The sequence below is a fragment of the Flavobacterium zubiriense genome, assembly GCF_041729725.1.
GTDB classification, from domain to species: Bacteria; Bacteroidota; Bacteroidia; order Flavobacteriales; family Flavobacteriaceae; genus Flavobacterium; species Flavobacterium zubiriense.
Genome location: NZ_JBCFQL010000006.1, coordinates 115344 through 171186, shown reverse-complemented (window position 1 = coordinate 171186; position 55843 = coordinate 115344). Strand labels below are relative to the sequence as shown.

Genomic DNA, 55843 nt, shown 5'->3' with positions numbered 1-55843 from the left:
AGTGGTAATAATTTGCTCCTTGTCTTGTTTTTTGTTGTCAATTGAAACCACACTTTTGGCTGTAATCTCCGAAGTTTCTTTGGGAGGCGTCACATCAAAATATACAATTTGTTCGCTGTCTTTTTTATCTAAACTGAAATCAATTGATGCTGGCGAAACAGTCCAGTTTTTAGCTAATTCTAATTGGAGAACACCATTACTATTGTCTTTTCCTGCTTTGACTTGAACCGCTATTTTCTTGGTATTTCCATCATTAAAAAAAGAAATTTGGTCTAAAATTTTGGTACTTACTTCAGGAATAATATCAAGATAATTGTATATTTCTCCCTTTACCTTGTCGTTGTATTTATAGACAACAGTTCGTTCAAACGGAATGGTAACGTCAATAATTTTAATATTGAATTGTACTTTTGTATCTCTAATAATATCTGGGACTCCAATGTTTTCTTGGTCTGAAACCTGATACATTCCTATTGATGCTTTTTCTTTTAACCAATAGGGTTGGCTGTATTCAAGGTTTTTTGGTAATTGTAAATCAATAGTTATGTTTTCTAAATTATTATTCTCTAAAACTTGATTGATTACACTATTCTTTTTATCGGGAAAACTAGTAATACTAACTAATTCCATAGGAATGGTACTTCTATTAATAGCTTCCATTTTTATTTTAATAGCACTTCCGGGTGTTGCTTGCTGTTCCAAGGAAACTGCTTCGAGATACAATCCTGCACAGCTAGCAATGGTGTTTTTAATTTCGTTTAATTTAATAAGTTTCCAATGACTATCATCTAATGCAGTAATCATTTGATAAGCTTTGATTAAATCAGGAATGGAAGAAGATGGATGAGCAAAATTATATTTAGATGCGATTTGGCTAATGAATTCTCCAATGGGTTTTCCATCTTTTACACGGTTCCAACTGGTATCTATTCCTTCAAAAATATCCGCTTTATTACTTAGTTTCTGACCATCAATCAATTCTAAATACTCCGTTTCCTTACCACGAGTTCCGGTACTTCCAAAACCTTGTGATTTATGACTGCTTCGACTTAAAGCAGCTATTTCTTGATTGGATTTCCCTAATTCAGGATAGTAAACGCCTGTTTCTAAAGTAATAAAATTAGATTTATCCGCAGCATCAAATTTTTCTTGACTGCCATAAAACCAAACCGATGGATTAAAGAAAATGCGTTTGGCTTGCCACGGACTGTACCATTTTAGTTGTTCGGAAAAACGGTTGGCATTATTAGATAAGTTAAAACTTTCGACACTTAAAATAGCCGAAGCCGTATGATGTCCATGAGTAGTTCCTGGAGATCGATGGTCAAAACGATTGATAATTACATCAGGTTGGAATTTTCGAATGGTCCAAATCACATCTGCTAATACTTTTTCCCGATCCCAAATTTCAAAAGTTTCATCGGGATTTTTAGAAAAACCAAAATCATTGGCACGAGAGAAAAATTGTTCTCCACCATCAATTTTTCGAGCTTCGATGAGTTCTTGTGTTCGAATAACACCTAATAATTCTCTTAATTCGGAGCCAATTAAATTTTGTCCTCCATCGCCACGAGTGAGTGAAAGATAAGCTGTTCTGGCTCTTTTTTCGTTCGAAAAATAAGAAATCAAACGCGTATTTTCATCATCAGGGTGTGCTGCAACATAAAGGACACTTCCTAAGAAATTTAATTTCTGAATTTGATTGTAAATTTCTACAGCGTTGGGCTTTTGAGGCTTTTGAGCTGTTATGAATTGAAATAACAAAAGAAAGATAAAAATAAAAAGCGTTCTATTTTTGTGCATTTTTGTCTGATTTAATGGCAATAACTTCAAATGTGTAATTATTTTTTGGAATAAAATTATTCTTGTTTTCGATGCAGTTATTGAGAAATTAGAATATTTTGTAATGTAAAAGTCTAACAAAAAATATACCGATATTTTTTCATCTTTAAAAAATGTAGATTTAAGGCAAAAAAAAAACAAGAACCAATACTTTGTAAAAAGAAAAACTACTTCGAAAAGTAGTTTTTTTAAGAACGTATGAAATTTATATTTTAACCTTAATTACAATTTTTTTTATTTTTCCATTACTAATCATCGCTGCGTGAGCGTCTTCAGGAAATAAGATAGTAAATTGTCCTGGATTTAATTCAAAAAACATATCGGGTTGGTCAAAGAAAAAACGAACGTCTTTTTCGTCGCTGTAATCGCCATTTGGACTCACACATTTTTCTCTTGGTTTCCAAGCGTAAGTTTCTGGACCAGTAACACAAACCTGAATATCGATATTTTTATCATGGCACTCAAAATGAACTAAACTTTGTTCTTTTGAATTTCCGTTGCCGGAATTAACGATAATCTTCAAATCATCAGAATATTGCGTTACGCCATCGGCTAGATTGGCTAAGTCGTTTTCGTTTAAAAATTGGAATGCCTTTTCAAAAGCAGGATGTAAACCGTGGTACTTTTTGGCATTTAGTAATGAATCTATAATCATTTTGTAAAATTTAAATTTAGTTGGTAAACGTTTAATTGGTTTTAAAGCAACAAAAGAATAAAAATACATTTTAATATTTAATAGCCGAATGAAAATCGGATAAAAAAGATTTTTTTAACGAATATGGATTTTAATTTAATGAAAATTCAATCCAAACAGGAATGTGGTCTGATATGGTTCTAGCAGCTTCTAGGGAGTTGAATTTTTTATAGAAAGGAATAATACCTGAATTTTGCAGTTTTATTTTAGCAGTTGGATAAAAAATATTATCGTATTCTGAAGCCAGAGCTTCATAGGTTAAAATTAAGATTGTTTCTTAACTTAATGTGATGGCTAAGTTAGCATATCCAAATCTTGAGGAAATCTAGAATTCTTTAAAATGTTGGAGCGGGTGGATGATAAGAACAGTTTTTTATATAGGATTGTTCGTAATCGCTTATTTCTTCTGCATAGTATTTTGCTAACTTAATAACAATAATTATGAAGAAAATAAGAAAAATATATTGTTTTGAATTTTTCATATTAAAGTGAATTTATGAAGTTTTTTACCAAATTTTATTTTTATATCAGTATCTCCAAACCAACCACCATTAAAAACTTATTCTCATAAGGCTTTCCATATTTGTGGTACATTTTTTCAAAGGTTATTTTTGGGTAGGTAGAGTGTCATTCATAGCGTCGATACTATCCTGTTTTTTATTATGGATGCAGTATTTGGGTTCCCGGTGCATGATTTTGGGTTTTGACTCTCGGCGCGATATGAAGTTTTCGCTAATGATAATCAGTGATATGTAGTTTTGTTTTTTCATTTGGCTTGCTTTCAAGGTAGCAAACTTACATCCATAAAAAAACATTCCCTTACGGGAAACCGTAGTGTGCAAAAAATTAAAAAGCTTCCGTTGTAGAAGCTTGTAAATGGTATGAAAAAGTGATAATTAAATAATGCCTAAATCTTTAGCAATGGCTACCAGATGTGTAGTATTATTTGCTTTGAAGTATATTTTCAATTTATTGATGTGTTTTTCTATAGAACTCTTGCTGTTTGGAGTGATTCCTTCTTTTTTAAATACTGATTCCAAAGCTTCCTGACTTATTCCTAATGAAAGTTTCTCCATTAAAAGAACATCATAAGGATTGATTTCGCTGGTTGTTTTGTCTTGTATTATGTGCAATAATTCAGGCGATAGATTGTCCGATTCATTTTTATAGGCTTTCTGTATGGCAACTTTTAAATCGTAAATGGTGTTTCGACCTTTCAAAACATAACCTTGAATACCGAATTTGTCAAACAATAATTTGATTTGGTGCGCACGGTCTTCTATCGAAAAAACAATTATTTTAATATCTGGAAAAAGCAGTCGTACCTCCTGAATTAATTCTTCTCCCGAATTGAGTTTATTTATTTTATGGTCAGCTTTAAACGATAAATCGCAGATAAGTAATTCAAAAGGAACTTGATCCTGATGTGCTCTTCTAATTTTAAGTAAGGCTTCGTCGCAATATTTAGCATATTGTATTTCTGGAACCTCTAAATCATTCAGTATTTTGAACGCTCCCAAATCATTAAAATCAATATCATCGGCAATTAAAACTTTTGTAAACATAAAGGTATTATTTAGGTACTGTAATTTTAGCTTTAAATCCTTTGTCCGGATTAGTGTCAAAAGTAAATATTCCGTTTACTGTATGAATACGGTTTTCCGCATTTTGCAATCCTCCTTTTAAAATTGATTTTTGAGAGCATCCAATTCCATTGTCTGAATAGTCAATTACGATATTGTTCTGAAGAGTGTTAAAACCAATAATTACAAAATTGGCCTGACTGTATTTCTTCATATTAATCATCAATTCCTGAAGTACTCTTTGAATGGCAATTTTCTTGTCAGCATCAATTTTTGACCAGTCAATTGGGTTTCCATTTTTGATAATTATTTCTAATATATTGGTTTTATAATTATTTAGCATTTGTTTTAAATGGTATTCAAAATCTACATTCGTATCAATTGGACTATTTTCTTTAGAGATATTTCGGGTTCTATTGTATATTTTATCAAGATTCTCTAAAAGCGTTTCTTTTTTTACGGGATTTTGTAAATCCTGTGTTTCGGCAAATGTCATGGTGTAAAAAACATCATTGGCTAATTCGTCATGCAATTTTTTTGAAATTCGGGTTTCAGTGGCGTAAGCTTCCTGAAGTCTTATTTGTTTATTTTTATTTTTAAAATAAGAAATAAGAAAACCTATAGCTGTCATTAAGAACATGAAGCCAAAACCCAGTAGGTAAGTTTGATTTTTTTGGGTTTGGAGTTGAAGCGCAATTTCTGTTTTTTCTGCTTTGTATTTAATACTTTCTAATGTAGCTTTTTTCGAATCGTATCTAATTTTCGCAAATTGATTTTTAGCATTATTGCGAACTTTTTTAATGCTGTCATTTAAGTAAACATAGCGTTTTGAGTGTGGGTTTACGCCTTTTTCAGTATTTTGCAACATTAAGAAAGAGAGTGCTTCGAGTTGTTCGTCAATACTTTGAGTTTTTTTTGCTTGATTATAGGCTAAAAGAGCATTTTCTTTTGATTTTTGGGAATTAATGTTTTGATAATAATCGGCTAAATGGAGGTAACTTTCAATACTACCATACCAATCATTCTGTTTTATTCTGATCGATAATCCTTCCTGCATCAATTTGAATCCCTTTTCAAGTTGATTGTTTTTATAATAAGCAAAACCTAAATTATCAATAATAATTGCTTTTTTTCTAGGGAAATTGTCTAACGTATTAGAGATTAAAATTGGTTCTAAAATACGAATTGCATCTGGATATTTTTGTTGTTCGATGTAAACGGTAGCTATGTTATTTAAAGGTGTTACTCTTGTAAGCGGTTCTTTTACCGTTTTTAAAATGGTTTTGTAAGAGGTTATGGCATCGTCATAATTTTTTAATTCCTTAGCGACAATACCTAATAAGTTGTGAATTGCAAATACGTATTCGGTATTGTTTTTAGTATAATCTAAAGCTTCAGTAAGGGTTTCTTCGCTACTGATGTAGTCACCAAATATTTGTTGGATTTTAGTTAATCGAATTAAATTATAAGCAACATAATTACTGTCCTTCTCTTTTACAAATAGTTCTTTGGATTTATTGTAATAAAAAAAAGCACTATCAAATTTTTTAGCATTGTAATAAGAATCCGCTTTGACTGATAATTGAGTCGCTAATGTGCTATTGGAATTTTGATATTTTGTTATTGTATTATCTTTTGACTCCTTTTGACAGGATACCAATGATATGAAAAAAAACAAAATAACAATCGGGGAAATCGGCATAGGCTGTAACTTTCCCCGAAAGTAATAATTATTCTATAATTTTAAGATTATTGTTTTTATCTTTTTGGTGGATTAATAATAATGTCATCATCACCAGGACCATTAGTTACTGAAAAAGAGCAAGTAGTATTCAACTCCTTTTCACCATATTTTATAATGTCTTTAGGAGTTGGTAAAGTTGTGTTTTTTACAACATTTGAGGCACTAACTAAGGCTGTAACTGAAAAAGCAGTAATAAAAAATAATTTTTTCATGATTTTTAATTTTAAAAATTGGACATAGGTTGGGCTGATCGATATAAAATCGAATGATTGTTTGTAGCCAAACCGTTGATGATTACTAAGTTTTTTTGGGAAGTGAAGTGCGCTAGTTCAGGACAGTTGAGTTATACTTCCCCGAATAAAAAACCATTCTGAATAGCAACATTTTTTTTGAAGTAGTTTTGTACATTTGTTCTCATCGCGAAATAGAACTGCAACTAATTCTGTGGCAAAGGAATATTAGTTTTGGAGTGATATTAGCACGGAATTCCTATGATTCCTAGAATTCCTTCAGATTCCCATAGATTCCTGAAAAATCCGATAAGCCTATGAAAAAAAATACTTTAGAAGATTATAAAAAAGAAATTAGAGCGAAATATGAAATGGAAAAATTAGGAGTTCATTCTAGTTTGTTACTAAATCCATCCCGAGCCAAATTGAGAAATTTATGTTTTGAATTGTTGAAGGACAATCCGAGTAAAGATGATTTAATGAGTTTTTCTTCTTTTTTTGGTTTTGAGTTTAGTGCGACCAATTTTAATACGTTGAAGGGCTTAACAGATAAATTTAGACCTATTGAAACTTTTTTAAAAGGAGAGACAGATTTGATGGATATTGAGGGGATGAATATTGCTGCTATTTTAGTCGGTTTTGAATCAAGGCCTTATTTAAAATTTTCTAAGACCGAAAGAGTAATTAATGAGCAATTGTCTGATAATGAGTATAAAACAGCTCATTTGTTAAGTGTTGATTCAAATACTGATACAAAAGATAATGAAAAAGTGCAAGGACAGATGTATCAAGCCTTAAAAAGTAAGGAGAATAATAGAAATATTTTTTTGAATAAACCCATTATTGTTGCAGTTTTTTTGGTAGTATTGATGGGTTGTTTCGTATTTATTTCTTCCAAAGTGGAGTGTATGCAGTGGCAAAATGATCATTATGAGATTGTAGATTGTGGAGATAGTAAAGTAGGAGTTGTGAATTTATTTTCGAAAGTTCCTTTGGATAAAAATATGCTTCATTTTAAGAGAATACAAGTTTGTGATACAACTACATTTTTTAAGTATGAAAAACCAGTAGTTTGGTATTGTAAAAAAGGAAAGGAGTTAGAATTTTTTAATAGTCCAGGATTTAATCCAGAAAATAATAAACCTTTGAAACCCATTACGCAATATATGATTGATAAATATGTAAGTAAAAAATGAGTTGAATTTCTTTAAATTTTAAAAAACACTTCAGATGATAGCTACTTTCAGAACCTTAATTTTACTTTTTTTCTTAGTCTCATTTTTAACTTCTAATGCTCAGGATTCTGTGCTAAAGTCAGAGCAAAATTGGACAGCTGCGGTTTCTGACACCTCTTTTGTAAACCTAAAAGACTACAGTGCTGATTTTATATATGATATGAAATATGCCACTGAAGCTAATTTTTTGAAAGCAAAAGTCTATGATTGTGCCGAATGTTATTTGCGTTTAAAAACAGTTAAGGCGCTTATTGCAGCCAATAAGGTTTTTCAAGAAAAAGGATTTCAAATCAAATTGTTTGATTGTTATCGTCCGTTAGACATTCAAAAACGTATGTGGACTATTGTTTCAAATCCAGAATATGTGGCTGATCCTGCCAAAGGTTCGATTCATAATCGGGGAGGAGCGGTAGATATTACATTGGTAGATAAAAAAGGCAAAGAACTCGATATGGGAACTGCTTTTGATTTTTTTGGAATCAAAGCCAGTCATTCGTATAATAAATTATCTCAAAAAGTTAAAAACAATCGCTTGTTGCTTAAGCAAGTTATGACTCAGAATGGCTTTAACTCATTCGATTCAGAATGGTGGCATTATAATTTGCAATCGGCTTTAAAAGATAAGGTTGCCAATGAAAAGTGGGATTGCGAATAGTTTTCAATGTCAATGTCAATGTCAATTTCAATGTCAATTTCGATAACAATGAGAATAGCAATGTTTTAGCATAAACCCATTTATTTAAATTATCTTTTTAATCACTCTAAGTTTATGAGTGTGTTTGTTGGTTTCGGGATTGAAGATTCCTAGATGATCTACACGATCAATTCTTACTTTACCACTAGCGTGAATGATGTAATTATTTTCCATGATGATTCCCACGTGGATAATATTCCCTTCTTCGTTATCAAAAAAGGCTAAATCGCCAGGTTCACTTTCTTCAATAAAACTTAAAGCTTCTCCTTGTGTGGCTTGCTGCGATGCGTCTCTTAAAAGTTTGTATCCATTCAATTTGTAAACCATTTGGGTAAAACCAGAACAATCCACCCCAAAAGGCGTTTTTCCTCCCCAGAGATACGGTGCGTTTAAGTATAAAAAAGCAGTATTAATGATGTTTTTTTTTTCTTTTACACCAATGACTTTCGTTCCTTCAAATTCATAATTCTGTATATTGATCTCGTTATTGTTCAAAAACGACAATGAAGCACCCAGCGGAATAGGAATAAGTTGGTTAGAATCAGTAGTGATATATTCGATTAAATCCGAATTTAATATGATGGTTTCTTTAGACAATTGTTCGTAATTAGCCTCAGAGATTTCCTGATATTGTTTAGAATCCACCCAGCCTTCATACTCATCATATTGTAGTTTGATGCGCGACCATTGTTTGTGTTTTTCAAGTATTTCAAAGTGTTCTCCAAATAATACCTGAGAAACAATTTCACTTCTGTCACTTGCTTCAAAACGAAGGGGGATGATGGCTAGATTACAAATTCCGAACATTAATTCTATTTTTTTAGATTCTTTCAATAACAATTGCTGATGCTCCACCTCCACCGTTACAAATGGCTGCAGCTCCTATTTTGGCATCATTTTGGTCTAAAATATGAAGCAAACTTACTAAGATTCGTGCACCTGAACAACCTAATGGATGTCCTAAAGCAACTGCTCCACCGTTTACATTTACTTTTTTACTATCCAAACCTAGAATTTTGATGTTGGCTAAACCAACAACTGAGAAAGCTTCGTTAAATTCGAAAAAATCAACATCATTTATTGTTATTCCTGCTTTATCTAAGGCTTTTGGTAAGGCTTTGGCAGGGCTTGTGGTAAACCATTTTGGTTCTTGTGCAGCATCTGCATAACCTTTAATATAAGCCAATGGTTTAAGGTTTAATTGGGCTGCTTTTTCCTCGCTCATCAATATTAAAGCGGCAGCACCATCATTTATTGTAGAAGCATTGGCTGCGGTTACTGTTCCGTCTTTCGAAAAAACTGGATTTAAAGTTGGAATTTTCTCTAATTTAACATTGATAAATTCTTCATCCTTTGCAACAACAATGGGTTCACCACGTTTTTGTGGCACTTCAACGGGAACTACTTCAGCATCAAATTTTCCAGATGTCCAAGCTTGAGCCGAACGATTGTAAGATTCAATAGCATAATTATCTTGTTCCTCTCGACTAATGTTGTATTCCGTAGCACAAAGATCAGCATAAACGCCCATAGCCTGATTGTCGTAAGCATCAACTAATCCGTCTTTTTGCATTCCATCGATAAGAGTGGTTGGTCCAAATTTAGTTCCGTTTCTTAAATGCGTATAATGCGGAATTAAACTCATGTTTTCCATACCACCTGCTATTACAATTTCGGCATCGCCTGATTGTATAGCTTGTGCTGCCATCATTACAGCTTTCATTCCAGAAGCACATACTTTATTGATAGTAGTACAAGGAACTAAATTGCTCAATCCGGCAAAAAGAGCTGCCTGACGCGCAGGAGCTTGTCCCACTCCAGCCTGAATTACATTTCCCATAAGTACTTCGTCAACTAAAGTAGGATCTAGCTTTATTTTATCTAAAGCACCTTTAATGGCTATTGCACCAAGTCGAGGGGCTGAAATATTGGCTAATCCGCCCATAAAACTTCCTATTGGAGTTCTTGTCGCAGAAACGATAACTACTTTTTTGTTCATGACTTAAATACGGTTTGTTTGTATAGCTGTAGCAAATTTACTCTTTTTTGTATAAAAACTATATTTTCAGTTATTGATTCTGTTTAATGTAAAATAGTTTTAGTTTTATTGGAATCTATGTATTTGATTGTTAGTGTTTTTAGAATAGAATAAAAAAAATAATAAAAAAAAGCATAAAAAAAGTTGTGAGAAATGGGATGATGTGTTACATTTGCAACCGCAAAACAAGACACGTTCTTTGAGCTTGGAGAGGTGCCAGAGTGGTAATGGAGCAGTTTGCTAAACTGTCATCGAGTGATCGGTGCCAGGGTTCGAGTCCCTGTCTCTCCGCATAATTTACTAGCTTCGGGGTGTAGCGTAGCCCGGTTATCGCGCCTGCTTTGGGAGCAGGAGGCCGCAGGTTCGAATCCTGCCACCCCGACTTTTTTTTAAGAGTTTTTTTTTAATTACAAAAACTTTTTTGGTTCCATAGCTCAGCTGGATAGAGCAACGCACTTCTAATGCGTAGGTCGAAGGTTCGAATCCTTCTGGGATCACAAATGGCTATAATTAGCTAAAAAACAAAGTGCACATACAGGCTGTAAAGTCAAGTATAGTGCGCTTTTTTGTTTTTTAACCTATTTTATAGTAACCTTATGAATTCAACTTCAGAGAGAATTTTTGACACACTCGTTGACACAAACAAAATCTATGTGTCAATGAAAGATAAATTTATTATCCGTGCTTATAAAAATGCGGAAGGAAAATCGCCAGTAAGTTTACATTTAACTGGAGATTATAAGAGAGAGCGAATTTCTCTTAATATAAATGTAAACCCAAAAGAATGGGATTCTAAGAAAGAACGACTTATTCCGATCTCAAAAGAAAATCAAGATATCAATTTGATTTTGGATAATGTAAAGTCTAAGATAACCCATATTAAAACATCTTACCGATTAGCTGACAGGGTATTAACTCCCGAATCGCTTAAAAAAGAATTTCTTAGTGGTATGCCACGCATTCGCTTTACAGCATTTTATAAAATGATGTTAGAGGAAGAAAAAGTATTGATGGAAATAGGTTCTTATAAAAGATATGTTTCAGTGCTCAAAAAAATTGAAGCTTATGATGATGACGTTACATTTATGGATATAGACCAAGGTTGGTTAGATAAATTTAGAAAACATCTTCGTGGTTTAGGAAATGCTAGTACTACTGTAGCCGGAAATATAGCTGCTATTAAAAAATTTCTTGGTTTGGCTCAAAAATCTGGAATTAAATTATCAATAAATATTGATGAAATAGAAGTGGGAAGTACTAGAGGGAACAGAACTAGTTTATCCACTAATGAACTAAAACGTTGTGCGGGATATTATTTTAGTGAATACATTTCTGATTCCTATAGGTTGATTTTGGGTTATTTCCTTTTTAGTTGTATGACAGGACTTAGAATTTCAGACGTTCAAAGTTTAAGACGTTCTAATTTTATGGATGATTACGTTACTTTTATTGCAAAAAAAACGCAAAAGGATCAATCCATTGCAATGAATATGAAAGCCCGACAAATTGTTGAACACGAACCCTTATTATTCGAAAAGAAATTTGCCGACCAACACATAAATGATGAGTTGAAAAAAATAATGGCTATTTTGAAAATTCATAAAAAAGTTACTTTTCACGTTGCAAGGCATACTTTTGCAACATCGTTTCTAAGAGCAGGTGGTCAGATTGAAAAATTACAAAAATTATTAGGTCATAGCGACATCAGCCAAACAATGATTTACTCACACATAGTTCAGGCTGATGCGAATGCTGAAATTTTCTTGATTGATAATTTATTTTAAGGTATACCCATCAACTTCTACATCGAATTTATTTTTACTAATTTGATTTTTATTCAGAAACTTTAAAATAAAATATCTTCCATAAGAAAAAATACTGCTTTTCGAACTCAAGCCATTAAGTGATTCGATGTAACATGTAAAATTCCATTTGAAATTAATAGAGTTTAAACGGAAATCAAACCATTTTTTATAAAAAGTTTCGGCTACCTCAGGCAATAGCATTGGAGCTGGGTCTGAGGTAGTATTTAAATCACTTGAATCTAACCCTTCGTATAATACCGCATAGATTTTATTAGGTTCTGATTCTATGGCGTGAGCCGTCCAAACTCCATTGTAAAAAGCATTCAAAAAAGGAAATGCCTCAATAGTAATTTCCTGTGTTTGATCATCGGTAACATATCCTGATGCGCTATAGCCATCGCTATTAAAATAGAAGGCTTCGTGTTTATTTTTTTCGTCACTAGGATTGGCAAATTTTAATAAAAATGATAAATCCTTATTGTAATCCCGTTCTGGTTTAGTTTGGAATTCACTCATATCAAAAGCACCATCATAATTGATTTCGGTTTCAATAAAATTCATCCAAATTTCTTTCCCTTTTGGTACAATATCCAAATTGTACCAGTTTTTTATTGCTGTAATGAAAGTACCAAATGTCATATCAGGTACTAATCTATTCAAATCAACAACATCGTTTTGAATAATATTAGGAGTTGCAATGCCAACATCATTATAATAATATTGTGATGTAGTGTGAAAATCAGCAATAATCGAATCGTCATCTTTGTATTGATGGCTTTCAAAAATTACTTCATGATCTCCACCATCATTAATGGTATCAAAAGTAAAATCGATATCGTAAGAATAGATATAGCCTGAATGTCGTTTTCTTTCATATTTCGAAGCCTGCCATAAAGTTCGTCCCCTATATTTTAAACGTGCCCAACACCCTGTTTTCCATAATCCATAAATATTGATGTTTCCTGTAATATTGTATCTTCCGCCTTGTGGAAGTGTAATCACTTCGCTAAAAACTGCAACCCTTCCATAAGAACTTACTAAATCAGTACCCAATACATTTGTCGAGATATTGGTTTGATCCAAAATTTTATAATATTCGGCATCAACATAGAGTAATTTCTTTTTTAGGGATGGGATTTCAAGCACATCTCCTTTTAATTCATAACCGGCATCGGCAAAACCTTGCGTCATGATATGTAAAAAATAAGGCAAAGGCTGCATGATATTTTTGTTATGCGGAATATCATCTTCTACCGTATTGGTTATAAAATCGCCAGCTACGTAATTGTTTAAAATGCGTTCAAAATAGGTCCACATTTCATTGGTAATGTCTATTTTATCAATTTGAATTTGGGGAAAATTGTAATTGACGGCTGGCCATGTTTGGGAAATTATTGTTTTTGCATGGGCATAAATATCGGGAGCAGGAACTACCGCTAAACCTAATTGATTGAGTTTTTTGTTGAAATTAGGAAAATTATCCAATCCATATTTTAATTGAAAAGAAATGCTATCAACAATTCCTTCCACTCTTAAAATTCCTTTTTCCATTATATCATTGAAGACATAAATGACTTCATATTCCGTTATCGTTTCTTTAGACCTGTAATCCAATACATCTTCAAAAATTAATTTGATTTCATCAGTTAATTCCATCGAAAAAGGAAACGAATACTTCGTATTAAAAGTATCGGTAAACCAGGAGTTTTCATCGGTTAAAGAAATAGACGTATTGGATAAATCCAATTCAAAGCTTTCGTGAATAATCTTGTGCATGATGTTAAGATATTGGAGTTTTACCTCCTGTTGTACAAGTTCCTACTGCGGTTACTAAACCATTTACACCATAAATAGAGATGGTTTTATTATCAGGTAAACCAAATTTCAGCAACTCTGAACTGGTATAAGTAAAAACAGTATCAGGATCTTGAAAGATGGTATCGCCTACTACAGGATAAGTTCCGGCTCCATCGTGATAACGAAGCGTGTTTTTAATTGCATCACAATTTACTCCTCCAGTATAAACACCCCAATACGTCATATAAAATGGAGTTAAATCACTTTGTTGTGTGGAGCGATTTATTGTTGTTGAAGGGGCTGAAGTATTACCCGAAGTATCCGTAGCAGTTACATAAAAATCATAGCTGGTATCCTGCGTTAATCCCGTTACGGTATAAGTTGTTGCTGTAGTTTCGGCAATTTTAACACCATCCTTATATACATTGTATTTTGCAACTCCATTATCATCTACTGAAGCATTCCATTCTAATTGAATAGTTGTGAAAGTAATGTTAGGAGCAGATAAGTAAAGCGGTAAGGTAGGCGGTGTCGTATCAAATGCTGTAAATGTGGTCACTGTGATCGCTGTACTAGAATTAGATATTGCACCCACATTAGAGCGCGCTTTTACTGTAAAACTATACGTTGTATCTAAGTCTAAGCCAGTTACATCATAATACAAATTACTGGTTGAACCTATGTAATTTCCATCTTGATAGATTTCGAAAAATACAATTTCCTCGGTTTCTTCAGAGTGAATTTCCCATGTCAATCGGGTGCTGGATGCTGTTGTACCTGAAGAAGTAAGATTGATAATATCTAAAATAGGATTGACTATAAATTTAATATCTTCTAATTCCTTGTCTAATTGCAAACGCAATGGTTTTATTTTGGTAGGATTCACAAAAAATTCTACTTCATAATAATACAGTTCAGTGGTAGGATCTTGTTTTTTAAATTTCTTGGGATTTGTTGCTAATTCAATGGCTTCTTTTTCGCCAATAATCAACCACGCTTTAAGCGAATTCAGCAAACTTTCGATTAAAAATTCTTCATCTTGTATGAGGAATCCGGTATTGATAATAAAACTCAGTTCTTTAGTAGAGCTTATCTTTGTATTCCATTTTCGAATACCTTGCTGAATTTGGTTAAACTTTGTTGTAAATTCAACCGGAAAATAATATTCTCCAGTAAATTCGACAATTGTTTTTAGATTATATTCATCCTCAAAAGCAATATAATTGCTAAAAGGAGTAGCAGTAGGCAAAACAATGAATCTCTTGACTAATGTAGATTTGCCTTGTAATTTTATTTCAATAACATCCCCTTGCTGGGTTTCATAATCGCTCAATAAAATAGAGCGGCTACATATATTATCACTGATTACCTGAAGAGTTAAACTATCCACTTCATCGCCATTTTTATAGACTTTAAAAGTATGAGTGTCTTGTGTGAGCAGCGCATTAAAAAACACAAAACTGTTTGCATGGGTGCTTCGGTTAAGCTGATACACATCGAGAAAAGCACAATTGTTTTCAATAAATTCAGGTTTGAATCCCGAAATGAATTTTACAGGCCCTATTTCGTTAACGGAAATTTCCGTTTCAGTTTCAATATCTTTTTCAAAAACTACAATGTTAACCTCAGTCGCTCGGTATTGCAACAAACGTTTCATTTCGATTGTTTTGATACGAGGCATAGCACGATCAATAATCTCGGCCAAATCAAAAGTCGCTTTCTTTTGAAAAAGGGGAATTTTATAAAACAATGTTTTAGTTCGGGGAATTTGCGTATAAAATTCATATGATGTAATAGTTACCTCCATTTCAAAATAAGTGTTTTCTAACGGGGTATTGAAAACAATTTCATCTTCCTCTTTGGTAAAAAAATAATCGGCAGTGTTGTATGGCGTGGTGAAATTCATAGTTATCTTATTTGATTGTTTTTCCTTAAAGCATCTTCTTTTTTAAGTCCTTCACGAATGTTTTTCATTGATTTGAAATCTTTGTTAGAAACAAAAGCTTCGAGACCATTATCCCTTAAATCCTTCATAACTTCTGTATTTTCGGCAACTACTGAAAGCACCATTTGCAATAAAGCAGCATCATTATTGTTTGATGGAGATGGATTAGTTGTAGTACCAGAGCTGGCAGGAACTTCATAGCGTTTTAAGGCTTCATTATAATAACCATTTTCCCAGCCTTTGATTCCTTGAAGGTCACGGATTAAAGCATCCTTAACAGCAGGATTCATTCTAGTCCATGCCTTGTTATCAATTACCATTTCAGGACCATTTTCGGCCACCATAAAATGACTGGTATTAGTAACTAAACCGCTGCGGGTTTTTCCTGCTGGTTTTGATTTAAAAACTTTACCATCCTGTTCGCGTTTTACATATTCTGGATAAAGTCCTTCTTCGTAACCGGATGCCGAAGGAAGATCCTGTTTAGCCACCATAGCTATTTGAGCCAAACCTAAAGCACCAACTACTCCAGTCATTATTGCAGCGGTTGCACCAAAATCAAATTTTGGAAATTGAGCCCAAATACCCATAATTGCCATAGCAGTATTCATAGCAATTTGAGAAATAGTAATTGCCTTTTGTCGTTTAGCTTGTTTGTTTTCTATTTCGGCTTTTTTCTTAGCTAAATCATCATCTGCTTTTTCAACATATCTGTTGTATTGTTCCTGGCTAATCCTGCCTGAATCCAATTGCTGTTTGTATCGTTCTTTTTTAGTGTTGGTATTTCTTTCGAAGTTGGCCAGTTGCTTCTTTTCATTGATTTCAAGAAACTTGCTGTACATACCATAAGCATTCGTTAAAGCTGAAACAGCAAAAACCATTTCTTCAATACCAAACTTTCCTTGTTCTAAGTTATCAAAAAGTGTATCCCAGTTGTCAGGTGTAAAACCAAATATGTCTGCTTGACCACCACCAACTCCTAAAGCTTCCGTATTAGTTTGTGCCTTATTCCCTTTTAATTCATTGATTTTATTAATAAGTTCAGTTAAACTTATGCCTACTTCGTTTGCATAGTCTTGAAATTCCTGTACCTGTTCTTCAGTAAGTAATGACAAATCAATTCCTTGAAAATTTTCTTTGCCTACAATTTTTTTATAATCTTCTAAAAGACCTCTTAAAAATTCTTCTTGAATTTTTAATTCTCCTTCATTGAATTGCTCAGTAAGTCTAGCCTTGGCACGTTTATTATTACCCAGTGCCGCCAGTTCCTCATTGAACTTGATTTCACGTTGTTGTTTGTCGCGATCAAAAGCTTCTTTCTTTTTATTGATAGCTTCGGTAGCAGCTTTTTCTTCAATGGTGGCAAGGTTCTTTTTATGAATTGCCATCTTACCTTCCTTGATAGCATTGATTTTAGTATCAAGGTCAGCGTTCTTTTTATCCCATTCATTACGAATGGTCATTAAAGCATTGTACTTGCTTATGTCCTTAGATTCTTTAGCTTTGGCAATATCTTCATCTAGTTTTGCTAGTTCATCAGCATGGATTTTTTGTCGGTCTAAATCGTCAATTTCTCTTTGGTACCTTTGGTTTTCAATTAGTAATTCTTTTTCATAACCGTCCTGCATCGCTGCAATTTTATCATCTTCTAATTGGCGGGTAAGTTTTAAAAGTTCTTCATTGTACTTAGATTCTCTGTCCAGTTTGATCCGATTGATTTCTTCCTGAGAGGAATTCGGGTTTTTAGTAGTCGGGCGAGTCTCTGCTGTGGGCGTATCTGGAGTATTGTTATTATCTGGAGTTTCAGGAGTAGCCTTTGAAACCAAATTATTAAGGATGTTTTTTTCGTACTCAGGTTTAAGCGCATTAATTTGAGCATCGACATCGCTTATCTTCTTCTCTTTATCATCAAAACCAGAAGATGAAATAAATTTATTTACAAAGTCATCAAACGTAGCTTCGTCAACACCTTTGAATTTTTCACGAACATATTTTTCAAAATCCTTTCTTGAAGTGAATTTATCAAAGGTTTTAGGTCCCAAAAACCCAAACGTTTGTTCCTTTCTAAAATCACCTGCAGTTTTACTTTCAAGATCTAGTTTCTCCTCTTCTAACTTTTGCATTTTATTTGCAATTGCGACAGCTCTTGCTTTTTTATAAAGGGAATCAATATATTGATCAAGTAATTTTTTACCTTCAAATGTTTTTATATTTTCAAGTGTTAATCCTTTTAAATATTCTGGAGATATTTCATTTAATCTTTTTATTGCTGCAAGTTTTTTGTCTTTAGAAACTGTTTCGTCCTGAATAATTTTAACCAATGCTTCAACTTCGTTTTTTTCTTTCGCAATGCTTTTAGCCACTTCGTTTTGAATATCGGCTTGCATTTGCTGAACCTTGGTAGCTTTTGAAGTTTCTTTGCTAAACAATACCATAGCCGAAACAACCGCAGTCAAAGCCACAAGAACCAATCCAATAGGATTAGCACTTGCTGATGCATTAAATAAACGCATGGCGGCGGTTGCTCTTACCGTGTTACCTCTTATAGTGTAATATGAAGCTGCCAAAAGTAACTGAGCACTCCTAAGAAGCCCTGTGACTATAGCACCTCTATTTTGAATAGCGGTTAATATTTGAGTGGCAGTTGCTAAACCATTAGTCCATAATGCTGTAAGTTTTACGGCAGCATTATATGATATATACGATGTTACAACTATGGTGAGTATTTTTACTAAAAAAATATACCTGTCTCGTAAACGTTGAGCAGAACCATCAGCGTCATCAGATGCACCAATTAACTTAGCTAACCAATTTACGGCACTAGTTAACCACTCTACAAATGTATTTGAGGTAAACCACCCTGTAGTAGTCTTTTTAATTTTTTCTAGTGTAGCTGCTAAGTTGGTATTCTTTATATTAAACTCATTAGTTAACGAAGTGGCTTCATTCATTGATTTATTAGCCAAATCAATTTTCTGGCGAAATAGCTCTGTGTTTTGAGATGCAGCACCAAGAACCATCTTAACTTCGTTATCATTCAGTTTTAACTTATCTAACACATCTGCTAATTGCGTTCCGCTTAAGCCTTTTAAGGAATCTGCAAATTGAAGAAAGAATTCAGTAGGATTGCTGTTAATTAAATCTTCAATTTCCTTTTTTGGTTTACCCATTTGCGCAGCAAAACCAGCAACGTTTTTAGCGGCTAGGGTAATTACTTTGCTGTAATTACCCCCTGCTAGTTCAGCTTTAAGACCGCTTTCTTCAAAAGCAGCACCAAGACCAAGAGCTTGCGCTATACTTGGTTTAAAAACTTCAGGCATAGCACCCACACGAGTAACAAATTCGGCTACGTTTGCTTCTGAAGCAGTTCCAGCAGCACCCAAATCATTTAAGGCAGAACCTACGGACTCAAAAGTTATTTCTACGCCCGCATCTCTCAATTCACCATATAAACCTTTTATTTTACCAAGTTTTTCAGCCGCCTCCTCTGCTCCTCCAGTAAAGGAATCACTTAATGCTACACCTGCTTTGTTCATTACGGCGACAAATGCGGTAATTTCTTCTTTTGCAATACCTAATTTACCTCCTATCTCAGCAATACCCAGTAAATCAATTCTTGATGTTCGTGTTTTTAGCAAACCAAAAGACTTGGTTAACTCATCAACTTCCTGACGGGTCATTCCTGTGGTTTTCATTACATCCGCTTGAGCATCGGAGAGCTTACTGTTGATATCAATAATTTTTTGAATAGAATAAACCATTCCAGTAAGAGTTGCCACAACAGATAATGCCATTGCTTGGTAACGGTTGAAACCATCAGCCATTGAACCTAATGACAAACCTGTAGTACGAGCATTTCCTCTAAGTTCATTCATACGTGCAGAAACCTGCTGTAATTCGGCTTCGTATTTTTTGTAAGCTTGCCCTCCAGGTACAGCATTCAATAAAGACATTTTTAGTATATGTGCTTTGTCTGATAATTGCTTCATGGTAAGACCAGTAATACCTATCTGGTCTTGCAATTCTTTCATTTTAACTTTATTGCTCTTAATTTCCGCCGTGTTGGCTTTCATTGTAGCGGTAAGTAATTTATATTCTTCAGTATCTTTTTTGTTTTGTTTTTCAAGTAATTTTTTTTGAAGACCATAAGCTTTATTTTCTTCGGTAAGTTTGCGTGTTGCTTTTTCTAAGTCAAAAAGAGCTTTTTGAGCAGGATCACTATTAATTATAATAGTGTTCTTCATTACTTCGTCTAGAATTACTTTTGCCATTTTACTGATTTTCAGTAAAATTGGCGATTGTTTAGCGTAAACTATGTGACATAAAAAAAGCCCCGTATTTACAGGGCTTTTAAGTGGTATTTATTCTTTATAATGAGGAAAAAGATATTCATACATTGCATCAAGTATTTTTCTTTTATTTTTTAAGTAATCGTCCTTACTTAAAAAAGTTTTCTTTGAGATCACAGCAATATATCCTAACATATATTTTATTGGTATTGCGATAGAATCAGTTTCTTTTTCATCTATAACAATTGGTAGTAATTTATGCTTGTCTGATACAAAATCATTTTCCATTACCTCAAAAACTTCTTTTGTATATGATACTCCTAAAGCACTACAGATTGGTTTCAAATAAATGTATTCTATTCCAAATAAATCAATTACTTGAATCTCTTGATTGTTAATTTTTCCGATTGATATATTACTCATGATGATTATTTATTAACTTGTTTTTATTTTTTTAAATATTTATTCTACCCCCAAATGGGGGTAGAATAGTTAATTCAGCTGTGCGTGATTAATCAAATATGCTATACTGATTTTTTATAGCCTTCGTTTTATCAGATTGAGCGGTTTTAAATTCAATTTCAGCTTTGAAATATGCAATTACATCTTCTTGAGTTGCATTTAATAAAAGTTTGCTTTTTGCCGCTTCCATTCTTTTTTTTGCATCTTCTTGTTTTAAGTGAGCATCCCAATGTTCTTTATAATGACCAAAAAGGATTGTATCAATCGTTTCAAAAATCCATACTTCAAAATCTGAATCTAACCAAGCAGCAAATTTCAAAGCAAAAGGTCTAATCATATAAGTGCCAGATTTCTGTTTTGAAGTATAAATTTGCTCTTCTAAAAACGGAGATTCCTCCGTTTTTAATTCTCTGTTTTTCCTTTTCAAATATGAATTTATAAAGTTTTTTGTAGAATCTAATCTCATAAAATCTTTAATTTCTTTTTTGAAAATTTTTGCCATTTCAGTTGCATTTACCATTACATCTTTTTCAGTTCCCAATAGGAAATGAATCTCGGTATCTTGATAGATAAATTCGAGTGCTTTAGATTGTTCTTTCATATTTATGTTTTTATAGGTTTATTCATGCAAATATATTATAAATAATTGATAATCAAATAGTTAATGTAATTATTTTTAAACTTTAACATTTGTAAACTAAAAAAAGCCACAATTAAGTGGCTTTTTAATTAACAAAAATAAATCCCGGCTTGTTTCATATCAGCTTTCATTATCTCACGAATTTGATTTCGTTCTAAAACGGATAATTCCTCTTTATTTTTTACTCTAAAATAGAATAATTCTATTTGTTTATAATCTTTTGCAAAATGGCTACTAATATCTTCATCTCCTGCATCAGCAGCAACTTGAATTAAATCATCTAATTCAACACAAAATCCTTTTATTATTGCTTCCAGTTCTAAACCTTCGGCATTCATTATATATTTTTTCATACTATTCTACAATTTCAAAAACTTTTAAATCTAATTTGGTTTCCACAAAATCATCATCGCTAATTAAGGTTAGCACATTAAGCGAAGCTTTCCATAAATGTCCCGTTTCTACTCCTAAAACATCCTGAGTATTACGGTAGAGTTCGTCACATTCAGTAAGTTCTACCAGTTCCTGCATGCTAATGTTTCCAGATAGATAGGAATTAAAAGCATTTTTATCCATAAACAATACTTTGCCTGTAGAGGTAAAAACCATTTTTAGAGGTTCGTGTTCGCAAAAAGCAGGAGAATCCCAAATAAGATGCATGGCTTCTTTGAAGGTGCGGTTTTTCATTGATACCCTGATGCCCTTGGCATAGAATATCTTTACAGCAACGCTAGACATGGATTAATTCTTGGCAGGCTTTCTCAACCTGTTTGTTAGTGAATGGTTCAAACACTCTAGCAAAACCGCGAATAGTTTCTATTGCTTGGTGCATTCTCTCTCTTAAATCACGGCTATCGCCAAACTCGGTTACGAGTAGGAGTTCAAATGGTTCTTGTACATTTTTTTCTAAATTTTGTATTTCACCTTGAAAATAGGCGGAATCTACAAATTTAGCGAGCGCGGGAAAAACATCACGGTGTGATAGTTTTTCATTTACATTTTCTTTTAGCATATTCGAAAATAGTTTATACACGAAACCCCTCATCTTCGGTTGTGCTAAAACATATCAAGGATATGGAATCAGGGCTATCACTAGACACCTACAACGTGAACGAGGGGTTCGTTTATGTTAACTTAAAAAAGTTTTAAGGATTGCTCCTTGATATTATGTTTTAGCAAAGCAAAGATATATTTTTATTTTAAACAATGTGCATTTGCACATTAAAAAAATAGCCTACTCTAAAAAGTAGGCTATAGTGGCTAATACAATAAATATAATCAGGCAGAATTTCCACCAGTTAGGGTCTTGAAAGCGGTTGTAGTGGAAGTGGCTCATTTATTAATTTCATTTAGAAAACAATCTATAATGGAGTTTATTTTGACAACATCTTTTTTACTTCTAACTTCAAAATCATACGTTTTTTCTTTTGTTTCAAGCCTAATTGTTTTTATACCAATTGTTTTAATTTTATTTAAATCATCAGTAGATAGAGGAAATATAAAATTAAATTCTTTTAAATAAGAACCTAAAAATTCCTTTATTTTTCCTTCTTGATCTTCATTAACATCAAAATTTATAACGTCATTATTGTTTAATAAAAACATTGTTTTATTACCCTTAATTACAACTGCATCACTAGATCCTCCCAAAGTATATTCAATTTTAATAGAAGGCTCTACATTATATAAAAACTGAAAAACTACAGTTCTACCTAATACATCAACAATAACCCTCTTTTTTGTATTAACAACTTTTGTTTTATAGAAAGGATCAATTTCGTTTTTCTCAAATTTACAGTCTTGAGAAAATCCAATAAAAGGAACAAACAACAGCAATAAAATAATTTTTTTCATGATATGAAATTTTAAAGTTAGTCCGTAAAAATAAGAAAATCCCTCAAATGGGAGGAATTTAGTAGTTATTTTATCTATTTTTCTCTATCCAATCATAAAGGTCTTTTAATGTTTTACCCATGGTTGAAAGATTAGTTTTTAAATGTAAAGCAGGAATTTCTTTATCCGCTTCTCTGTGTGTAATTGTCCTGAAACAATTCGGGCAGTTATAATGATCATGTGAAGCTCTGGTTCTTTTGTATTTACATCCATGAGCTTTTAAGAATGCAACCCAATCGCAAGTTTTTACAGGTCTGTTATTTCCCATATTTAACTATATTGTTGCTTCTAATCTTTGAGTTTTAACAGTTTCTAAACCCTGTAAAACACCATTTTCATCAACATATAGTTTTGAAAAGTTTTTATGAGCAAATTTTTCCTGAGTAAAGCCAAGTTTTTTTAATTCAATTAATTTTTTATCATTTGGCAAAGTAAGTAAGTCTTCGCAAAATAATTTAATGTTTTCATGAAAAGATTCTTTGGCTTCTTCAGGTGTTGAACCATATCCGCTTACTAATAAAGCAGGCGATACAACAATATGATGTTCCCCTTCTTTCCCAGAAGCAATCATCACATTTATCTTAATATGGTCACCTTTTATACGTATAGTTTCTTTAATATCTTCGATGTTAAAACTCATTGTATAATGTATATTTTTTGATTAAAAAATGTATCTATAGGAACTATACAATTGTAGTATACAAATGTATTTGACAAAAGTATATATAATAGTTATATAAATACATTACTTTTTAGTTAAAATTATTAAGCTGATGACGTTTTTATGAGTTAATCTTCATCAATTCTTCCTTTACGGCATGCGTAAACCCAAAATGCAATTGCTTGATCATATTATTATAATGTCCGTAAATAATGCGGTTATGTACAGGGTGAGGCTTTTTGCGGTTAGTTCCCTTAGCGGAATTTCGGGTTTTCATATCTAAAAAACGATGTTTCTTGAGGTGGCTGTATTCTAGTCCGCTTTCGGTGGCCACAAAGCCACGTCCGGAATACCAATTTTCAGTTTCAAAACCACGACTAGACATATAAGCCGTTTGGGCTTGGTCGATATCGTGATTCATATCCTGACTCACTTTTCGGATAAAGCGCTTTTCTAAAATAGCATCCGAAAATTGTTCTCTAGTCTCTATCAGGCTCATCGTTTTCTATAATTTTTATTTTTCCTAATTGCAAAAGTAAATTTAGTTTTTCGCCAATGGTGATGCTATTAGCATTGCGACCATTACGCCAATTGTATATTTTATCTTTAGAAATTCCTTCTAGTTTAGAAATTGGAATTCTATTATCCTTATCTATTGCTTCTTCAAATAATTGATTGATTTTTTCTGTCGTCATGGTTTTTATTTAGGTCGTAAATATACGACTTTATGCGTTTGAATCCAAATTAATATCAATTACCCAACCGTTACAGCCGTCCATGTGCCACACTGGATTTACCGCAATTGAATTTTCATCCAGATAAGAAAGAAAACCGCAAAACATTCCGTCATGGTTGGATTTATCTTCAAGCAATTTATCTACAAAAGCCTTAGCTTTTATTTGAGTAGTAGCGAAAATATTGATGAATGAATCATGATCGTGTTCAGAATAGGCTGTTTTATCTAAAATAAAAAAAGACAAAACATTTACCCATTTGGCTGCATCTTCTTCACCTTTTAACCGGAACTCAGGCAAAACGGATATTAAATAGGTGTTATCCTCCTCTAAACGTTCTTGTAATAATTTAGAGAGCCCTTTTTTTTCAACTATCATATTGGTGTAATTGTAAAGCTTCTTGTTTTGATCATCTTTAAGTTGAGCTACAACTTCTGCCTGATATTCTTTAAGTCTGTTGATTGGTAGCATTGTTTTCTTGTTTTTGTCGTTCTAAATCATTTCTTCGGGAATCGTACATCTTGATAAGTATTTGCCAAAAATTAGTATTATCTACTTCTTTGATGTTTCCAAATGCCCCACTTTCGGCCATTGTAAATGCGATGCTATCCATTCCTATTCCTGGTATGTTTTCTAAGTCAGAACCGCTATCACTTTGAAACAAAATCGAAAGATCTATTTCTTTACCGCCCCAAAGTATTTTGGCATCAACTAAGTATTTTTGGAAACTGGCAAACAACAAGTAAAACCCATAGATAAACCCAATGGGTGCGTACTTGAAATTTTTAGCATGATTTTCTAACAATGCTGAGTTATAGGGATCCCGAATGTTTCCATTGTAATTAGCGAATTGCTTTTTAAAATAATGAAACTTCTTTTTTCTTCTATAAAAAATGGCAGTCAGCAAAACCAGTAAGTGCATATCGCCAGTGGCATGGAAATCGTGGAAAATGCGTAAGGCATCACGGTATTCGCCAAAGGTCATATCCATAAAACTATCCGAAGGACCATAATATCTAGAATAAGCTGGTGCGAAACTTGGTACCGGATTATGTATGTAATATTGTTTGATGGTTTGTTTCCCGTCGAGTTCCTCAAAGAAACTATCCATCAATTCAGAAACCTGATAGATGTTAGAAAATTTCTCCTCCTCATCATGCTGTTCTCGAGATAATTTTAAATTCAGCAGCTTATATATGGCATGTGTTCTAAATTCCTGATAATCTATTTCCTGATTGTGGAAACGGAATATTAATTCGCACATATCGATATACTGTTCATGGTCACATTCGGACAAGTCAGCAGGAAGATATAAATTTAGATTTGCCTCAGGAATGTGTACGCTATGCATTTAGATAAGTTCTAGTTTCTCATTGATTTTGATACCCAGTTTTCCCATTTGTTCGCCAAATTCAGCCAAAATGCGTTCTCTAATTTCGGTGTGATTTCGGGATTCTTTCGGGATGTATTTTGATTTTGCATCTACACGAAGGTATTTGCGCACCATTTTTATAATATTCCCTTTTAGAATAATTCGGTCAACCTCTCTATCTGCTAATTTATTTTCGAGTTTATTATTGATTTTTTTGAACCTATTAATGGTTCTGAAATTGAATAGGTAATTAAAAAACAGGGCGATTTTTTTTAAAAGTGATTTCATTGAATAATTTGGTTTTATAATGACATGAATTTATCTCCGTAAATAATTTCAGGGTTTATGGGTTGGCATTCGTCGATAGTTGGAGCAGGAGCGACAAGTCTTTCGATTTCTAGAATGACTTTATCAAAATCACTTTCAAAAGCTTGACGCGCTTCTTGCGTTTCGTTTTTTAGAGTTGGTTTTGCTCCACGAGTGGTTGCGCGATCACTGGTAACATGTTGCAAAACACCTTCAGGATACAATTGCACCGATAATCGAGTCATTGACCAAGCAAGACCATAGGAAACCGATGCTTTCTGAATTAGTCTTATTAATTCTAAATCTTTGGCATCAGTAATTGGTGTATTCTCTTTTAGCGCCTGCTTCAATGCGTTTAGTTTTTCAGAACCGACACGGGGCTTGATTTCATATTGCTCGCAGTCCGAAATTGCAGGGGCTAATTTTATTAATAACAATCTGGAATTGATTGTAAAATGTTTGTCGAAGTCAGCAACGGTACGAATAAATAGATTATGAGTAGCTTTAAAAGCTTTGCAATTCGTCCAAATGGAATATAATGTAGTTGTTAATTCATCATCAACCTTTGAGCGGTCTAGGAATTTCATTAAATCATCTAATGCTCGGTAATACCTTTTTTCCAATGCTGCATTGTCGCGGTCAATCATCCACTCGAAAGCCTGTTTTTGGTTTTCGTCTTGGCGCATTTTTCGACCATTATTCGTGTGCGAAATATCATTAGACACACAAAATAAACGATAGGCATTTACAGCTATTGGATAACGAATGGCATATATAAACGGTTTATCATCTTCCGAAATAGTTGTATCAGAATAGATATCAGTCGCTTTTTTATAGACTTCTTCGCCTACCAAATCAATTACATCATTAGTTGCTGTAATTAAATCCGGAATAAGATTTTGAATTTTTAAATCGACATCAATGAAACCCAACAACGATTTCAATTCTGTGCTTCCTGTTCCTGTGGTTTGAAATAGTAGTTTCATGTTATTGATTGATTATTCGGTTCTTTGGTGTGATGTCCTGTTCTTTTTCGGGGTTTTCGTGGTAGAATCCCAGTTTCAATCCTTTTTTTGGGAAATTGGATAATAAGGCATAATTAATAGCTTTCATTATTATGATTTCAGGAATATCAATTCCCGTTTGCAAGAAGGTTTTAAGCGCATATATTTGCTCGGAACCACTATCACTTTTACCAGTTTCAGAAACATTCCCTAAAGCAGAATGTAAGTTCAATCCTGATGACAATGCGTGATTAGCATGATTAGATATCGCAATTTGTGATTCAACATAATTTTTCATGTTTTGGTCGATGGTTTTAATTTCCCAACCAGCTTCAACAAGATTTACACCTTCTAAGTAAAAACTCTTTGTTGTATGCATATACTTTCCTGTATTTTCATCACCTGATAATACTACAGCTATTTTTTCAAGAAAATTCCTTTGATATTCTAAAAGCATTGAAGCTTTATAAAGCACTCCTGATTTTTCGCAATTAGCCTCAATTTCTTCTTTCTTTTTATCCCAAAACACCTGAGGCGAAATGATATGGTATTTAAGATTAATGGAATTTTTTGACAATGCCTTAAAGATTAAAGGAACAGCAGTTGATCGCCTCAACCATTCGATAGAACCGTATAAATCGGGTACTGTATAATAATCGGTACAGAAGCTGTACATATTGCTATAAAAGATAGCATTTTTATTAGCAAATGGATTCTTAAAATCGAATAATGGATAAATTTTGTAGCCATTCGCACCGTTTACATCTCTAAAGGAACGTTCAGCAGTTATGGCATGGGTAGCATCAAGTGTAGCACTGTCTTTTTTACATGCTTTTCGGGTTCTGTCTGGATAAAGATGCTCAATCCTAGATATAGTAGGCTGACCGATACGGCCGCCTTTGCTTAATTCAAATTTAGAAAACACCCCTTCTAAATGTTGGTAATCTGTACAGGATTTTAGCAAGTACGATTCATAATCCCAAGACTCAAGCCATGACTTTATCTCAGCATCTTCAGTATATACTCTTGTTAGTTTACCTTCTTTAATCTGTTCTTTATATAACTGCGGACCCATTCCCCAAATCAATTGGGTTTTCTTTTTAAGTATACCAGGAGCAGTAGAGTTAGTTTGCACTACCTCTTTAATGATATCCGGTAAGTCATCGTTAACACCATAAGGAAAGACTAGGTAATCACCAATAGGGTTGTAACAATTGTTCCATTCAAGATCATTTGCTCTTTGCTTTTGTTGATGTAATTCTCTAGGTGTCTCACTTACCTGATAAGTAAATGCAACATCTGGAGTATCAACAATAGCACCATTACCTACATACTCTATATTCATAACTATGGTTTTATTGTATATCCATTAAACTTTAATAACAGTGGTAAATAAAACCACCTATTCCCATCTTGTCCATTCACATACCCGATAAGAATAGAAGCTTTCTTGCTTTGGTCGTTACGATAACCCATGCGTAGTTGCGCATTCGTTACTGTTTTAATACCAGATGAAGTACCGTTTGTATCATTATATGACATGAATGAAAAGCTAAATGGAATCCCCTTATCGGTGAGTTCACGCATTCTTTTTATCGCATCATACAACTTGACTGTTGACCCCATGTAATTACCTCTTTTATTGTAATACAATAGTACTATTACCTAAGTACAAAGCCTGTGACATGAACAATAACAAGGACTTAAGATACCTTCGGAGTGATAAATGGTGGGTGCTGGCAATGGGCTTCAATCATATCTCTGTCGAAAAGGCAAAGAGGTAACGAAAAAAAGGTTTTTGAGCGGGACGGTGTTTTCAAAGACAAAAACAACAAACCACCCTTTTTAAATAGGGTTAGTTTGTTTGTTTTCAGTTCTTTATCAATTTTGTTTTTTTTGTAACCCTGTTTTTTTAAACTTTTCAAGTGGTAAGTCTAACTATTTAGAATAATTCTATATTTATGTTTTAAAGAGTAAAAAAGTAAAAATAACGTCTTAATAAATCGTATATATACGACTTATTTTGTATCTTTAAGTATTGAAAATCACTTAATTATAACATTATGAACACAGAAAAACAACAAAAAGAGCAAAAAGGTAATGAGGTAAAAGATACAAAAAGTCTAAAATTATTACCAGTAGCAAAAACGGCAGAACCTACCGAGAAAAGCAAAGAAGCTGCTGCAGTAGCAGCTATTGAAAAATTTGCTAATAGCGCACCTTTAACCGCAAAGGAGAGAATTGGAAGAAAAACCCTTTTTGATGAAGTATCAAAGCGATATGAACACTTAGAAAGAAAAGCAAACGACTTAAAAATGTTTCACGCAGGAAACGACAAAATCACTGCAAAAATCATTCTGAAAAATCAGGCGGGATTTGAATTTGAAGTAAGCAATTCTAACGTAATTAAAAAAGTTACTGACACAATGGAAGCAGAATTAAACATTCTACTTACAGAAGCAGAAAACGAGGTCTTAACCTTTGAAATCTAAACCCAGTTAAATTAAAAAACCCTCTGATAGTTCGAAGTATCGGAGGGTTTAAATCACTTAAATTATACAAGCCATGACGCACGTACAATCTAACAGCAGCAAAAATACAGCTTTTAAATTATCTGAGCAAGTAAAAGCCACACTACACGAAAAAGGATATTCTTTCCTTTTCAATTACGAAGATTATAAATATTACAAAGCCCAAGCCAAAAAAACTTTTAATAAAGCCTACACAATAGCTGAGTTATTTATCCAGGAGAACGCCAACCAAAAAAGCGACTACAATGGATATATTTTTTAAATCTCGCACCCTTAAAATTTCATCTCAATTTGTCAAAAATCTTTGGAAGAAACCAACAGTAAAACCAAAAATCATTCTTTCGGGTAAATGGATGCAGGAAGCAGGTTTTGAAATAGGGGAAAATGTGACAATATCAGTATCAAAAAATTTATTAATAATATCGAAAGCTTAAGCCATGACCGAAAAGCAACAAAAACACATCGAAAAGAAAAAAGCATTAATAGCACTTTCTAAATCAGCAAAAGAAATTCAAGAACTCGAAGACGAACCACGCAATATAAATTCAATTTTGATAGAGGATTTTTATTCTAAAGGCGAACACCAAGAATTTAACACTTTTCAAGAATGGATTAAACAAGGAAAACGAGTAAAAAAAGGCGAAAAAGCCTTTTTAGTTTGGGGAAGAAAACGCAAAAACAACCAAGACCAAGCCACCGCAGAACCACAAACCAAAGAGGAAAAAGAATTTTCATTTTATCCGCTTTGTTATCTATTTTCTAACGCTCAAGTACAAACTGCAGATGTTAAAAACTAGAGACGTTCCCAAGGAGTTAAAAACATTTAACTCCTTGTTTTTTGGCTTCGAATACCGCCACGATTTAAACCGAGTTTTTGACGATTTACTAACCGTGATTATTTGCGCAATGGGTAGAGGAACACAAGAACCGCTATACCTTGAAACGATAAAAAAATACAGTCGTTCAGAACTTGAAAGCTTGTGTAAATTGTTTGCAGAACTTACAAAGATATACGCTAAAAGTTTAGAGGGTGGCGATTGGTGCGACCCGCTCGGGGAATATTACGAATGTTTAACGGGTAATTACAAAAAATCAAATTTCGGGCAGTATTTCACCCCCAAAAGCTTATGCGATTTAATGGCACAATTAACAATCGATAAAGATGATTATGGCAAAACAGTAAACGAACCCTGCTCGGGTAGCGGGCGTTTAGTTCTAGCAGCCAATCACATAGGTAAAGGCAATTATTATGTTTGTCAAGACTTGGACCCGATGTGCTGTAAAATGACCGCTATAAATTTATGCTTTCACGAAATAAGGGGGGAGGTACACTGTCATAACTCCTTATTAATGGATAAACCCCGCTTTTCATTAGCTACAAATTACGAATTTTGGAAAAACAAAACTCACTCCATTCTATACTATAACAACGATTAAAACGGCTTATTTCAAGCCGTTTTTCTTTTCCAAAAAAAATCCGCACATGCGTGCGGACTTCGGGGTTTTCTTTTTTTCTTTTTGCTAAAAACTAGCGTTTTTTGAATAACTCTGATAATCAAAATAGATCCATTCGTTTACTTCTTCTACTGCTAAATTAATTTCTGTTGCACTCGGTATAACATTACCGTTTATTGATAATGTACTATTGATTTGTGGTACAAATTTAACTTTATGCTTTCGATATCCTCTTATCAAAATTTGTTTTCCAAATTCAAAAATGAAAACATTATTTTCTTTACAAAATTCTTCAAGTTCATTTAACGTAAAACCAAATGATAATGGGATTGAAACTTCTAAAGACATATTTTCGGTATCAATCCACCCTTTTTTTATTTCAAAGGATAATCTAGATAGGTATTGTAATTTATCCATAAAAATTCACTTATAAGTTAATTTCTTTCAATTCTTCCATTTTTACAACTATCCAAAAAGGAGTGTCATCATCATCTTCGTCACTCCAAAAAGGATTATCTATTTTACACGTTCCATCATCAAATATTTCTTCAATAGAGACTTCTTTACCTTCGTAAATAACATCTTGAGCAACTTTAAATTTAGCCTCCATATTTCTACCCTTTAACTTGATCAACAAACCCCTCAAAATGCTTCCCTTCAGTAATTTCAATCAATGCCGCCGAAAACAACAACGGAGCATCTTTTTTACTATAAATTTCCAAATTTTCCTTTATCCTTTTCATAGCTTGAAACTCATTTTCATTATTGGCTTTCATTGTCATTTGGATAATTTGAACATACGGAGTAATCACTTCCTCGTACTTTTCACCCAGTTGATTCTTAACGCTTTCCTGAACCTCTTTTAATTCTTGTAAACTTTTAAAAGTTGTTTGTTTCTTTTCCATAACTCAAATTTACTAAATTAATCTTCATCAAAATCAATATCCTCTAAATCCTCCTCCAAAAGACGTTCCTCAATAGCTAGGAAGTTCCAGGCTTCCATCATAATACGTTCCTGTTCTTTTTCTGATGGTTTATCGCCATCAAACCATTGAACTTCCGCAATATTAGCATAGAATTCTTCATAATCTGCAAAATAGGCTTCATTCAATTTATACCGGATAAAACAACGAGGAAAACTCATTTTTATAATCGTTTCCTCTCCATCGTGGTGCTGATGGTTTTCTCCCCACCAATAATGCTTATGCGCTTCAAATTTCTTCATTCCCAATTTTTAAAGTTAAATCCAAACATTCCAATATCATATACAATTGATCTGCATTTGGCGAAAATGCACAAGCTTCAATCCTGGCAATTGTACTACGGCTAAAACCTACACGATCACCCAGTCCCGTTTGGGACCATCCTTTTTGCACTCGGGCAGTTTGGATAATACTCGCTACTTTATTCCGTTTTTCTTCGAGTAACATTGTTACTACTACGTTTTGTTCTTTCATATTTCTTTTGCTGTTGAAAATTCTTTGTTTTTAAATAATTCGGCTAATCCGGAAACTTGTTTTAATCTTAATATTTCATCGGCATCCATCCCGATATGTTTCATTATCCAAGCATCGCTCATTCCTGCTTTTGTGAGTTCCGAAACAATATTGCTCATTAGTTCCACATCGTGAGATCCACGCGCTCTATTATGTCTTATTGTAGAAGCTACTCGATTGCTTTCGTCTTTATCAATTACAACCACAGGAAGCAATCCTTTTTCACGGTCAAAAACTCGTTTAGAAGATTTTAAAACCGTATATCTATGAAATCCATCTACAATCTCATACATATCTTCCGAAGCAATGTAGTAACACACTACCGGCATTGTATAACCATCTTCCCAAATAGAAGTTTCTAAAAGTTTCATTTCAGGATGCGCTACACTGTTAGGATTGTAGCTATTTGCTCTAATTTTGTCTATTGGCACAGCCAAAACATTGTAAACTGGACTTTTCATAATAAATTTTGATATTTAGCCATTATATTTTTCCTTTTTGCAATTTCATTTTTTGTGAGCGTGAATCCCATATACTTACATAAATGGTCATTTTTCATTATGCAAATACACATTCTTTTGTATGTTGGAATTTCTTTTGCTTCTGCAATGTCAATTTCATCAATGTAATCCATTATTACAGGTAATTTTGATGTTTGATAATTGGTACTTTCCTTAACCTCAATTTTCACGCCTGCAGTTCGTAATTTTTCAATCGTTTCTTTCGATAAAACTCCACCTTTTTCTTTCCAAAAAGTTACGGAAGTCGAAAGTTTTTCAAAATAATTAGCCCTTGTTACTTCAGGCAAAGTCGATAAAAGAAAATACATATAACTTTCCCAAGTGTGTCCAGCGGGCAATTTTATACTTTGCCATCCCATTGCGGTAGTTCCTCCATAAATACCAGTGAAATTTACGCCATTTACACGGCTTAATAATTTCCCCCAGGTGTTAGGTTCAATTATTCGATACATCTTCAAACTTTCCTGTGCAGTCGATAAAAAAGGGCTTGCTACACGTTGCTGTTCTATCCCAACACCAGCCATATAGAAAATATCGTAAAGTTTATTGTAAGTCCAATTGAATTTCCCGTTTGCAATCCAAACATCTTTTGTCGTGAAATCGAAAATAGGATAGGCATTGTAAACATCTTGAAACATTTCTTTAGTCCACTTAATACCTTGGTAATTTTTGTAGTTTTTATCAGAATGAATAGCACGCCATCTGTTCAAACTTTCCTGCGTACGAATTCCAACCAAACAAGCCGTTTTCTTTGCTTTTTTCAATTTATGGTACCACAATGAAAATTTCTCCTGAAACTCATAATCCCACATATTATTTTTAAAGAAATCAAAATCAGTTTCGGTATAACAATCCTTAGGCAATGGCGAAACCCAAATATCTTGTTTTGATTTCTCCCAAGGTCGCCAAAAATTCTCATGCATCGAAGTGCAAGTCGAAACCTTGAATGGAACACAACATCTGTAAATTTCAAGAATATCAGCATTAGCTTCCAAAGTTTCATTGACATAATCAGTTGTCATTTTGTATTGCGCTTCATAATCCAAATGAAACACACCAATTTTTCTATCCAATTTATGCTCTCTAATATAATCGATGCACAAATTCAAAAGCACACCACTGTCTTTTCCTCCAGAGAAAGAAACATAAATATTATCGAATTCCTTAAATAGAATTCTCAATCGTTCCTGCGAAGCTTCATGAACTGTCATAACTCTTTCTTTAAATTTTCTCTACCTATTTTTTTAAAATATTCTACCATACTCGTTTTTGCCTTCACGTTCTTATCAAATAACGCTTCCAGTCCTACATTACCAGTCATATCCCAATAATAACAATCCTCTAGGTTTCCCGTTCTGTAATTCCTGAAACTTCCCTGTTCCCGCAAACCCCAATCAAAGTTTTTATCCCAAAAAATCGTATAAGGATAGTTCTGCAAGTTCAGGCTCATTGATTCCTTTTGGTAACTCAAAACCTGTGCTTTCGGGAAAGCTTCCTTCACTTCTTCTTGTGATCGTATGAACTTGCAAAAGATAATATGCTTTTCTTCTGGCCATTTCTTGAAATGTTCCTCCAAAACTTCAAACTTATTCTCCGTGCAACAATACGTGTGCTGCATGTTTTGTGTCATTTCTAGAAAGATATTATTGTTTTTTTCTTCCAATGTTTTATCATCGAGATACTTTTCTTTCAGATAATTATATTCTTCCTTGGTTTCGTCGCACAACGTGTAATTATAATTGTTCCAATACTGTTTGATTTCCAAATTCAAATCACACTCAAAAATATATTCTCCAATCAATGAATAGAGATAATCAATATTCTCAATTCCAGTAATGAATTCCTTGGTGTAATTTCTTCCATAACCGCCCGACTTCGTGATTTTCGTATATTTCAGAAAAGTCTGTTTGAATTCCGCATAATCCATTCGGAGGATTTTAGGCGAAAGAAAATGAATCTGACTCCACAAATCCAATAAGTTTTTTGTGATGGGCGTTCCGTTCAAAATCAACTTATATTCTACCATACTGCCTAATGTCAACATTCTCTGGGTGCGTTTGGCTTCAAAGTTTTTCATCTTGATACTTTCATCAACCACCAAGAAACACCGCCAAGCCGTAGCAATCTGTTTGTACAATTGCAAATAAGCACGGTCTGATAATTGTAAAGTTTCAATACCCATATATACCACGTTCGTACAATTGAACCCACCCCATTTATTGATTTCATCAATAATACTGGGTAAACCATCCTTTGGTTTAATGCTTCGCAAAGGACCAATCCAAACCACTAAATCAACTCCTTCAACAGCGTTTACCATTTCAATAGTTGGTCGAGTTTTAGCCGTTCCGGGTTTCATAAACAAAGCTCCAACCTTGTTAGGCATCAGCTTTGTTTTTACTTCTATTTGTTGCGGGAGTGAAGCTATCATCGTTTCAGCTCTTTAATGGTGTTGTTTTCTAAAGGATCTATTTTAGTTGGTTCGTGTTTTTCTACAATCCATACTGGAACTTCTTTTCTGGTGATAGTATCGAAAGTAGCTTGTTTTTTGCTTGAATATTGAAGGCTTTTTTGTTTCAAAATCCATTCACTTATCCAGTACGCCTCGCTTTTACTAACACTGTAATCTTGCCCGAATACCTGACTTTTTGGGATTAATGCTTCTGAACCATCAAAGGCTGTGGCTTTATAGCATTTGTCAGATATTGCAGTAAGGCTCGAAAGCCTTACCGAATAACATAAAACTTTCATTATTTATTTTTATAAACAAAATTGTCAATCAGCCTTTTTACATTTTCGACATTTATATTTTGTTCTCTTAAACCAAACTCATGCACAGCTAAATGAGTTTTAAAAATGCTACTCCAATACCAATTCATACCCAATTCGATATGAATACGTCCATCTTCATAAATTTTGTAATTAGGTCTTAAGTCTTCATTAGGATAGTTTTCAGCAACGTATTTTTTTATCTCTTCAAGTTTATTATTAGACAAAGCGTCATTACTCAAAGCTGTAACTTCTTTGATGTAAACGATTGGATTTCCTGAGTTATTTCCAGCCGCAAAACTATTAGAAGTTGGTCTTTCTTGACACATCATTTCTTCAATGTGTTTTTTGCTTATTTCATTAAGAAATAAACCTTTTTCACTCAGTTTTTCAATCACTTCTGTTGGATTGCCTGATACAAATGAGTTCTCACGGAATTTAATGTTAAATGCTCTCATAATATTTCTGCGACTTTATCGTCCTGCACCGGACTTCTTAATTACTACCCTACAAATGTAGCGTAAACGAATCAATAAAACAAATAAAAAAGGTATTATTTTTTTTAAATATTTTACCCACCCACACTAGGATCCATTCCCGAGTATCCAGAATGCGTATTCACAAGCTTCACATAAGCAGGTCGGTAAACCAAATATTTAAACGCATCACTAAAATTGGTAGAAAACATAGGTCTTGAAGCCAAAGGCAAGCTTTCAGTAGATTTATCCTTGTGCAAAGATTTTGACCCTGTTTTTGTATCTGTTCTAATTTTTATTTTTGTAAGTTCTAAGGAACTTTTTAAGCATTTACATTGAAACTTATCTATTTTGATTTTGATTAAACCACGAGTTCTTTCGCCAAACAAATTTTTAGCAAAATTATATTCCTCCTCATGGTAAATAGTGGATTGTCCTTCAGATTTCAAGTTTACAGTCCATCCAGTACTAGAACCATTATTGTATTCAATCGCTTTTTTAATGGCATTCGCCCAATCTCGTTTGGTTTTGCTATTCTGATTTCCAGAACGATCATAATACAAGTCCAAAACTTTAACCTTATGATGTTTGAAAAACTCACAAAATTTCAGTCCCATTTGAATTTCGTTTTCAGGAGCCAAAGTATAGAACTCTTTTAGGCAATACAAGTAGTTTCCTCTTGGCTGTGCCGCCACCAAACTACACATATCGCCAAAGTCCATACCCCCTTCTAGTTTCGCATTGTGGTCGATGTGTCGCAATGCCAAACTACTTTCCTCTATTTCCTCCATCAAGGAGTATTTATGGTAATATTCAGTAATAACACCATCATCATAATAATGATGTTCGCCTAGTGTACCATAGAATTTTTCGCCTTTCTTTATATCAGCTTTAAAACCTAAAATAGCAGTTTTAAATTCCTCAGGTCCCAATGCTTTAAATGTATCTTTAAAAAAACCTTCTTGCAAAATATCAGCATTGACCATGGAGGAAACCATATAAAAAAAAGTAGAATCCTTACGTACCCTTATCCATTTTTCAGTCCATCTGGCAATTTGTTTTAATAAAAGATTTGCCTTGTATTCATTCCTATCCATTTGGGCATTGTAAAGCTCACATTTAATTTCATTTAGAATTTTACCACATTCCAACGCTGCTTTAATTTGCTCAATATTCATATCCTTTTCACGATTCAGCATCCAGTCGTAATCCCCTTGCAGGATATTAGGATTATCAGAAAGAAAGGTTCTACCACGGTAATAAACAGAGGATTGAAAGCGTACGTCACCACCACGAATTGCAGGATCTAATTTTTTAAGTTTGTTAAAATCTAGTAATCGCCCTTCGTCACCAAACATGTGCTGAAAAGAGTTACCCGCCAATCCACTAGGCTGATCAAGACTTCCTAAAAGCAAACGAACGCCCACTTTTGTTGAAATAGTTTGTCTGTAGGAATCTGTATTTTTGTAGCACTTTTTAAAATGCAAAGGAGGTTTTGTATCGGTAACAAAATCACGACCATGATACCAGCCTTTACGTTCCCATCCCTCAAGTAAGGTTGGGAGAATGTTTTTCCTGGCATTTACATAAGTATCCGAAACAATTACCTGCTGGCTGCCTGGCATATCATACATAACATTCTGTGACCTTTGAGCAAAAATATCAGTCTTGGCAGCACCACGACCGGCTAATAAAATCAAATCTTTGGGCGAAATAAGTTCGCACAATAAATTTAACCAGTTTACATAAACAGGATTAATAAAAGGATCGTTATGCTTTACGTGGGTCTTCCTGCTCATTCGGGAATATTTTTAAAGGCATTAACAACGCTTCTTGCTTGATACGTTGGCGTTCTTTCTCGGTAAGTTCCGGTAGTTTATTGATGAAATCATCAAGTGCTTTCCTATTCGTTTCTCCAAATTCTAGAATTCGTGCATCGTAAGTCAATAAATTAATCGGTTTTTCATAGTAATGGTCTGGAATAACTTCTTTATCTTCTTCATTAACTCCACGGGCAATCATGGTATCTAAAAGCATTTTATGAACCTTAGCAGCATCACTTACATCTTTCATAATCAGCATGGCAAAATTGGTTACTTTGTCCATCCTTTCAGCATAATAATTACGATAGGCATCTTTTGAAACCTCTTTATCAGAATGAAAATATTCTAAGGTTTCGTTGTATATTTTTTTGGCTTTGTAAGGGGAAATATTTTCAACCAAAACAAGATGCTTTATCACAGCATCTTTATTCCCATAGATATCAATACGACGAATCATACCCATTACTTTATCCAAAAGTAATAAGTAATTTACAATTTCTTCAGGAGCATTTTTAATACTCCCATTTTCCATAAAATCATAAATATGGTCTAATGATATATCATCTAAATTCATATTCCAAATAAGCATTGATTCCTAATGTTATTCACTTCGTTTTTTTCCGCTTCTTTCAGGAAAATTTGTGCTGCAGTAATATTTCCTTTTTCCGCCAGTTCCTTTTGTTTGTTGTTGATATTAAACTCAGCAATCAGTTTGCCGCGCTCATAGTTTTTCCGCACCTGTGATTCTTTATCATACCACAACCTCAGGAAATCTTTCTTATCTACTTCCAGATAAACCGCAATTCGCTCAGGCGAATAATTACACCCCGCCAAATCATGTATCGCAGTATATTCTTCTTCCGAAAATTTTATGTCTAATAGTTCCATAAGTCATTGCGAGGAACGAAGCAATCTCATTCCAATTATTTTTTTAATTCAAGCGCATCCAAATATTTTTTCATATTCTCAGGTGAAAGAGTTAATGTGAGTTCATTAAATTTTTTTCTACTCTTATAATTAATTTCAGCTTCTTGAGCATCCTCTAGTTGAGCTATCATTTTTTTATAAGCCTTGTCAGCCTTTCTACTATTTTCTAATGACAATCTCATAGATTCAGCACTTATCGCTGGGGGCATAGGAGGATTTTCATAAATAGGCATACTGTTTTTTTTATAACACACTTCACATCTGCCACCAGGAGAATGATTTTTAATATTATTACAAATACATTTTGTTGGAGGCTTAGGAGGGTTTCTCATTTTAGGAACAGAACCTTTAGGCCTCAAATGCTCAGGAGGTTCTGGAATTGTTCTTCCTCCACATCTAACACCCGAAACAGCCAAAAAAACCGCACAAATCAAAGCCAGAACAGCAATACTGTATAAAATGGTTAATGTATCCATGTTGTTATTTTTTTTCTAATAAAAGAACACAAACGCCCCAATTGATAATATATCCCAGTAGGCAACGAAACACCTAACAAACACAATCCTATAACAAACCCAAAAACTACCGCCCCAATGCCTAACAGCAGTTTCACAATCGAAAAAATGAGTGATGATATCATAAGTTTTTTTTATATTTTATGTTCCAAACCCCAACATCCGAACTCTTATTAATACAGCTTAAATCATCCAAATGATATAAAATATATGATTCCCCAAATCGGGCAACAATTATAAAATTTGGTTTTCTTGAAATAGGAACTATTTTAATCATAGATTTTCAAGTTTAGTTTTTCCACAACGTCTCCCTCTCCTTTGGAGAGGGTCGGGGTGAGGATTAATATTTCTTCAATTTACTCTCAGTAAACAACGTCATTCTAAAATCATACAAACCCTTGCAATTCCCAAAAGTGTACTGTTCATAGTGGGCATTTTCGCTCCAGTTCCCAGAACCTTCCACAATAAAATGATGTTCATTGGTCCGCATCAGACAAACCTTTGCGTGCACCCACGCATACAACACTTTTAAATTCGGACGACTAGAAGCCATTGCCATGAGATTATCAATTACAAGTGGATTCCGTTTGATCATACTATCAGAAACCAATAGCGTGATTTGTTCAATTTCGCCCTTGTCGTGCATCTCTACTAAAGCTTCAATTACTTTTCGTCCAATGCTATAAGTCGATGCGTATAATTCTTTGATAGGGAAATGTTTAGCTACAAAAGGAATAAATGTAAAAGCATTAAATGCCGTATCACTTTGCAAAAAGAAAAACTCCTCATCTGTTGGAATCCGCATCAAATCATTTTCAAGAGAAGAAACCTTTTGATAATGTTTCACTAGGTATTTTGACACAAACATTTCTGATTTTCCGTCCCTATCATATACACCAACCTCCCCCTCCTTCGGAGGGGGCTGTGGGGAGGATTTATAATCAAACAACATCTTACTTCGTGCTGATTCCTAACTTCTTATTGACCATCGATAATTTCATTTCACGATCAGCCACACGCTCTTTGATTTCAATAATTTTAGCTTCATCATTTTCCTGTTCCGCTTTCGCTAAAGACTTCTTATTGTCGCTAAAATATTTTGAACTGGAACCTATGTATTTATTCAATTGCTCAGGAGACATTTCATCCACTTCACGCTGAAACTGTAACGTTTTAAAAATCGAATGTTTACCAAGTAATTTTCCAGTCTCTTTGTAAACATTCAATTCGTCATAGATGGCTTGGTTTTCTTCAAAAGCTACTTTAGCAGCTTCCGCAATCTCTGACTGTTCCTCCTTAGAAACAACCAATTCCCCTGATTCTATTTGTAATAATTGAGCGTGTTTTTCTTGGTAGATTTTCCAAGCCGTAATTTTATCGGCAACAAGAATTTTCAATTCATTCGGACAAGCTGAATCATTTAGAAATGGGAATTCCTCACGAATAGAAGTACCAGTAACCGCTGTTAACTCATTTACCTTTTCTTTCAAAGCTTCGTTTTCATCATGTAAGTCTGAATTCTCATCCTCCAAAACTTCCTTTTCATATTCTAGATCTTCTTTCTCCGAAAGCAAAGTTTCGTTTTCCTCCTTCAACCCATTAACCACAATATCATTAATTGAATTAACAGTATCAGAGGTTTTTAAAGACGCTAGTTCAACCGCTTTTAAAACTTCAACTGCCTTATCATTCCCAACTGCAACCGCAAATTGAGTTAAATTTTCAATAGTATAATTTGATTCCTGTAAAGCTTCTACCCAATCAATATAATGCTCAGGAAGCAAAGCAATTAAGCCAGATAGAATTGCAATTCTTTCATCAGGTAACCTCTGACTTCTAACTTCTAACTTCTCACTTCTAACTTTCTCCACATCCGTGATACCATGTAATTTTTGCAAATCATAAAGTAAATTTTGCAAATTACTTTCGGTGTATCCTACAGCATTCAGAGAACGAACAATAGATTCATTGTTCCCTTCTGACTTTCTATACAATTCAAAAGCAGTATTAAACTGCTCGTGTTTTTCAACAGGTAAGTTCTGGAAGAACTCAATTACTTTATTTTTCATAGTTTCAATTCTTAATGTTAATAGTATATTGAACTGTAAAATTGGTAATTACCATTTTAAAATGCTGTGACATAAAAAAAACCCCTGCAAATGCAGAGGCTTTTCCCAAACTACTAACTAAAAAAAACACAAACTATTCTTCTCTCGCTTTCTCTATCAAGAAAGTCGTTGCACCGGCTTTAAACACCTCAAGATGAATAATCGCACCCGCTAAAGCTACCCAATCGGTACCATTAACTAATATTGCCGATTTATCAGCCACTCCAGTTGATAATGTAGCAGGAGCTACACCACCGCCACCTATTAAGGTAATTACAGTTCCGGCATCAGCAGTAATTGCTGCAAACACAATAGGCTCCGTAATTGCTAAACTTGGTAATTGGTAAACAGCACCACCCGCTTCATTAATGGTTACGGCTCCAGCATCAGCCACAGCTGTTGGTGTGTTAAAATCAACAGTTCCTGTAAAATGACCAGGTAACCATTCTGTACTGGCAAATTGCTCAAAAACCAACATGTGCTTACGACCATCATTATTATCTTGTCCAGTAGGTTTTAATTGTACTGGAGCACACTTAGTCCCAACTACTTTTCTAAAGGCATCTTGACAGCTTCCATGTATTACAATACAAGGCTCATTCAACCATTCGGCAATGAACTCATTGATTTGTAAATCATTCCCCGGATGCTCACCTTCAAACTTGTGTTTTACTGACATCGAATCTTCTTCTCCTGTATTTTCATAAGGAGCACTAGATTTAGATGATGTAAGATACAACGAAGCAATTTTCGGATTGGCGGTAAAAGTGAAGTTCCCATTCATCTTCACTTTTTTAGAATCCCTTGCTGCCCAACCTAAAATACTTTTTACCGCAATTATTGTAACATTTGGCTCTTTTGGAGCAGCTGCTGCGGATGACGTTTTATTATAAACTTTTCCTAAATACATAACTTATATTTTTTACGCTCAATTCACTTAAGCAGTTATACTTCTTCCAGTTTCCATCCATACACCCGCTACAAATGTCAAATCAACATAAGATACAGCATCAGGCAATACAGCACTAGTAGCTACATCAATTACATTAGCCACATCAGCCACAGTCAATTCTACATCTACAGTATTAGTTCCATAGATTCTGATAGTTTTACCTTCAACACCGTTTAAGATGTTAGAAATTGTAGTATCAGCTGTTCCAGTAAATTTAAAGACCGTACCACCTTTTACATCCAATACAGCTGTAGTGAAATTCATATCTGTTGTAGGCGCAACTTCCGGAGCATTCGTTCTGCTCAATTCTTTGAAAGTTCCATCTTGTTTCACAAACAAAGTGATTGTTCCACCAGTAGATAAATCAAAGTTGGCTGTCAAATCTAATCCAGCACCATCAACTAAATTCTTTTCACCTGCTAATCCAGTGTTTCCTTTGATTTTAACAATTGAACCTTTAACAGCACCTTCAATGCTTGAAATATTAGTTTTCCACGTTTGATCCACAACAATGTTAGGATAAGTAATTTTCAAGATACCTGAAGTATCATCAAAGGCAGGAACGAAAATATCATTACCAAATACTGGCACGTTATTAGACCATACTTTTTGCACTTCAAATTCTCTTGGATCATTTTCAGCCAATTTAGTTCCTACAAATTTAATACGGATTCCCAAACGGTAATCAGCAAAAATATGTGTATCTCTCTTTTCGTGAGTTACGGTGAACTTCCCTTTCTCCGCAGTATTATATTCTAAAACCTGAATATTATTAGACTGTGTAATACCAATAAAATCAGTATTCGTTTGGTCTGTTAAAGGCTGGAATTTGATATTTGGATAATCAATTGGGCTAGTCAACTGATATTTAGATTTTCCTTGGTCAGCAGCATTATTGATAACTAACGGTCTTAATATTCCCGCACGCTCCACATAAGCCTGGTACCATTTGTCCGACAATTGAATTTCTAGACCTTGCTCTTTTCTTTCAATCTCCGGAATCATTTTAATCATGGTATTGATATAATCCACAATGTTTGATTCGGTAGGAGTTCCAATATCAAAAGCTTTGTATTGTTTTTTCACATCACGGTAGTACCACCATAAGTAACGCAATCCGTTTTGTGAATTCACAGCTGCTCCTGGTTTATCGTCACCATCTGGCGACTGAACGAAAATACCATTGATTTGAGCCATACGGTCATCCAGTTTTTGGCGTTTGATCAACTCACCAAGTAAGAACCCAATGAATGACATTTTCCAAGGATGAGAACCTTCTTTATTGTAAGAACGAATCCAAGTGTTTTCAATTTCTTGCAATTGGTAACCGTTGAAGGTAATATCGATTTTCTTACGGTAAACTTGTCCTTGTTCGGCTGCAATTTTGAATTTGTTTTTAGGAGACCATCCGTTAGCTCTACCCTGAACAATTTCAGCAGGTATAATATAACCATCTGAAACACGGTCAAGCACTCCAGAGCGCATATCCCATTCTTTAGGTAATTCGGCAAAGTCATTAAACAAGGAGTTTAACACTCCTGAGTTTTCCTCCACAAAATGAGCCATATCACTTTGTAAAGTTGGTATAACACCATCTTTATTAAAGTCGGTTGCCTTGATGCCTCCATCTCTTAAACGGGCATTCCATACACGCCCTCCATCAAAAGCATCATAGCTTTTACCAGATCCAAACAAGTGTGTCGCTGAGTGTGTCATATTTCCTCTTTTTCCTCCGATTACTTCCAAAGGACTATCTCCTTCAGGTTCTTGAATTAATTTGGCAACCATAGCAGCCAATTCTTTGTTTTTGGCTGTAATAGCCCTTACAGTTTCAACCGGATTTGGTTTTCCATCATCTGCATTATCATTAGCATTGGTAGCTAATTCTTCAGCAGTTAAGCCCGATTCAGCAACTAAAGCTGCAATTTCATCTTGAATAGCTTTCAAGTCTAGATTGTTTTGTGCCAGGTTTTTGATTTCCTGATCAATACCATTAATAGCTTGGTCAGCTAAATCAGGACCTAAAGCATCGACAATCTTTTGTCGGTCTTCAGCACTCAGATTGAGGGCTTTTTTTTCGCCATCAATTGGGAGTTCAGTCTTACCTAACAGTGCGGTTATCATCGCTACTGTTTTGGCCATAAATTTCCATTTCATAGGATTTTGTTTTAAGGTGTTATTAATTAATTTTATAGCGATTTCAATTCACTCATAATATGAAGCCTGTTTATGGCTTGGTCAAGGCTACCAATAGAATCAATCATTCCATACTTCAAAGCATCATCAGCCCCAAAAGTTTTACCAGTTAATACCCCAACTTCTTCTTTCAAATTAGGGCAGGCAGCACGCACACCTCCTTGAAATTTTATAGCCAAAGGCGAAAGATGTTCCTCGGTAATCATTTCATACTTTCCTTCTAATGCCAGTTTTACAGCTAAGTTTTTATGTTCGCTTTCAGGCGGATAGATGTCGTGAAACTTATAGCCTAAATTTTCTAAATATTCTCTGTTGTCAGCAAATGAAGCCACAATACCCACAGAACCAAATGCAGCCGAAACATTATTGTTTGCCATCTTATGATCTGCAACTGCGCACATAGCCCAGTAATGCAAAGAGGCACATTGATCAGCAATAGCCACCACAGGCTTAGTCTTGTCTTTTCCAAATTGGATAAAAGGACCTATTGCATTTACACCGCCTCCTGGACCATCTTCATTAAAAACAATCCCCATGATATTTGGATTTCTATCCGCTGCATACATGGCCATAGCAATTTCTTCCGCACCATAACTACACATTCCTCCATATTTCATAATAGGCCCTACCATATCAATTACTGCAACTGAGCCTTTAGGAGCATCAATAAAACCATCTTTACTGGGAGCTACCGTTTTTCCATTATGATCTACTACAGTCATCAGGGAACTTGTATTTTCGACAATAGGAACATTTTCACCCATCATGATTTTATGTGCAATTGGCATATATGCCAAAAGGCCATCAAATGACATTGCCCATTGTCCACGGGTTAAATCCATTAAAAGTCTATCTACTCTCATTTCCTTTATTTTTTACGAAGGTGTTATTTCTTTTTAAAAATCGCTGTGACGTAAGAAACCCACTTAAAGCGATTATTTAAGTAGTTCAAACCAATACCTAACAATAGGATGATTAGAACCCACAACCAAGACCAGTAATTGAAACCGCTACGTTGTAATGAACTGGATGCACGGGCATAAACATTTTCAAATTGAATCAGCGTAGTATCTTTTCCCCAGTAATTTTTTAAACTGGAATTTGATGAAGCATTCGATTCCTCCGAAACTACATTTGCCTTTTTTTCTTTTTTACGTTCTGTCACTTCCGCATTGTCCAGAATGTACTTTTTCCCATCAGGAGTAATCACACTTGATGGCTTGGTAGGATCAATAGGTTTATAGTTGGTTTCCGTTTCTGTTTCACTGGAAGTATCCGTTTTTTTGGTAGTAGCTAAAACATTAGAATTGGTAACCAAAGAAGCTGCTCCTTCACTTGTTTTCAAATCGGTATTACTTTGCAAATCAATCATGCTTTCAGCCGCTTTTTTCTTCGAACTGCAAGCCATAAGGCTAATTAACAGCCATGCTATAAGTAACTTGATTACATAATCCAAAGCTTTTATGGTAATCGCTTTCATAAGTCAATTTTTAAATCATTCAATCATTTAATCTTTCAATAAAATCACCTATTCCTAGGCAATTTCAATTTGTGATACATCACGTTTTCTTTCAGCATAAAATCCTGATATTCGGTATAAGCATCATAGCTTGGACATTCCTTTATTCGCTCCCACGATTCAATAGCGCCATTCTTGTTTTTATCAGTAGAAAAATGATAGTGTCCTACAATCATCACATTTTGTAAATCATTGCCATTCTCACTTAGCCAATCCATCATTTCCATGATTTCAAGAAGAATCGAATTTCTTTGTGCCTGTGTTCGCGTATCAGCAGCTACTTTTACATTTTCATGCAAAACCCCACCGCGATAACTCAAATGCAAACTTTGCGAGTTGAATCCAGCTACACCATTAGTCACCGCATTATAATCAGCTAGTTTGTGTCGTGTACCATCATAATCTATCCATGTGGCATATCCTGGAGATTTCCATCCTAAAGATGTTTTCCAGAAGTTCTGCATACTTTGCAGCGTTCCATGACCCGCCTGACAATGCACTACGATGTATCTTATGTTTTTTGCTCTATTACTCATTTTTATAAGGGTTTTTGGTTCCGTCAAATTCAAACCATTTATTATATTTTCTCAGCAAAATACCTATCAATCCGCGCGCTTCGGAATACCCCAAAGCCGCTAAATTTTCTAGCCACGAAATGACTAATTGAAAAACGATACTTGTAAAGACTACATAATACAGCCATTCATAGGGATTGACTTCTAAGCCTAATACAGTAGGACATTCCATTTTAGAAGAAAAAGAATGTAAAACATAGAGAATTGAGGTAAAGACCCCGATTTTAAGAATCATTCTTCCTATTTTTCTGCTTTGAACACGGTCGCCTTTTATCTTGACAGAAACTTTAGTTCCAGTCCACACTTCAGCACAAACCAAAAAAATCAAGGAAAAGAAAACCGCCGCATCCAGTCCTAAAAAATCTTTAGTAATTAACCTAATTGTACCAAGGCAACCGGATAGAAAAAGTAACACGGCACTTTTATCTACGTATAAAATTTTGAAAACAGTGGTTGCAAAATCATGCTTGTTTTCGTAACCAAATCCTTTTAATAAATAGTCAAGTATGTTCATAGAGCGGCTTATTTACTGTAAAACTACTTTTACAGCACCAAATAGCCTGTGACATAAAAAAGCCCTGCATTTGCAAGGCTTTTACTGTTATTGGTTGAATTTTAAAATATTGTTAGATGATTTACTTTGAAAGCGGGCTAAGATTTTAGCGTTTTTTTTTTCACGGTAATACAATTGCCGCAAACTGTCATTACAAAATCCAAATTCCTCCAGATCATATTTAGCAATAAATTTGTCAATAGCTTTCAATACTACAGCTTGGCTATTATTCTCAATACAACCATTCATGTATGATATAAAGGACATCCGGAATAAATCCTCCAGCAAATCATTAATATCATCATTTGCTTCCTGAGGCAATCGCAAATAGGAATTGGCACCATTGGCAAACTTGTAGATTTCGCCTTTGTAGCTTTTTTTGTTATTCAAATCCGATATAGTTAAGCACAAATTAAAATGATCTACATTCAAATGCCTGTCAGCCTTTTCCATCAAACGCCTAATGATTCTACCAATACCCGAAATATCCGAAGTATAGATAACCGTTTTCACTCTCTTATTTGCATAAGCGTGTTCTTTGCCATCACTTTCTTTAAAAAAATAAGAAACCAAATGTGGACGAATCTGAATAGGAACGATAGACATGATCTTTGTTATTTTAAAACAGCCACCGCTTTGATAGCTGTCTGATGATACTTATTTACTGGTTAACCCAATTGATAGGGCTTTTGCTATTAAAGCATCACCCGAAGCATTAGGATGTGTCAAGTCGGGTACATAAGTCATTATATTTTTTTTATTGATTCCGCAAGTTCTAAGCGTATCTATAACAGGAATAGAGTAATATTCACAAATATCAGTGATCAGGTTTGACTTTGTTTTACTGTTGTTATACGAATCCCTATCCGTTAAATGAAGTGTTGAAAAATATATTTTTATACTTGGATAATTTACTTGAAAGTACTCAATTGTTTTACCAACGTTACCCCAAAAAGTTGACGGGTAAGGTGCTGTTGTAATATCAGCCACCGTTCCATTTCCACCCGAATCTCCATTATGCCCAATCATTAAAACAACTGCGTGACACATATTGTAATTAGGTAAAGGATACCCCGTACCCGTTACGATATTGTACATTCTCAAAGTGTCTGAACCCGAACTGCCATAATTCACAATATTGCAGTTTAAATTATTTCCGACAATACTCGGATAAGTTCCTGATGTTACACTATCTCCAAAAAAGTAAATTCTCTTTCCTTCCCATTGGTACGGATATTGTGGCAAAACCTTCGGCTTAATAGAATACCCTAAAAAGTCTTTCAAAGTACTACTTTTAGCATTGGCATAAAAAGTGGAAATGATTCCCTGTTCTACTTGTAAAGTGCTTTTATTGTTAAAAGTTAAGAATCTAGTATTAAGCACTAAAAACAAATCTCCTGATACGTTCGGCACTTGAAAAGTAGTTAATGCGGGTCGAACTCCTTGTCTGTATGCTTTATTTGACGTAGCTCCGTTCTCAGGGTAATAAGTTGTTAATTCGCTGTCTGCTATCGGCACATATTTTCCTGATGTTAACCTTCCAAAGAAATAATTTTGTCCTCCTGAAATACCATCTTTAGCTAATAAATCTCCGCTGATAGTGTAGATAGCGTTTGCAGTTACAGGAATAACCGCACAATCATAATCGTCATTAGCTGTTATTCCATTAGTTGTATTATAAACCACGCCCCAACCTTTTGCAATATTGTCCTCGTTAAATAAGTTTTTCGTATTACTTTCAACTGCTGATGTAGAAACAACAGCACTTTTAACGGATAGATCAAACTCTGTTTTGTTTCTTAAAAAATAATTATGTGCATCCTCAATCTCTTTAGAACCAATAGCGGTTGGTTGTACTTGGTCGTTTTGTTCGTAAGCTACAAACGGACTTTTATTGACAATCAAAGTAGATGCTGTGTTACTACCATCCCATCTTGTGTTAATTATCAGAAATAAACCGCTTATGTTTGGAGTTTTAAAAGTACTGATGTTTTCACTTGCGCTTAAATCACCTCCCCCTAACAAAAACCTGGTTTTGTTGAAATAACTGAATAAATAACATTCCGACTCAGGCACTTTTGTAAACGTTCCCGAACCTACTGAATCTTCCCTGAAAAATCCTAATATTGTTCCTGCACTTTTAAAGAATCCTGATATTTTATATATGGTATTCGCATCAATCGGTAATACTAAAGCGTCATAATCAGTATTAGAATTAGAATACGTCCCTGCCGTGTTGTAAACAATTCCTTGATTTGCTCGAATATTTCCCGTAACTAAATTCACGTTTTTAACCGCAGATTTTAAAACAGTAGGAATAGCATAACCACTCAATCGTTCCACCCATTTAGATGAAGTACCAGGAACATCACCCGCAACAGTATTAGCATTAGCAACCCAATCTTTACCAAGGTGGTTGACTTGGCTACCTGAAGCAAAAGCAATTGCACTCCATGTAACCATGTTGGCAGTTCCTGCGGGCCCTGTAGGTCCTGCGGGTCCTTGTTGGCCTTGAGGTCCTTGTGGACCAATAGCTGTACTCAAGTCTAATGTTGATTTGCTAATGGTAAAAGCTCCGGCTGCATCACGAATAATAAAAGCAATTTCATTGGCTCCCAAAACAACACTGCCATAATTGGCATACGTTCCAGCTTTAATAGCAATCCAATACCCTCTTCCATTTCCCGTAGGAGTATAGTCTGGTTCTGCTGTACCTAAAAAAACAGATTGTTGTATTGTAGCCATTTCATTAACTGCATCTCGCATTGCGTTAATTTCTTCCGCAGTCAAACAATATTCTGAACCATATTTAGTAATAAAATCTGCTAAGTTGGGGCTGTTTTTCTTGTCAGCCCAGTTTAATAAACTCATAAGTATAAGGATAAAGGAATTAAAGATGGTAGTCCTACCGAATTTGCATCATCTACAAATCCAGAAGGAAATATTGAAACCGTTTCAAAAACTACTTCAGCAGTTTTTACATTTGTTTTTATGTTAATTTTTGGACGGGCGTTTTGCTTGTAATCATTTCTTCCTATGACTAAATAAGTACCATTAGTCAAATTCAGTTTTACAAAACGCACTTTGTCCATTAAGGCTATACGTTCCGACCGATTTTTATCAGTAGATGGAAACCTAATAGTAACACTTTGCTTGTATATAGTTCCCGCTGCACTTTTTTCGCTTTCTTCGCCAAAAACAACGCTACCTAAACCAACATAAGTTTTTGAAAAATCAACGGCAAACATGGATGAATTGAAAAAATGTTGCCAATCAGGAATAGAAGCAGCTACTAACTCCCCTCTAAAAGCCAATTCGACTCCACAAATATTAGGGTTAACATAAACTCTTTCAAGAACTTCCATAGATTTAATACTTTTCACGAAGATAAGTAAAATCTACTTAAAATAGATATATGTAAGTAATAAAAATGTATTTAAAATAGATTTATTTTAGTTTTCTATCTTTCTAAATACTTCAAGAAAGTCAAATAATCCCATAAATTTTTGTAACAATGTAACCAAGGCTAAAAAACAAGCGTTAACCCTTGATTTTATTGACCTTAGCATACTACACTAGTTTTGTAACCAACAGCAGAAAAGAAAATGTGTTTTTGTAACCTCTTTATTAGTTACATTTTTTTTGTAACTACAGTTACACTATTAAAAGTAAAATGTAACTGTAAACACTATATATTACAGCATATTTCAGCAATGGTTACAAAGTTACATTTTTTTTTAGGTTTATATAAGTTAGGAGGTAAGGAGGAAAAAGATGTGAGAATGCGCCTACCGTGTTAGAATTTTCAGAAAAAATAACTTTGTTGTAAATTGCGATAAAAAAAACAACTGAAAAATGCCCTTAACAGACGACGAAATTGCAAAAATGAAATCAATACTCCAGCGATTGGAACCCGATACAATAACTTCGATACAATATTTCTCCAAGAGGAATCAGTTCCGGACGGGCTGCTGTATGCAAGTCCTGAATAAATACGGAAAACCTATCTGCATTTTGCAAAATTTCGAGCATCTATCGCCTTACCGCCATAAGCTCATACTGCGATTATCTAAACAAATTCCTTACCCAATCCATATAACGCATCCTCGCGAAGGCATGACCAGAATAGGATGGAAACAGGAATAAAAAAACCACTCGGTTAGGAGTGGTTAAAAAGGATAATCTGATTTTTTAGGTTTAAGAATGAGTTCCTGGTACTCTCTTTTGATTTTTTCGGCAATTGCATCACGAATAAATTGAGCTACATTAATTTGATAACTCTCTAATTTTTTTAAAGTATGATGTTGCATTTCGGTTATTTTTATAACCTTCACTTTTGTGTATTTTATTACCTTTCCCATAGATATGTAATACTTTTTATGCGCCAAGCGATTAGTTAGCCGTCAGTTAAACAACATCACGGTAACTTGACCTTCTCGATAGTCTAAACTTCTAATTACACCATCAATTGAAGCAATTTCTTCTTTATCTAAATTGTGCCATTTTTGTGCTAAATCATATTTTCCTTTTCTAACCGCAACATTCAGACTTGAAGTAACGGCTAATGAACCATATTCATAACCTAAATCATTCAAATAAGACTGTGCTTGATATAAAGCATCAAATGGTCTATCTTCTTTTTTGGTAAAATTTTGTTGAACCATTATTTTTCTGCCTAAATAATAATATTCTGAATCATTATTCTCATCAGTAACCGAACGGCTAACAGTCGTTTTGTCTAATGGCTTTACTTGGTCTGTGTCTGAAATCATAAGTTTTAAATTTAATAATTAGTGTGTTTTTGTGAAGTCTAGTCTTTAATTACGCCACTAGACAAAGCGACCGAACGTTGTGCGAGATGCTACGAAACCGCATATAAAAGCTATTTATGTTGTATTTCTTTTAAATATCTTTCCAAAAGAGATTTCTGCCAAAATGCAGAAGGCAAAACCGAAACAACTGTTCTTTTTATTGTAATCCCTTTTGGTAATCTTTCGGCTCTTGTAAAATAATTATGACCTATACTTAAATGTGACTGATTTTCTTTGAAGGAATCTTTTAGTAAATCGCCATCATAACGTAAAACTAAAGCGGTTGGGTCATTATATTTTGGTAAATTAATTATCCAAAAATGTTCGTCTGTTATTATTGGTAAATCTGATTTTGAAAATTGAGTAAGTTTCATTTTAAAATAATTTAGTTAGTAATTAAAAGCACCATCGCACAACAGCTATTTTAAGCTACTTGCATCAGTTGTGGTGCATTAATATTTAGTTTTTCATAAGTTCGTATTTCCCTGCGGAAAATCCTCAGCTCCGTAATATGCAAGCATCTTAAAGTAGCTATCCGTTAACGGTAATCTAAAACGATACCGCTAAAACTATCTGTTTTGAATTTCTCTTCTCCTAATTTTTTCCACTCTTCGAAAGGGATGACTTTTTTACACATAATATTTATTTTGTTATTGGTTGAATTTCAGTTGTTATGATGTGAAGGAGTTTCTTTCGATACTCGGCTTCGTTTACGGCTTCAATCCTGAACGAAAACAGTTCCTTACCTTCTATTTTTAAATAAATAGTTACTTGTGTTCGATTTAAGTAAGTGCCTTTATCGATAAAGTCTTTTGCGTAAACATCTTGCAAGTTCCAAATACTTCTTGGTTCTGGCAGTCCTCTGTCTTTTAAAACAGAAGCTGCTATATTATACATCTCCTGTGCTGTTAGATTAGTCATGGCTTAGGTTTTAATTTATCTTTATAAACATTAAGAAAAAAGGCTTCACTGTTTTTATGATAGTGATAAGTTGAATTACAACAATCACATTTTAAACTGGGTATGTTATCTTCGGGGTCGTAGTATGATTCATAATCTCTGCATAATTCGCCCTCCGCTTGACTGCCACAAACATGGCATTCAATATTTATCCTAGTAGTAATTGAAACAGGAAGACGATAAAGTTCAATTCCGTTTTCAATAACATTTTGGAGAGCTTTATTTCGCTTTATTACTTCATCTCGATGTAATTGATTTGATAAATCTATTTTTTTATTATCGATGAAATCAAAAGGCCTTTTCATACTCCAAAATTTAAAGGTTTGTTAATTCGTTCAAACTCATACACCCAAACAAAGGGGCTTTCCATCCAAGAATCTATTCCGTTAATACTTATCCATAATGATCTGAATGAAGTAACTGGGTGAAAATTTGGAACACTTAAATGATACTCTTTGTATAAGGTTAATCCATTAGCTGATTTACCTACTATTTCAATACCTTCAGCAATTGCATCTTCTTCGCTTATATCCTGCAAGCGTTCCGCACGGATAGATTTTATTTTAAGGAAAAATCTACAGGCTTTTTTAGGCATGAAAAGAGAAGGTTTCCAGATAATTTTTAAAGCTTCTTTTAATGCCCAATTTGAATTTGCTTTATAATGATATTTTGTGGATTCATCTTTTTGAATTATTCCACAAAATGTTTCCCGAACCCAAAAAACATCACCAACATTGTAAGGACAATCTATAGGATGGTATGTTTCTAAAGGTTTACCTTGATTATTTATATATTCGAAAAAATGAGATCCTTGATAAGAATCATCTTCATCAGTACAAATTCCATCGTATCGATACAACTCAGGATTCTTGTTAATTTCTTCCAAACCCTTAGTTCTACGGGTTTGAGTTTTTCTATTTTCATTTATTCCCTGAACCATTGGAGTGGAGAATAATATTGGGTGATATTTTATTTTCATCGTTTCATTTTTAAAAATTAGTTCCAATTCTAATATACCCGCTGCCGATCATTTGGTTGGGGTAATCGTAAAACTGGAAATCGCTTCGGTAGTCGTAAGAAGTTCTTAAACCTATAAAGGCTTTTCGCCAATTTTAAAATCAATTCCCGCTTCGAGTCCAGCGGTGGCATTGGCGGCTTTTCGTTTTATCACCCCAAGACGTATTCCTGTGTAATAGCGGATATTTTCAAAATACCCGCTTGTAAAGTTCAAACCAATACCTCCAATTGCTTCGGTATATCCATCTTTCAAAACCTGAAAGTTTGCCACACCCACACGGGTGTAAACTGTTCCGGAGTATTCAATTTCGGCTCCTATAAACAAACCACCTTCTTTGATGGATGCACCAGGATCTAAGATGGTAGATAGCGTGAAATCTTCGGTGTTTTTTAATTGAAAGCCTTGAGCATTCATTAAAAAAGGGATTAAGATTAAAAGTAGATTTCGCATAATTCAACGTACAATGTTAAACTCAATCCCACCCCCAGTATAAACCCGATGATAGCCCAGAACAAAGCTGTTACACGGTAGTCTTTTTTTTGTTCGTCATAATTTTGTGAGTGTAAGCAGGCTTTTTCTGGAAGCCCGCATACAGTGCAGTAGTTATTATAAGTCATTACTTTAGTTATTTGATTGATAAGGAAGTGGTTTTTCTATTGCAGGATCCTGAACTAATAAATAAGTCTTGACAGGATAAGGTTTCGTGTGTTGATGATTCCTTAATTCATAACCATTGGTGGCAAATCCATTTTTGTCCTGATGAAGCAATTTAGAATTGACGCCATATTTGTTTGCTAATTCCTGAGTGTTTTTTATCCAGGAATCGAAGTTGTTGAATTCTCCAGTCAGGATTACTTTTACTGGGATTTCGATGATGTTGTTGTCTTGTGTCATGGTATTGTGTTTAAGTGATTATTTAAGCGGTTTTTTGGTATTCTTTTTTCCTGAAATGCTGCCTTTCGTTAGGTACAAAAATTTGTTTTTTGGCAACTAGATTTTCAAGAAACAAACTCGTAGTACTATTATCAGTAAAAAAAGGCCCTGTGAGTTTTTGATCGGCATAGATATAGTAAATGCGGTTCAGTTTGATGTGTCTGGGTGTGTCTTTTAGATCATCTATAGAAGCTTCGCGCAGCACCAGTTCAAACAAAAATTCATCAGTGATAACATTAGGAATAGGAGTGATAACTCCACATTTTCCAAAAGCCATTCGTTTATAGAGGTCTTGAAAATTATTTCCCTCTGTTACGATGAAAGGTCCTGAGAGCACATTGGTTTCCCAATCCAAATAAAAGACTGTTGTATTTTCTTTTATCCATTGTTTAGCTCTCATGTTGTGAACATCGCCAGCAAACAAATCTGTTTTACTGGCGGTTCTTAGTGCTGCACGTACTTCTAGTAATTTCATCGCTTGAAAGTTTTTATTTGTCTGGATCTAACTACCGATTCCCTTTTTAAAAATCGTTCCCTTTCAACAGGCATATCGCCATCTTTGATAATTGCTTCAAAAGCTTCACAGGCTTTAAATACTTCAAAAACGGTATTGCAAAGCGCAAATATCTTTTTGATTTCGTAGCAGCTGTACATCAGGCAAGTTTTTCGATTTTCCAGCCTACTATGGTATTAAATACCTGTAGTACACCTTCTTTATTTGTCCATTCACGCCCTTT

70 protein-coding genes and 3 tRNA genes (2 of these 73 only partly in view) are annotated in these 55843 nt (G+C 34.1%); 11 read left to right on the top strand and 62 right to left on the bottom strand.

Translation table 11 applies throughout. The features are described 5' to 3' along the window. The 5 genes from AAGV28_RS07320 to AAGV28_RS07300 all read right to left on the bottom strand — a co-directional run. Positions 1 to 1803 carry the 5' portion of a PIG-L family deacetylase gene (locus AAGV28_RS07320; protein ID WP_373406168.1) on the bottom strand. It extends 708 nt beyond the left edge of the window, so only the first 1803 of its 2511 coding nucleotides appear in the window; its start codon is at positions 1801 to 1803; its stop codon lies beyond the left edge, outside the window. A 244-nt stretch (positions 1804 to 2047) separates the two neighbouring features. Further along, the gene (locus tag AAGV28_RS07315) at positions 2048 to 2497 is read right to left on the bottom strand and encodes a NanQ anomerase/TabA/YiaL family protein (RefSeq protein WP_373406167.1); all 450 of its coding nucleotides are present in this window, start codon (positions 2495 to 2497) and stop codon (positions 2048 to 2050) included. A 935-nt stretch (positions 2498 to 3432) separates the two neighbouring features. Then, positions 3433 to 4101 (bottom strand): response regulator, encoded by a 669-nt coding sequence (locus AAGV28_RS07310; protein ID WP_373406166.1) that lies wholly within the window; start codon positions 4099 to 4101, stop codon positions 3433 to 3435. Between the two features lie 7 nt (positions 4102 to 4108). Next, entirely contained in the window at positions 4109 to 5779 is a 1671-nt protein-coding gene (locus AAGV28_RS07305; protein WP_373406165.1) for a tetratricopeptide repeat-containing sensor histidine kinase, read from the bottom strand. A 98-nt stretch (positions 5780 to 5877) separates the two neighbouring features. Then, positions 5878 to 6075 carry a hypothetical protein gene (locus AAGV28_RS07300; protein WP_373406164.1) on the bottom strand — a complete coding sequence of 66 codons (198 nt, stop codon included), beginning with the start codon at positions 6073 to 6075 and terminating at the stop codon, positions 5878 to 5880. Positions 6076 to 6410: 335 nt separating this feature from the next. On the opposite strand from AAGV28_RS07300, the gene AAGV28_RS07295 reads away from it, so the two are divergent. Beyond that, a complete protein-coding gene (locus AAGV28_RS07295) occupies positions 6411 to 7289 on the top strand; it encodes a hypothetical protein (protein WP_373406163.1) in 879 nt (292 codons plus the stop codon). Between the two features lie 34 nt (positions 7290 to 7323). Continuing rightward, a complete protein-coding gene (ddpX, locus tag AAGV28_RS07290) occupies positions 7324 to 7983 on the top strand; it encodes a D-alanyl-D-alanine dipeptidase (RefSeq protein WP_373406162.1) in 660 nt (219 codons plus the stop codon). Positions 7984 to 8067: 84 nt separating this feature from the next. On the opposite strand, the gene AAGV28_RS07285 is transcribed toward ddpX, so the two are convergent. Further along, positions 8068 to 8829, bottom strand: a complete 762-nt coding sequence (locus AAGV28_RS07285; protein ID WP_373406161.1) for a C40 family peptidase — start codon at positions 8827 to 8829, stop codon at positions 8068 to 8070. A gap of 13 nt (positions 8830 to 8842) precedes the next feature. Next, positions 8843 to 10021: an acetyl-CoA C-acyltransferase gene (locus AAGV28_RS07280; protein ID WP_373406160.1), complete on the bottom strand. Its 1179-nt coding sequence runs from the start codon at positions 10019 to 10021 to the stop codon at positions 8843 to 8845. A gap of 246 nt (positions 10022 to 10267) precedes the next feature. On the opposite strand from AAGV28_RS07280, the gene AAGV28_RS07275 reads away from it, so the two are divergent. From AAGV28_RS07275 to AAGV28_RS07260, 4 genes are all read left to right on the top strand, one after another. Then, a tRNA-Ser gene (locus tag AAGV28_RS07275) sits at positions 10268 to 10351 on the top strand. Positions 10352 to 10367: 16 nt separating this feature from the next. After that, positions 10368 to 10442 (top strand) — tRNA-Pro (locus tag AAGV28_RS07270). Between the two features lie 41 nt (positions 10443 to 10483). Then, a tRNA-Arg gene (locus AAGV28_RS07265) sits at positions 10484 to 10557 on the top strand. Between the two features lie 162 nt (positions 10558 to 10719). Next, positions 10720 to 11844 carry a tyrosine-type recombinase/integrase gene (locus AAGV28_RS07260; RefSeq protein WP_373406159.1) on the top strand — a complete coding sequence of 375 codons (1125 nt, stop codon included), beginning with the start codon at positions 10720 to 10722 and terminating at the stop codon, positions 11842 to 11844. On the opposite strand, the gene AAGV28_RS07255 is transcribed toward AAGV28_RS07260, so the two are convergent. The 19 genes from AAGV28_RS07255 to AAGV28_RS07165 form a co-directional block, all read right to left on the bottom strand. Next, positions 11836 to 13641, bottom strand: a complete 1806-nt coding sequence (locus AAGV28_RS07255) for a hypothetical protein (protein WP_373406158.1) — start codon at positions 13639 to 13641, stop codon at positions 11836 to 11838. The two genes, AAGV28_RS07260 and AAGV28_RS07255, sit on opposite strands and share 9 nt — an antisense overlap. A 4-nt stretch (positions 13642 to 13645) precedes the next feature. Continuing rightward, positions 13646 to 15568 carry a fibronectin type III domain-containing protein gene (locus AAGV28_RS07250; RefSeq protein ID WP_373406157.1) on the bottom strand — a complete coding sequence of 641 codons (1923 nt, stop codon included), beginning with the start codon at positions 15566 to 15568 and terminating at the stop codon, positions 13646 to 13648. A gap of 2 nt (positions 15569 to 15570) precedes the next feature. Beyond that, positions 15571 to 19878, bottom strand: a complete 4308-nt coding sequence (locus AAGV28_RS07245; RefSeq protein ID WP_373406156.1) for a phage tail tape measure protein — start codon at positions 19876 to 19878, stop codon at positions 15571 to 15573. Positions 19879 to 19968: 90 nt separating this feature from the next. Then, positions 19969 to 20319 (bottom strand): hypothetical protein, encoded by a 351-nt coding sequence (locus AAGV28_RS07240; protein WP_373406155.1) that lies wholly within the window; start codon positions 20317 to 20319, stop codon positions 19969 to 19971. An 88-nt stretch (positions 20320 to 20407) separates the two neighbouring features. Further along, positions 20408 to 20959, bottom strand: a complete 552-nt coding sequence (locus AAGV28_RS07235; protein WP_373406154.1) for a KilA-N domain-containing protein — start codon at positions 20957 to 20959, stop codon at positions 20408 to 20410. Positions 20960 to 21087: 128 nt separating this feature from the next. Further along, a complete protein-coding gene (locus tag AAGV28_RS07230) occupies positions 21088 to 21351 on the bottom strand; it encodes a hypothetical protein (RefSeq protein WP_373406153.1) in 264 nt (87 codons plus the stop codon). A 1-nt stretch (position 21352) separates the two neighbouring features. Continuing rightward, positions 21353 to 21685 carry a hypothetical protein gene (locus tag AAGV28_RS07225; protein WP_373406152.1) on the bottom strand — a complete coding sequence of 111 codons (333 nt, stop codon included), beginning with the start codon at positions 21683 to 21685 and terminating at the stop codon, positions 21353 to 21355. A 43-nt stretch (positions 21686 to 21728) separates the two neighbouring features. Beyond that, complete coding sequence (locus AAGV28_RS07220; protein WP_373406151.1) at positions 21729 to 22010, bottom strand: hypothetical protein; 282 nt, start codon at positions 22008 to 22010, stop codon at positions 21729 to 21731. A 320-nt stretch (positions 22011 to 22330) separates the two neighbouring features. Continuing rightward, positions 22331 to 22852, bottom strand: a complete 522-nt coding sequence (locus tag AAGV28_RS07215) for a hypothetical protein (protein ID WP_373406150.1) — start codon at positions 22850 to 22852, stop codon at positions 22331 to 22333. Positions 22853 to 22922: 70 nt separating this feature from the next. Continuing rightward, the gene (locus tag AAGV28_RS07210; RefSeq protein WP_373406149.1) at positions 22923 to 23159 is read right to left on the bottom strand and encodes a hypothetical protein; all 237 of its coding nucleotides are present in this window, start codon (positions 23157 to 23159) and stop codon (positions 22923 to 22925) included. A gap of 6 nt (positions 23160 to 23165) precedes the next feature. After that, positions 23166 to 23531 (bottom strand): hypothetical protein, encoded by a 366-nt coding sequence (locus tag AAGV28_RS07205; RefSeq protein WP_373406148.1) that lies wholly within the window; start codon positions 23529 to 23531, stop codon positions 23166 to 23168. 142 nt (positions 23532 to 23673) lie between these two features. After that, complete coding sequence (locus tag AAGV28_RS07200; protein WP_373406147.1) at positions 23674 to 24051, bottom strand: hypothetical protein; 378 nt, start codon at positions 24049 to 24051, stop codon at positions 23674 to 23676. Continuing rightward, positions 24032 to 24247, bottom strand: coding sequence for a hypothetical protein (locus AAGV28_RS07195; protein ID WP_373406146.1), 216 nt, complete (start codon positions 24245 to 24247; stop codon positions 24032 to 24034). Before AAGV28_RS07195 ends, AAGV28_RS07200 begins: the two co-directional genes overlap by 20 nt. A 30-nt stretch (positions 24248 to 24277) precedes the next feature. Next, positions 24278 to 24757 (bottom strand): hypothetical protein, encoded by a 480-nt coding sequence (locus AAGV28_RS07190; RefSeq protein WP_373406145.1) that lies wholly within the window; start codon positions 24755 to 24757, stop codon positions 24278 to 24280. Further along, on the bottom strand, positions 24735 to 25637 hold the full coding sequence (locus AAGV28_RS07185; protein ID WP_373406144.1) for a hypothetical protein: 903 nt from the start codon (positions 25635 to 25637) through the stop codon (positions 24735 to 24737). Before AAGV28_RS07185 ends, AAGV28_RS07190 begins: the two co-directional genes overlap by 23 nt. Beyond that, positions 25638 to 25946: a hypothetical protein gene (locus AAGV28_RS07180; protein WP_373406143.1), complete on the bottom strand. Its 309-nt coding sequence runs from the start codon at positions 25944 to 25946 to the stop codon at positions 25638 to 25640. 14 nt (positions 25947 to 25960) lie between these two features. Next, a complete protein-coding gene (locus AAGV28_RS07175; RefSeq protein ID WP_373406142.1) occupies positions 25961 to 26950 on the bottom strand; it encodes a DUF6712 family protein in 990 nt (329 codons plus the stop codon). Position 26951: 1 nt separating this feature from the next. Continuing rightward, positions 26952 to 28313, bottom strand: coding sequence for a hypothetical protein (locus tag AAGV28_RS07170; RefSeq protein WP_373406141.1), 1362 nt, complete (start codon positions 28311 to 28313; stop codon positions 26952 to 26954). 2 nt (positions 28314 to 28315) lie between these two features. Beyond that, the gene (locus AAGV28_RS07165; protein ID WP_373406140.1) at positions 28316 to 28594 is read right to left on the bottom strand and encodes a hypothetical protein; all 279 of its coding nucleotides are present in this window, start codon (positions 28592 to 28594) and stop codon (positions 28316 to 28318) included. Between the two features lie 437 nt (positions 28595 to 29031). Between AAGV28_RS07165 and AAGV28_RS07160 the strand changes: the two genes are divergently transcribed. The 5 genes from AAGV28_RS07160 to AAGV28_RS07140 all read left to right on the top strand — a co-directional run bounded on the left by AAGV28_RS07160 (position 29032) and on the right by AAGV28_RS07140 (position 30936). Further along, positions 29032 to 29460 carry a hypothetical protein gene (locus AAGV28_RS07160; protein ID WP_373406139.1) on the top strand — a complete coding sequence of 143 codons (429 nt, stop codon included), beginning with the start codon at positions 29032 to 29034 and terminating at the stop codon, positions 29458 to 29460. A gap of 73 nt (positions 29461 to 29533) precedes the next feature. Next, the gene (locus tag AAGV28_RS07155; protein WP_373406138.1) at positions 29534 to 29761 is read left to right on the top strand and encodes a hypothetical protein; all 228 of its coding nucleotides are present in this window, start codon (positions 29534 to 29536) and stop codon (positions 29759 to 29761) included. Then, entirely contained in the window at positions 29745 to 29933 is a 189-nt protein-coding gene (locus AAGV28_RS07150) for a SymE family type I addiction module toxin (protein WP_373406137.1), read from the top strand. Before AAGV28_RS07155 ends, AAGV28_RS07150 begins: the two co-directional genes overlap by 17 nt. A 3-nt stretch (positions 29934 to 29936) precedes the next feature. Beyond that, positions 29937 to 30296 (top strand): ArdC-like ssDNA-binding domain-containing protein, encoded by a 360-nt coding sequence (locus tag AAGV28_RS07145; RefSeq protein ID WP_373406136.1) that lies wholly within the window; start codon positions 29937 to 29939, stop codon positions 30294 to 30296. Continuing rightward, the gene (locus AAGV28_RS07140) at positions 30283 to 30936 is read left to right on the top strand and encodes an N-6 DNA methylase (RefSeq protein WP_373406135.1); all 654 of its coding nucleotides are present in this window, start codon (positions 30283 to 30285) and stop codon (positions 30934 to 30936) included. The genes AAGV28_RS07145 and AAGV28_RS07140 overlap by 14 nt, the downstream gene beginning before the upstream one ends. 84 nt (positions 30937 to 31020) lie before the next feature. On the opposite strand, the gene AAGV28_RS07135 is transcribed toward AAGV28_RS07140, so the two are convergent. The 36 genes from AAGV28_RS07135 to AAGV28_RS06960 form a co-directional block, all read right to left on the bottom strand. Continuing rightward, a complete protein-coding gene (locus tag AAGV28_RS07135) occupies positions 31021 to 31371 on the bottom strand; it encodes a hypothetical protein (RefSeq protein ID WP_373406134.1) in 351 nt (116 codons plus the stop codon). A gap of 10 nt (positions 31372 to 31381) precedes the next feature. After that, entirely contained in the window at positions 31382 to 31564 is a 183-nt protein-coding gene (locus tag AAGV28_RS07130) for a hypothetical protein (RefSeq protein WP_373406133.1), read from the bottom strand. Between the two features lie 4 nt (positions 31565 to 31568). Continuing rightward, positions 31569 to 31859, bottom strand: coding sequence for a hypothetical protein (locus AAGV28_RS07125; protein ID WP_373406132.1), 291 nt, complete (start codon positions 31857 to 31859; stop codon positions 31569 to 31571). 17 nt (positions 31860 to 31876) lie between these two features. Next, on the bottom strand, positions 31877 to 32179 hold the full coding sequence (locus AAGV28_RS07120; protein ID WP_373406131.1) for a hypothetical protein: 303 nt from the start codon (positions 32177 to 32179) through the stop codon (positions 31877 to 31879). Then, positions 32166 to 32411 carry a helix-turn-helix domain-containing protein gene (locus AAGV28_RS07115; protein ID WP_373406130.1) on the bottom strand — a complete coding sequence of 82 codons (246 nt, stop codon included), beginning with the start codon at positions 32409 to 32411 and terminating at the stop codon, positions 32166 to 32168. Before AAGV28_RS07115 ends, AAGV28_RS07120 begins: the two co-directional genes overlap by 14 nt. Further along, positions 32408 to 32911, bottom strand: a complete 504-nt coding sequence (locus AAGV28_RS07110) for an IbrB-like domain-containing protein (RefSeq protein ID WP_373406129.1) — start codon at positions 32909 to 32911, stop codon at positions 32408 to 32410. Before AAGV28_RS07110 ends, AAGV28_RS07115 begins: the two co-directional genes overlap by 4 nt. After that, the gene (locus AAGV28_RS07105) at positions 32908 to 34182 is read right to left on the bottom strand and encodes a DUF3440 domain-containing protein (RefSeq protein WP_373406128.1); all 1275 of its coding nucleotides are present in this window, start codon (positions 34180 to 34182) and stop codon (positions 32908 to 32910) included. Before AAGV28_RS07105 ends, AAGV28_RS07110 begins: the two co-directional genes overlap by 4 nt. Further along, positions 34179 to 35402 (bottom strand): SNF2-related protein, encoded by a 1224-nt coding sequence (locus AAGV28_RS07100; protein ID WP_373406127.1) that lies wholly within the window; start codon positions 35400 to 35402, stop codon positions 34179 to 34181. Before AAGV28_RS07100 ends, AAGV28_RS07105 begins: the two co-directional genes overlap by 4 nt. After that, positions 35399 to 35722 carry a hypothetical protein gene (locus AAGV28_RS07095; RefSeq protein ID WP_373406126.1) on the bottom strand — a complete coding sequence of 108 codons (324 nt, stop codon included), beginning with the start codon at positions 35720 to 35722 and terminating at the stop codon, positions 35399 to 35401. Before AAGV28_RS07095 ends, AAGV28_RS07100 begins: the two co-directional genes overlap by 4 nt. Beyond that, positions 35722 to 36198 (bottom strand): hypothetical protein, encoded by a 477-nt coding sequence (locus AAGV28_RS07090; RefSeq protein ID WP_373406125.1) that lies wholly within the window; start codon positions 36196 to 36198, stop codon positions 35722 to 35724. The genes AAGV28_RS07095 and AAGV28_RS07090 overlap by 1 nt, the downstream gene beginning before the upstream one ends. Positions 36199 to 36311: 113 nt before the next feature. Next, a complete protein-coding gene (locus AAGV28_RS07085) occupies positions 36312 to 38015 on the bottom strand; it encodes a hypothetical protein (RefSeq protein WP_373406124.1) in 1704 nt (567 codons plus the stop codon). Next, a complete protein-coding gene (locus AAGV28_RS07080; protein WP_373406123.1) occupies positions 37987 to 38628 on the bottom strand; it encodes a hypothetical protein in 642 nt (213 codons plus the stop codon). Before AAGV28_RS07080 ends, AAGV28_RS07085 begins: the two co-directional genes overlap by 29 nt. Next, positions 38610 to 38927 carry a hypothetical protein gene (locus tag AAGV28_RS07075; RefSeq protein ID WP_373406122.1) on the bottom strand — a complete coding sequence of 106 codons (318 nt, stop codon included), beginning with the start codon at positions 38925 to 38927 and terminating at the stop codon, positions 38610 to 38612. The genes AAGV28_RS07080 and AAGV28_RS07075 overlap by 19 nt, the downstream gene beginning before the upstream one ends. 35 nt (positions 38928 to 38962) lie before the next feature. After that, a complete protein-coding gene (locus AAGV28_RS07070; protein ID WP_373406121.1) occupies positions 38963 to 39442 on the bottom strand; it encodes a hypothetical protein in 480 nt (159 codons plus the stop codon). A gap of 379 nt (positions 39443 to 39821) precedes the next feature. Next, positions 39822 to 40328 (bottom strand): phospholipase D-like domain-containing protein, encoded by a 507-nt coding sequence (locus AAGV28_RS07065; protein ID WP_373406120.1) that lies wholly within the window; start codon positions 40326 to 40328, stop codon positions 39822 to 39824. 106 nt (positions 40329 to 40434) lie between these two features. Continuing rightward, positions 40435 to 41550, bottom strand: coding sequence for a hypothetical protein (locus AAGV28_RS07060; protein WP_373406119.1), 1116 nt, complete (start codon positions 41548 to 41550; stop codon positions 40435 to 40437). 133 nt (positions 41551 to 41683) lie between these two features. Next, on the bottom strand, positions 41684 to 42499 hold the full coding sequence (locus AAGV28_RS07055) for a hypothetical protein (RefSeq protein WP_373406118.1): 816 nt from the start codon (positions 42497 to 42499) through the stop codon (positions 41684 to 41686). 27 nt (positions 42500 to 42526) lie between these two features. Further along, positions 42527 to 44698 (bottom strand): hypothetical protein, encoded by a 2172-nt coding sequence (locus AAGV28_RS07050; protein WP_373406117.1) that lies wholly within the window; start codon positions 44696 to 44698, stop codon positions 42527 to 42529. A 32-nt stretch (positions 44699 to 44730) separates the two neighbouring features. After that, positions 44731 to 45600, bottom strand: a complete 870-nt coding sequence (locus tag AAGV28_RS07045; RefSeq protein ID WP_373406116.1) for a S49 family peptidase — start codon at positions 45598 to 45600, stop codon at positions 44731 to 44733. 23 nt (positions 45601 to 45623) lie between these two features. After that, complete coding sequence (locus AAGV28_RS07040; RefSeq protein ID WP_373406115.1) at positions 45624 to 46217, bottom strand: hypothetical protein; 594 nt, start codon at positions 46215 to 46217, stop codon at positions 45624 to 45626. Positions 46218 to 46261: 44 nt separating this feature from the next. Next, positions 46262 to 46792 carry a peptidoglycan recognition protein family protein gene (locus tag AAGV28_RS07035; protein ID WP_373406114.1) on the bottom strand — a complete coding sequence of 177 codons (531 nt, stop codon included), beginning with the start codon at positions 46790 to 46792 and terminating at the stop codon, positions 46262 to 46264. Next, positions 46785 to 47345 carry a phage holin family protein gene (locus AAGV28_RS07030; protein ID WP_373406113.1) on the bottom strand — a complete coding sequence of 187 codons (561 nt, stop codon included), beginning with the start codon at positions 47343 to 47345 and terminating at the stop codon, positions 46785 to 46787. Before AAGV28_RS07030 ends, AAGV28_RS07035 begins: the two co-directional genes overlap by 8 nt. 87 nt (positions 47346 to 47432) lie before the next feature. After that, positions 47433 to 47990, bottom strand: a complete 558-nt coding sequence (locus AAGV28_RS07025) for a hypothetical protein (RefSeq protein ID WP_373406112.1) — start codon at positions 47988 to 47990, stop codon at positions 47433 to 47435. Between the two features lie 51 nt (positions 47991 to 48041). After that, positions 48042 to 50255 carry an SGNH/GDSL hydrolase family protein gene (locus AAGV28_RS07020; RefSeq protein ID WP_373406111.1) on the bottom strand — a complete coding sequence of 738 codons (2214 nt, stop codon included), beginning with the start codon at positions 50253 to 50255 and terminating at the stop codon, positions 48042 to 48044. Continuing rightward, the gene (locus AAGV28_RS07015; RefSeq protein WP_373406110.1) at positions 50252 to 50749 is read right to left on the bottom strand and encodes a hypothetical protein; all 498 of its coding nucleotides are present in this window, start codon (positions 50747 to 50749) and stop codon (positions 50252 to 50254) included. The genes AAGV28_RS07020 and AAGV28_RS07015 overlap by 4 nt, the downstream gene beginning before the upstream one ends. An 804-nt stretch (positions 50750 to 51553) precedes the next feature. Further along, positions 51554 to 51745 carry a hypothetical protein gene (locus AAGV28_RS07010; protein ID WP_373406109.1) on the bottom strand — a complete coding sequence of 64 codons (192 nt, stop codon included), beginning with the start codon at positions 51743 to 51745 and terminating at the stop codon, positions 51554 to 51556. A gap of 42 nt (positions 51746 to 51787) precedes the next feature. After that, positions 51788 to 52156 carry a hypothetical protein gene (locus tag AAGV28_RS07005; RefSeq protein ID WP_373406108.1) on the bottom strand — a complete coding sequence of 123 codons (369 nt, stop codon included), beginning with the start codon at positions 52154 to 52156 and terminating at the stop codon, positions 51788 to 51790. Between the two features lie 110 nt (positions 52157 to 52266). After that, entirely contained in the window at positions 52267 to 52569 is a 303-nt protein-coding gene (locus tag AAGV28_RS07000) for a hypothetical protein (protein WP_373406107.1), read from the bottom strand. A 268-nt stretch (positions 52570 to 52837) separates the two neighbouring features. Next, positions 52838 to 53116 carry a hypothetical protein gene (locus AAGV28_RS06995; RefSeq protein ID WP_373406106.1) on the bottom strand — a complete coding sequence of 93 codons (279 nt, stop codon included), beginning with the start codon at positions 53114 to 53116 and terminating at the stop codon, positions 52838 to 52840. Then, entirely contained in the window at positions 53113 to 53460 is a 348-nt protein-coding gene (locus AAGV28_RS06990; RefSeq protein WP_373406105.1) for a hypothetical protein, read from the bottom strand. Before AAGV28_RS06990 ends, AAGV28_RS06995 begins: the two co-directional genes overlap by 4 nt. Continuing rightward, positions 53457 to 54134, bottom strand: coding sequence for a hypothetical protein (locus AAGV28_RS06985; RefSeq protein WP_373406104.1), 678 nt, complete (start codon positions 54132 to 54134; stop codon positions 53457 to 53459). The genes AAGV28_RS06990 and AAGV28_RS06985 overlap by 4 nt, the downstream gene beginning before the upstream one ends. A 111-nt stretch (positions 54135 to 54245) precedes the next feature. Further along, positions 54246 to 54623 carry a hypothetical protein gene (locus AAGV28_RS06980; RefSeq protein WP_373406103.1) on the bottom strand — a complete coding sequence of 126 codons (378 nt, stop codon included), beginning with the start codon at positions 54621 to 54623 and terminating at the stop codon, positions 54246 to 54248. A gap of 171 nt (positions 54624 to 54794) precedes the next feature. Next, a complete protein-coding gene (locus AAGV28_RS06975) occupies positions 54795 to 55067 on the bottom strand; it encodes a hypothetical protein (protein ID WP_373406102.1) in 273 nt (90 codons plus the stop codon). A 22-nt stretch (positions 55068 to 55089) separates the two neighbouring features. Beyond that, positions 55090 to 55581 carry a hypothetical protein gene (locus AAGV28_RS06970; RefSeq protein WP_373406101.1) on the bottom strand — a complete coding sequence of 164 codons (492 nt, stop codon included), beginning with the start codon at positions 55579 to 55581 and terminating at the stop codon, positions 55090 to 55092. Continuing rightward, on the bottom strand, positions 55578 to 55760 hold the full coding sequence (locus AAGV28_RS06965) for a hypothetical protein (protein WP_373406100.1): 183 nt from the start codon (positions 55758 to 55760) through the stop codon (positions 55578 to 55580). The genes AAGV28_RS06970 and AAGV28_RS06965 overlap by 4 nt, the downstream gene beginning before the upstream one ends. Next, positions 55760 to 55843 carry the end of a DUF3127 domain-containing protein gene (locus AAGV28_RS06960; protein WP_373406099.1) on the bottom strand. The gene runs 195 nt beyond the window's last position, so 84 of the gene's 279 nt are visible here — the last part of the coding sequence; its start codon lies off the right edge, out of view; it ends in the stop codon at positions 55760 to 55762. The genes AAGV28_RS06965 and AAGV28_RS06960 overlap by 1 nt, the downstream gene beginning before the upstream one ends.

Coding starts and splice junctions, on each gene's coding strand:
- AAGV28_RS07225 (WP_373406152.1), bottom strand. CDS start 21,685: ATGAAAAACCGCACCTTCAAAGAAGCCATGCATCTTATTTGGGATTCT.
- AAGV28_RS07160 (WP_373406139.1), top strand. CDS start 29,032: ATGAACACAGAAAAACAACAAAAAGAGCAAAAAGGTAATGAGGTAAAA.
- AAGV28_RS07120 (WP_373406131.1), bottom strand. CDS start 32,179: ATGAAGAAATTTGAAGCGCATAAGCATTATTGGTGGGGAGAAAACCAT.
- AAGV28_RS06980 (WP_373406103.1), bottom strand. CDS start 54,623: ATGCGAAATCTACTTTTAATCTTAATCCCTTTTTTAATGAATGCTCAA.
- AAGV28_RS07260 (WP_373406159.1), top strand. CDS start 10,720: ATGAAAGATAAATTTATTATCCGTGCTTATAAAAATGCGGAAGGAAAA.
- AAGV28_RS07155 (WP_373406138.1), top strand. CDS start 29,534: ATGACGCACGTACAATCTAACAGCAGCAAAAATACAGCTTTTAAATTA.
- AAGV28_RS07130 (WP_373406133.1), bottom strand. CDS start 31,564: ATGGAGGCTAAATTTAAAGTTGCTCAAGATGTTATTTACGAAGGTAAA.
- AAGV28_RS07095 (WP_373406126.1), bottom strand. CDS start 35,722: ATGAAAGTTTTATGTTATTCGGTAAGGCTTTCGAGCCTTACTGCAATA.
- AAGV28_RS07285 (WP_373406161.1), bottom strand. CDS start 8,829: ATGTTCGGAATTTGTAATCTAGCCATCATCCCCCTTCGTTTTGAAGCA.
- AAGV28_RS07005 (WP_373406108.1), bottom strand. CDS start 52,156: ATGATTTCAGACACAGACCAAGTAAAGCCATTAGACAAAACGACTGTT.
- AAGV28_RS07280 (WP_373406160.1), bottom strand. CDS start 10,021: ATGAACAAAAAAGTAGTTATCGTTTCTGCGACAAGAACTCCAATAGGA.
- AAGV28_RS07300 (WP_373406164.1), bottom strand. CDS start 6,075: ATGAAAAAATTATTTTTTATTACTGCTTTTTCAGTTACAGCCTTAGTT.
- AAGV28_RS07210 (WP_373406149.1), bottom strand. CDS start 23,159: ATGGGAAATAACAGACCTGTAAAAACTTGCGATTGGGTTGCATTCTTA.
- AAGV28_RS07175 (WP_373406142.1), bottom strand. CDS start 26,950: ATGAAACTACTATTTCAAACCACAGGAACAGGAAGCACAGAATTGAAA.
- AAGV28_RS07115 (WP_373406130.1), bottom strand. CDS start 32,411: ATGAAAGAACAAAACGTAGTAGTAACAATGTTACTCGAAGAAAAACGG.
- AAGV28_RS07185 (WP_373406144.1), bottom strand. CDS start 25,637: ATGCATAGCGTACACATTCCTGAGGCAAATCTAAATTTATATCTTCCT.
- AAGV28_RS06985 (WP_373406104.1), bottom strand. CDS start 54,134: ATGAAAATAAAATATCACCCAATATTATTCTCCACTCCAATGGTTCAG.
- AAGV28_RS07230 (WP_373406153.1), bottom strand. CDS start 21,351: ATGAAAAAATATATAATGAATGCCGAAGGTTTAGAACTGGAAGCAATA.
- AAGV28_RS07100 (WP_373406127.1), bottom strand. CDS start 35,402: ATGATAGCTTCACTCCCGCAACAAATAGAAGTAAAAACAAAGCTGATG.
- AAGV28_RS07145 (WP_373406136.1), top strand. CDS start 29,937: ATGACCGAAAAGCAACAAAAACACATCGAAAAGAAAAAAGCATTAATA.
- AAGV28_RS07240 (WP_373406155.1), bottom strand. CDS start 20,319: ATGAGTAATATATCAATCGGAAAAATTAACAATCAAGAGATTCAAGTA.
- AAGV28_RS07200 (WP_373406147.1), bottom strand. CDS start 24,051: ATGAGCCTGATAGAGACTAGAGAACAATTTTCGGATGCTATTTTAGAA.
- AAGV28_RS07105 (WP_373406128.1), bottom strand. CDS start 34,182: ATGACAGTTCATGAAGCTTCGCAGGAACGATTGAGAATTCTATTTAAG.
- AAGV28_RS07050 (WP_373406117.1), bottom strand. CDS start 44,698: ATGAAATGGAAATTTATGGCCAAAACAGTAGCGATGATAACCGCACTG.
- AAGV28_RS06990 (WP_373406105.1), bottom strand. CDS start 53,460: ATGAAAAGGCCTTTTGATTTCATCGATAATAAAAAAATAGATTTATCA.
- AAGV28_RS07315 (WP_373406167.1), bottom strand. CDS start 2,497: ATGATTATAGATTCATTACTAAATGCCAAAAAGTACCACGGTTTACAT.
- AAGV28_RS07025 (WP_373406112.1), bottom strand. CDS start 47,990: ATGTCTATCGTTCCTATTCAGATTCGTCCACATTTGGTTTCTTATTTT.
- AAGV28_RS07140 (WP_373406135.1), top strand. CDS start 30,283: ATGTTAAAAACTAGAGACGTTCCCAAGGAGTTAAAAACATTTAACTCC.
- AAGV28_RS07250 (WP_373406157.1), bottom strand. CDS start 15,568: ATGAATTTCACCACGCCATACAACACTGCCGATTATTTTTTTACCAAA.
- AAGV28_RS07040 (WP_373406115.1), bottom strand. CDS start 46,217: ATGAAAGCGATTACCATAAAAGCTTTGGATTATGTAATCAAGTTACTT.
- AAGV28_RS07150 (WP_373406137.1), top strand. CDS start 29,745: ATGGATATATTTTTTAAATCTCGCACCCTTAAAATTTCATCTCAATTT.
- AAGV28_RS07015 (WP_373406110.1), bottom strand. CDS start 50,749: ATGGAAGTTCTTGAAAGAGTTTATGTTAACCCTAATATTTGTGGAGTC.
- AAGV28_RS06975 (WP_373406102.1), bottom strand. CDS start 55,067: ATGACACAAGACAACAACATCATCGAAATCCCAGTAAAAGTAATCCTG.
- AAGV28_RS07035 (WP_373406114.1), bottom strand. CDS start 46,792: ATGAGTAATAGAGCAAAAAACATAAGATACATCGTAGTGCATTGTCAG.
- AAGV28_RS07190 (WP_373406145.1), bottom strand. CDS start 24,757: ATGCTACCAATCAACAGACTTAAAGAATATCAGGCAGAAGTTGTAGCT.
- AAGV28_RS07030 (WP_373406113.1), bottom strand. CDS start 47,345: ATGAACATACTTGACTATTTATTAAAAGGATTTGGTTACGAAAACAAG.
- AAGV28_RS07295 (WP_373406163.1), top strand. CDS start 6,411: ATGAAAAAAAATACTTTAGAAGATTATAAAAAAGAAATTAGAGCGAAA.
- AAGV28_RS07245 (WP_373406156.1), bottom strand. CDS start 19,878: ATGGCAAAAGTAATTCTAGACGAAGTAATGAAGAACACTATTATAATT.
- AAGV28_RS06995 (WP_373406106.1), bottom strand. CDS start 53,116: ATGACTAATCTAACAGCACAGGAGATGTATAATATAGCAGCTTCTGTT.
- AAGV28_RS07110 (WP_373406129.1), bottom strand. CDS start 32,911: ATGAAAAGTCCAGTTTACAATGTTTTGGCTGTGCCAATAGACAAAATT.
- AAGV28_RS07255 (WP_373406158.1), bottom strand. CDS start 13,641: ATGCACAAGATTATTCACGAAAGCTTTGAATTGGATTTATCCAATACG.
- AAGV28_RS07080 (WP_373406123.1), bottom strand. CDS start 38,628: ATGCTTATTTGGAATATGAATTTAGATGATATATCATTAGACCATATT.
- AAGV28_RS07000 (WP_373406107.1), bottom strand. CDS start 52,569: ATGAAACTTACTCAATTTTCAAAATCAGATTTACCAATAATAACAGAC.
- AAGV28_RS06965 (WP_373406100.1), bottom strand. CDS start 55,760: ATGTACAGCTGCTACGAAATCAAAAAGATATTTGCGCTTTGCAATACC.
- AAGV28_RS07220 (WP_373406151.1), bottom strand. CDS start 22,010: ATGCTAAAAGAAAATGTAAATGAAAAACTATCACACCGTGATGTTTTT.
- AAGV28_RS07090 (WP_373406125.1), bottom strand. CDS start 36,198: ATGAGAGCATTTAACATTAAATTCCGTGAGAACTCATTTGTATCAGGC.
- AAGV28_RS07060 (WP_373406119.1), bottom strand. CDS start 41,550: ATGAAAAATAAAGTAATTGAGTTCTTCCAGAACTTACCTGTTGAAAAA.
- AAGV28_RS07205 (WP_373406148.1), bottom strand. CDS start 23,531: ATGAGTTTTAACATCGAAGATATTAAAGAAACTATACGTATAAAAGGT.
- AAGV28_RS07165 (WP_373406140.1), bottom strand. CDS start 28,594: ATGGGGTCAACAGTCAAGTTGTATGATGCGATAAAAAGAATGCGTGAA.
- ddpX (WP_373406162.1), top strand. CDS start 7,324: ATGATAGCTACTTTCAGAACCTTAATTTTACTTTTTTTCTTAGTCTCA.
- AAGV28_RS07180 (WP_373406143.1), bottom strand. CDS start 25,946: ATGAAATCACTTTTAAAAAAAATCGCCCTGTTTTTTAATTACCTATTC.
- AAGV28_RS07170 (WP_373406141.1), bottom strand. CDS start 28,313: ATGAATATAGAGTATGTAGGTAATGGTGCTATTGTTGATACTCCAGAT.
- AAGV28_RS07215 (WP_373406150.1), bottom strand. CDS start 22,852: ATGAAAAAAATTATTTTATTGCTGTTGTTTGTTCCTTTTATTGGATTT.
- AAGV28_RS07235 (WP_373406154.1), bottom strand. CDS start 20,959: ATGAAAGAACAATCTAAAGCACTCGAATTTATCTATCAAGATACCGAG.
- AAGV28_RS07045 (WP_373406116.1), bottom strand. CDS start 45,600: ATGAGAGTAGATAGACTTTTAATGGATTTAACCCGTGGACAATGGGCA.
- AAGV28_RS07125 (WP_373406132.1), bottom strand. CDS start 31,859: ATGGAAAAGAAACAAACAACTTTTAAAAGTTTACAAGAATTAAAAGAG.
- AAGV28_RS06970 (WP_373406101.1), bottom strand. CDS start 55,581: ATGAAATTACTAGAAGTACGTGCAGCACTAAGAACCGCCAGTAAAACA.
- AAGV28_RS07075 (WP_373406122.1), bottom strand. CDS start 38,927: ATGGAACTATTAGACATAAAATTTTCGGAAGAAGAATATACTGCGATA.
- AAGV28_RS07085 (WP_373406124.1), bottom strand. CDS start 38,015: ATGAGCAGGAAGACCCACGTAAAGCATAACGATCCTTTTATTAATCCT.
- AAGV28_RS07135 (WP_373406134.1), bottom strand. CDS start 31,371: ATGGATAAATTACAATACCTATCTAGATTATCCTTTGAAATAAAAAAA.
- AAGV28_RS07055 (WP_373406118.1), bottom strand. CDS start 42,499: ATGTATTTAGGAAAAGTTTATAATAAAACGTCATCCGCAGCAGCTGCT.
- AAGV28_RS07010 (WP_373406109.1), bottom strand. CDS start 51,745: ATGGGAAAGGTAATAAAATACACAAAAGTGAAGGTTATAAAAATAACC.
- AAGV28_RS07195 (WP_373406146.1), bottom strand. CDS start 24,247: ATGACGACAGAAAAAATCAATCAATTATTTGAAGAAGCAATAGATAAG.
- AAGV28_RS07070 (WP_373406121.1), bottom strand. CDS start 39,442: ATGGATACATTAACCATTTTATACAGTATTGCTGTTCTGGCTTTGATT.
- AAGV28_RS07020 (WP_373406111.1), bottom strand. CDS start 50,255: ATGAGTTTATTAAACTGGGCTGACAAGAAAAACAGCCCCAACTTAGCA.
- AAGV28_RS07310 (WP_373406166.1), bottom strand. CDS start 4,101: ATGTTTACAAAAGTTTTAATTGCCGATGATATTGATTTTAATGATTTG.